The organism is Aminobacter sp. Y103A (assembly GCF_030294925.1).
GTDB lineage: Bacteria > Pseudomonadota > Alphaproteobacteria > Rhizobiales > Rhizobiaceae > Aminobacter > Aminobacter ciceronei.
Window position 1 is genome coordinate 436816 of sequence record NZ_AP017986.1, and the last position, 55946, is coordinate 492761.

Annotated in this window: 57 protein-coding genes (2 of these 57 only partly in view); 32 read left to right on the top strand and 25 right to left on the bottom strand. The window is 64.1% G+C overall.

What is annotated here, in order from left to right:
- Nucleotides 1-167, bottom strand: partial view of a bile acid:sodium symporter family protein gene (locus Amn_RS02015; RefSeq protein WP_286297814.1) — the 5' end (the start) only. The gene continues 805 nt to the left of window position 1, outside the view; only the first 167 of its 972 coding nucleotides appear in the window; it begins with the start codon at nt 165-167; its stop codon lies off the left edge, out of view.
- A gap of 152 nt (nt 168-319) precedes the next feature.
- On the opposite strand from Amn_RS02015, the gene Amn_RS02020 reads away from it, so the two are divergent.
- The 3 genes from Amn_RS02020 to Amn_RS02030 all read left to right on the top strand — a co-directional run bounded on the left by Amn_RS02020 (nt 320) and on the right by Amn_RS02030 (nt 4283).
- On the top strand, nt 320-1216 hold the full coding sequence (locus tag Amn_RS02020) for a LysR substrate-binding domain-containing protein (RefSeq protein WP_067955049.1): 897 nt from the start codon (nt 320-322) through the stop codon (nt 1214-1216).
- Between the two features lie 75 nt (nt 1217-1291).
- Complete coding sequence (locus Amn_RS02025; protein ID WP_286294426.1) at nt 1292-2539, top strand: flavin-dependent oxidoreductase; 1248 nt, start codon at nt 1292-1294, stop codon at nt 2537-2539.
- A 1105-nt stretch (nt 2540-3644) separates the two neighbouring features.
- On the top strand, nt 3645-4283 hold the full coding sequence (locus Amn_RS02030; protein WP_067955046.1) for a class I SAM-dependent methyltransferase: 639 nt from the start codon (nt 3645-3647) through the stop codon (nt 4281-4283).
- Between the two features lie 22 nt (nt 4284-4305).
- Here Amn_RS02030 and maiA read toward each other — a convergent pair whose 3' ends face one another.
- Together maiA and Amn_RS02040 are read right to left on the bottom strand one after the other, a co-directional pair.
- A complete protein-coding gene (gene maiA, locus Amn_RS02035; protein ID WP_154384521.1) occupies nt 4306-4947 on the bottom strand; it encodes a maleylacetoacetate isomerase in 642 nt (213 codons plus the stop codon).
- 11 nt (nt 4948-4958) lie between these two features.
- Nucleotides 4959-5327, bottom strand: a complete 369-nt coding sequence (locus Amn_RS02040; RefSeq protein ID WP_067955042.1) for a hypothetical protein — start codon at nt 5325-5327, stop codon at nt 4959-4961.
- 210 nt (nt 5328-5537) lie between these two features.
- On the opposite strand from Amn_RS02040, the gene Amn_RS02045 reads away from it, so the two are divergent.
- A complete protein-coding gene (locus tag Amn_RS02045; protein WP_246787013.1) occupies nt 5538-6089 on the top strand; it encodes a MarR family winged helix-turn-helix transcriptional regulator in 552 nt (183 codons plus the stop codon).
- Nucleotides 6090-6117: 28 nt separating this feature from the next.
- On the opposite strand, the gene Amn_RS02050 is transcribed toward Amn_RS02045, so the two are convergent.
- The 7 genes from Amn_RS02050 to Amn_RS02080 all read right to left on the bottom strand — a co-directional run bounded on the left by Amn_RS02050 (nt 6118) and on the right by Amn_RS02080 (nt 13888).
- Nucleotides 6118-7119, bottom strand: a complete 1002-nt coding sequence (locus tag Amn_RS02050) for an ABC transporter ATP-binding protein (RefSeq protein ID WP_192319239.1) — start codon at nt 7117-7119, stop codon at nt 6118-6120.
- A gap of 13 nt (nt 7120-7132) precedes the next feature.
- Complete coding sequence (locus tag Amn_RS02055) at nt 7133-8161, bottom strand: ABC transporter ATP-binding protein (RefSeq protein WP_154384522.1); 1029 nt, start codon at nt 8159-8161, stop codon at nt 7133-7135.
- Nucleotides 8158-9183 carry an ABC transporter permease gene (locus Amn_RS02060; RefSeq protein ID WP_246340571.1) on the bottom strand — a complete coding sequence of 342 codons (1026 nt, stop codon included), beginning with the start codon at nt 9181-9183 and terminating at the stop codon, nt 8158-8160. The genes Amn_RS02055 and Amn_RS02060 overlap by 4 nt, the downstream gene beginning before the upstream one ends.
- Before the next feature lies 1 nt (nt 9184).
- Nucleotides 9185-10105, bottom strand: coding sequence for an ABC transporter permease (locus Amn_RS02065; RefSeq protein WP_067955034.1), 921 nt, complete (start codon nt 10103-10105; stop codon nt 9185-9187).
- Between the two features lie 100 nt (nt 10106-10205).
- The gene (locus Amn_RS02070) at nt 10206-11690 is read right to left on the bottom strand and encodes an ABC transporter substrate-binding protein (RefSeq protein ID WP_067955032.1); all 1485 of its coding nucleotides are present in this window, start codon (nt 11688-11690) and stop codon (nt 10206-10208) included.
- Between the two features lie 663 nt (nt 11691-12353).
- Nucleotides 12354-13724, bottom strand: coding sequence for an amidase (locus tag Amn_RS02075; RefSeq protein WP_067955029.1), 1371 nt, complete (start codon nt 13722-13724; stop codon nt 12354-12356).
- The gene (locus Amn_RS02080) at nt 13721-13888 is read right to left on the bottom strand and encodes a hypothetical protein (protein ID WP_154384523.1); all 168 of its coding nucleotides are present in this window, start codon (nt 13886-13888) and stop codon (nt 13721-13723) included. Before Amn_RS02080 ends, Amn_RS02075 begins: the two co-directional genes overlap by 4 nt.
- Before the next feature lie 101 nt (nt 13889-13989).
- Here Amn_RS02080 and Amn_RS02085 point away from each other — a divergent pair, with 101 nt between their 5' ends.
- The gene (locus Amn_RS02085) at nt 13990-15249 is read left to right on the top strand and encodes an NAD(P)/FAD-dependent oxidoreductase (protein ID WP_286294427.1); all 1260 of its coding nucleotides are present in this window, start codon (nt 13990-13992) and stop codon (nt 15247-15249) included.
- Between the two features lie 116 nt (nt 15250-15365).
- Here Amn_RS02085 and Amn_RS02090 read toward each other — a convergent pair whose 3' ends face one another.
- Entirely contained in the window at nt 15366-16130 is a 765-nt protein-coding gene (locus Amn_RS02090; protein ID WP_286294429.1) for an SDR family NAD(P)-dependent oxidoreductase, read from the bottom strand.
- Between the two features lie 47 nt (nt 16131-16177).
- Nucleotides 16178-17650, bottom strand: coding sequence for a gamma-glutamyltransferase family protein (locus Amn_RS02095; protein WP_286294430.1), 1473 nt, complete (start codon nt 17648-17650; stop codon nt 16178-16180).
- Nucleotides 17651-17820: 170 nt separating this feature from the next.
- Between Amn_RS02095 and Amn_RS02100 the strand changes: the two genes are divergently transcribed.
- The 7 genes from Amn_RS02100 (at nt 17821) to Amn_RS02130 (ending at nt 22854) form a co-directional block, all read left to right on the top strand.
- Complete coding sequence (locus Amn_RS02100; RefSeq protein ID WP_154384526.1) at nt 17821-18579, top strand: iron-containing redox enzyme family protein; 759 nt, start codon at nt 17821-17823, stop codon at nt 18577-18579.
- A gap of 9 nt (nt 18580-18588) precedes the next feature.
- Nucleotides 18589-18897, top strand: a complete 309-nt coding sequence (locus Amn_RS02105) for a 2Fe-2S iron-sulfur cluster-binding protein (RefSeq protein ID WP_067955019.1) — start codon at nt 18589-18591, stop codon at nt 18895-18897.
- A gap of 105 nt (nt 18898-19002) precedes the next feature.
- On the top strand, nt 19003-19332 hold the full coding sequence (locus Amn_RS02110) for a ferredoxin (RefSeq protein WP_286294431.1): 330 nt from the start codon (nt 19003-19005) through the stop codon (nt 19330-19332).
- A 25-nt stretch (nt 19333-19357) separates the two neighbouring features.
- Nucleotides 19358-19651, top strand: a complete 294-nt coding sequence (locus tag Amn_RS02115; protein ID WP_067955016.1) for a 2Fe-2S iron-sulfur cluster-binding protein — start codon at nt 19358-19360, stop codon at nt 19649-19651.
- Nucleotides 19652-19725: 74 nt separating this feature from the next.
- Nucleotides 19726-21180 carry an aldehyde dehydrogenase family protein gene (locus tag Amn_RS02120; protein ID WP_286294435.1) on the top strand — a complete coding sequence of 485 codons (1455 nt, stop codon included), beginning with the start codon at nt 19726-19728 and terminating at the stop codon, nt 21178-21180.
- A gap of 1 nt (nt 21181) precedes the next feature.
- Nucleotides 21182-21937 carry a sulfite exporter TauE/SafE family protein gene (locus tag Amn_RS02125; RefSeq protein ID WP_246340569.1) on the top strand — a complete coding sequence of 252 codons (756 nt, stop codon included), beginning with the start codon at nt 21182-21184 and terminating at the stop codon, nt 21935-21937.
- A complete protein-coding gene (locus tag Amn_RS02130) occupies nt 21934-22854 on the top strand; it encodes an ornithine cyclodeaminase family protein (protein ID WP_286294438.1) in 921 nt (306 codons plus the stop codon). Before Amn_RS02125 ends, Amn_RS02130 begins: the two co-directional genes overlap by 4 nt.
- Before the next feature lie 6 nt (nt 22855-22860).
- On the opposite strand, the gene Amn_RS02135 is transcribed toward Amn_RS02130, so the two are convergent.
- The 6 genes from Amn_RS02135 to Amn_RS02160 form a co-directional block, all read right to left on the bottom strand.
- Nucleotides 22861-23163: a hypothetical protein gene (locus Amn_RS02135; protein ID WP_286294439.1), complete on the bottom strand. Its 303-nt coding sequence runs from the start codon at nt 23161-23163 to the stop codon at nt 22861-22863.
- Nucleotides 23164-23213: 50 nt separating this feature from the next.
- On the bottom strand, nt 23214-23525 hold the full coding sequence (locus tag Amn_RS02140) for a YjhX family toxin (protein ID WP_154384530.1): 312 nt from the start codon (nt 23523-23525) through the stop codon (nt 23214-23216).
- Nucleotides 23526-23705: 180 nt separating this feature from the next.
- Nucleotides 23706-24050 (bottom strand): hypothetical protein, encoded by a 345-nt coding sequence (locus Amn_RS02145; RefSeq protein ID WP_157096948.1) that lies wholly within the window; start codon nt 24048-24050, stop codon nt 23706-23708.
- Nucleotides 24051-24681: 631 nt separating this feature from the next.
- A complete protein-coding gene (locus Amn_RS02150; protein ID WP_154384532.1) occupies nt 24682-26190 on the bottom strand; it encodes a S8 family serine peptidase in 1509 nt (502 codons plus the stop codon).
- Nucleotides 26187-26849, bottom strand: coding sequence for an anti-sigma factor (locus tag Amn_RS02155; RefSeq protein WP_154384533.1), 663 nt, complete (start codon nt 26847-26849; stop codon nt 26187-26189). The genes Amn_RS02150 and Amn_RS02155 overlap by 4 nt, the downstream gene beginning before the upstream one ends.
- Nucleotides 26846-27418: a sigma-70 family RNA polymerase sigma factor gene (locus tag Amn_RS02160; protein ID WP_067965790.1), complete on the bottom strand. Its 573-nt coding sequence runs from the start codon at nt 27416-27418 to the stop codon at nt 26846-26848. The genes Amn_RS02155 and Amn_RS02160 overlap by 4 nt, the downstream gene beginning before the upstream one ends.
- Nucleotides 27419-27641: 223 nt before the next feature.
- Between Amn_RS02160 and Amn_RS02165 the strand changes: the two genes are divergently transcribed.
- The 5 genes from Amn_RS02165 (at nt 27642) to Amn_RS02185 (ending at nt 32319) form a co-directional block, all read left to right on the top strand.
- Nucleotides 27642-28370 (top strand): iron-containing redox enzyme family protein, encoded by a 729-nt coding sequence (locus tag Amn_RS02165; RefSeq protein WP_067954995.1) that lies wholly within the window; start codon nt 27642-27644, stop codon nt 28368-28370.
- A gap of 89 nt (nt 28371-28459) precedes the next feature.
- Complete coding sequence (locus tag Amn_RS02170; protein ID WP_067965788.1) at nt 28460-28939, top strand: GlcG/HbpS family heme-binding protein; 480 nt, start codon at nt 28460-28462, stop codon at nt 28937-28939.
- Between the two features lie 42 nt (nt 28940-28981).
- Nucleotides 28982-29995: a 2Fe-2S iron-sulfur cluster-binding protein gene (locus tag Amn_RS02175; protein ID WP_067954992.1), complete on the top strand. Its 1014-nt coding sequence runs from the start codon at nt 28982-28984 to the stop codon at nt 29993-29995.
- Between the two features lie 29 nt (nt 29996-30024).
- Entirely contained in the window at nt 30025-31584 is a 1560-nt protein-coding gene (locus Amn_RS02180; RefSeq protein ID WP_067954990.1) for a carboxylesterase/lipase family protein, read from the top strand.
- 93 nt (nt 31585-31677) lie between these two features.
- On the top strand, nt 31678-32319 hold the full coding sequence (locus Amn_RS02185; RefSeq protein WP_067954987.1) for a GntR family transcriptional regulator: 642 nt from the start codon (nt 31678-31680) through the stop codon (nt 32317-32319).
- Nucleotides 32320-32330: 11 nt separating this feature from the next.
- On the opposite strand, the gene Amn_RS02190 is transcribed toward Amn_RS02185, so the two are convergent.
- On the bottom strand, nt 32331-33350 hold the full coding sequence (locus Amn_RS02190) for a LacI family DNA-binding transcriptional regulator (RefSeq protein WP_067965786.1): 1020 nt from the start codon (nt 33348-33350) through the stop codon (nt 32331-32333).
- Nucleotides 33351-33706: 356 nt separating this feature from the next.
- On the opposite strand from Amn_RS02190, the gene Amn_RS02195 reads away from it, so the two are divergent.
- The 5 genes from Amn_RS02195 to Amn_RS02215 all read left to right on the top strand — a co-directional run bounded on the left by Amn_RS02195 (nt 33707) and on the right by Amn_RS02215 (nt 40259).
- Complete coding sequence (locus tag Amn_RS02195) at nt 33707-35062, top strand: ABC transporter substrate-binding protein (protein WP_067954985.1); 1356 nt, start codon at nt 33707-33709, stop codon at nt 35060-35062.
- 214 nt (nt 35063-35276) lie between these two features.
- Complete coding sequence (locus Amn_RS02200; protein WP_067965784.1) at nt 35277-36293, top strand: carbohydrate ABC transporter permease; 1017 nt, start codon at nt 35277-35279, stop codon at nt 36291-36293.
- A 1-nt stretch (nt 36294) separates the two neighbouring features.
- Nucleotides 36295-37449 carry a carbohydrate ABC transporter permease gene (locus tag Amn_RS02205; protein WP_067954984.1) on the top strand — a complete coding sequence of 385 codons (1155 nt, stop codon included), beginning with the start codon at nt 36295-36297 and terminating at the stop codon, nt 37447-37449.
- 17 nt (nt 37450-37466) lie between these two features.
- On the top strand, nt 37467-39119 hold the full coding sequence (bglA, locus tag Amn_RS02210; RefSeq protein ID WP_371746536.1) for a beta-galactosidase BglA: 1653 nt from the start codon (nt 37467-37469) through the stop codon (nt 39117-39119).
- 27 nt (nt 39120-39146) lie between these two features.
- Nucleotides 39147-40259 carry an ABC transporter ATP-binding protein gene (locus Amn_RS02215; protein ID WP_286294442.1) on the top strand — a complete coding sequence of 371 codons (1113 nt, stop codon included), beginning with the start codon at nt 39147-39149 and terminating at the stop codon, nt 40257-40259.
- Nucleotides 40260-40387: 128 nt separating this feature from the next.
- Here Amn_RS02215 and Amn_RS02220 read toward each other — a convergent pair whose 3' ends face one another.
- Genes Amn_RS02220 through Amn_RS02235 form a run of 4 tightly spaced genes read right to left on the bottom strand, consistent with a single transcriptional unit; the run spans nt 40388 to nt 43804 of the window.
- Nucleotides 40388-41230: a metal ABC transporter permease gene (locus Amn_RS02220; protein WP_286294443.1), complete on the bottom strand. Its 843-nt coding sequence runs from the start codon at nt 41228-41230 to the stop codon at nt 40388-40390.
- Nucleotides 41227-42087: a metal ABC transporter permease gene (locus tag Amn_RS02225; protein WP_067954976.1), complete on the bottom strand. Its 861-nt coding sequence runs from the start codon at nt 42085-42087 to the stop codon at nt 41227-41229. Before Amn_RS02225 ends, Amn_RS02220 begins: the two co-directional genes overlap by 4 nt.
- On the bottom strand, nt 42084-42995 hold the full coding sequence (locus Amn_RS02230; protein ID WP_502874746.1) for a manganese/iron ABC transporter ATP-binding protein: 912 nt from the start codon (nt 42993-42995) through the stop codon (nt 42084-42086). Before Amn_RS02230 ends, Amn_RS02225 begins: the two co-directional genes overlap by 4 nt.
- On the bottom strand, nt 42992-43804 hold the full coding sequence (locus tag Amn_RS02235; protein ID WP_246340588.1) for a metal ABC transporter substrate-binding protein: 813 nt from the start codon (nt 43802-43804) through the stop codon (nt 42992-42994). The genes Amn_RS02230 and Amn_RS02235 overlap by 4 nt, the downstream gene beginning before the upstream one ends.
- A gap of 602 nt (nt 43805-44406) precedes the next feature.
- Between Amn_RS02235 and Amn_RS02240 the strand changes: the two genes are divergently transcribed.
- Both Amn_RS02240 and gnd read left to right on the top strand, forming a co-directional pair.
- Entirely contained in the window at nt 44407-44847 is a 441-nt protein-coding gene (locus Amn_RS02240; RefSeq protein WP_067954969.1) for a Fur family transcriptional regulator, read from the top strand.
- Nucleotides 44848-44981: 134 nt separating this feature from the next.
- Nucleotides 44982-46400, top strand: coding sequence for an NADP-dependent phosphogluconate dehydrogenase (gene gnd / locus Amn_RS02245; RefSeq protein ID WP_286294445.1), 1419 nt, complete (start codon nt 44982-44984; stop codon nt 46398-46400).
- A gap of 127 nt (nt 46401-46527) precedes the next feature.
- On the opposite strand, the gene Amn_RS02250 is transcribed toward gnd, so the two are convergent.
- Nucleotides 46528-47616 (bottom strand): LacI family transcriptional regulator, encoded by a 1089-nt coding sequence (locus Amn_RS02250; RefSeq protein ID WP_154384540.1) that lies wholly within the window; start codon nt 47614-47616, stop codon nt 46528-46530.
- Nucleotides 47617-47972: 356 nt separating this feature from the next.
- Here Amn_RS02250 and Amn_RS02255 point away from each other — a divergent pair, with 356 nt between their 5' ends.
- The 8 genes from Amn_RS02255 to Amn_RS02290 all read left to right on the top strand — a co-directional run bounded on the left by Amn_RS02255 (nt 47973) and on the right by Amn_RS02290 (nt 55898).
- Nucleotides 47973-49211: an ABC transporter substrate-binding protein gene (locus Amn_RS02255; protein WP_154384541.1), complete on the top strand. Its 1239-nt coding sequence runs from the start codon at nt 47973-47975 to the stop codon at nt 49209-49211.
- Nucleotides 49212-49337: 126 nt separating this feature from the next.
- Entirely contained in the window at nt 49338-50240 is a 903-nt protein-coding gene (locus Amn_RS02260; protein ID WP_154384542.1) for a carbohydrate ABC transporter permease, read from the top strand.
- A gap of 43 nt (nt 50241-50283) precedes the next feature.
- The gene (locus Amn_RS02265; protein WP_154384722.1) at nt 50284-51186 is read left to right on the top strand and encodes a carbohydrate ABC transporter permease; all 903 of its coding nucleotides are present in this window, start codon (nt 50284-50286) and stop codon (nt 51184-51186) included.
- A 4-nt stretch (nt 51187-51190) separates the two neighbouring features.
- Nucleotides 51191-52270, top strand: a complete 1080-nt coding sequence (locus Amn_RS02270; protein WP_154384543.1) for an ABC transporter ATP-binding protein — start codon at nt 51191-51193, stop codon at nt 52268-52270.
- Between the two features lie 29 nt (nt 52271-52299).
- Nucleotides 52300-53043 carry a sugar phosphate isomerase/epimerase family protein gene (locus Amn_RS02275; protein WP_154384544.1) on the top strand — a complete coding sequence of 248 codons (744 nt, stop codon included), beginning with the start codon at nt 52300-52302 and terminating at the stop codon, nt 53041-53043.
- A 12-nt stretch (nt 53044-53055) separates the two neighbouring features.
- The gene (locus Amn_RS02280) at nt 53056-54198 is read left to right on the top strand and encodes a Gfo/Idh/MocA family protein (protein ID WP_154384545.1); all 1143 of its coding nucleotides are present in this window, start codon (nt 53056-53058) and stop codon (nt 54196-54198) included.
- A gap of 57 nt (nt 54199-54255) precedes the next feature.
- A complete protein-coding gene (mgrA, locus tag Amn_RS02285; protein WP_154384546.1) occupies nt 54256-55308 on the top strand; it encodes an L-glyceraldehyde 3-phosphate reductase in 1053 nt (350 codons plus the stop codon).
- A gap of 176 nt (nt 55309-55484) precedes the next feature.
- A complete protein-coding gene (locus Amn_RS02290) occupies nt 55485-55898 on the top strand; it encodes a Fur family transcriptional regulator (RefSeq protein ID WP_115733516.1) in 414 nt (137 codons plus the stop codon).
- A gap of 6 nt (nt 55899-55904) precedes the next feature.
- Here Amn_RS02290 and Amn_RS02295 read toward each other — a convergent pair whose 3' ends face one another.
- On the bottom strand, nt 55905-55946 hold the end of the coding sequence (locus Amn_RS02295) for a LysE family translocator (RefSeq protein ID WP_154384723.1). The gene runs 588 nt beyond the window's last position; the window shows 42 of its 630 coding nt (coding positions 589-630); its start codon lies beyond the right edge, outside the window; its stop codon occupies nt 55905-55907.

Genomic DNA, 55946 nt, shown 5'->3' on the forward strand with positions numbered 1-55946 from the left:
AGTCGCCAATGTGTCATGCCGGCAATCACCGTCGCCCGCGACAGCCGCGCGCCGTGGAGGAAGAACAGCAGTGCGATGGCGATGTTGGTCGCGGTGCCGAAATGGCCGGCGAAGCTGCCCTGTGCCGGCAGAAGCGATGCCAGCACAATGCAGGCGATCATCAGCATGATGAAGGTGTCGGGGCGAAAACGTGCGAACAAGGCGTGTGATCCCTTGGCAATGAGCTAATTTTGTATACAGTATGCCAAATGCCGGTGGTATTGTGAATGGCGCATACAGGAATGATGCTCATTTCGTTTCGTGAACACAGGGAGGGATCATGTTCGATCCGATACTCCTCCAGACCTTCGTAGCGGTTGCCGGCTCGCGCAGCTTCACCGGGGCGGCGGTGCATCTGCGCCTCGGCCAGTCGACGGTTAGCCAGCACATCCGGCGGCTCGAAGTCAGCGTCGGCCGGCGGCTTCTCGTCCGCGACACCCATTCGGTGATGCTGACGCCGGACGGCGAGGCGATGCTCGGTTTCGCCCGCTCGATCCTCGACGCCAACGAACGTGCCCGCAGCTATCTGCAGGGGGCCAGGCTCAGCGGCCGCATCCGCTTTGGTGCCTCCGAGGATTTCGTCACCACCCGCCTGGCCGATGTGCTGCACAAGTTCACCGAGCGCCACCCGTCGGTCGAGCTCGAGCTGACGGTGGCGCTGTCGAGCACGCTGTTCGACTTGCTCGACGAAGGTGCGCTCGACCTCGTCATCGCCAAACGCCGCGTCGGGCTCAACCAGCAGCGCGAGGCGCGCAGCGGTGTTGCCGTGCGCACCGAGCGGCTGGTCTGGGCGGCGCGCGACCCATCGGTCGTCGAAGCCGGCAAGCCCTTGCCGCTGATCCTGTTCTCGCGTCCCGGCATCACCCGCGTCGCGGCGATCGAGGCGCTCGACCGCAAGGGCATCCCCTGGCGCATCGTCTGCACCAGCGGCAGCCTGAGCGGCTTGCAGGCAGCGGCGCGCGCCGGGCTCGGCATCATGGTTCAGCCTCGCAGCATGGTGTCGTCGGGGCTGATGGTGCTGCCGACCAGCCCGCAACTGCCGCAGCTCGAGGAAGTCGAGTTCATCCTGACCAGCGCCGCCAACGAGCCGACGGGTGTTGCCGCAGCACTTGCGAAGGAAATCCTCGACCGCAACGCCCGCCAGGAATTCGAGCTGCCGTTCCGCGAGGCGGTCTAGGCCGGACACCCGGCGGGTCGCACCTTTCGAGCGAGAAAATAGTCAGTATACTGCTTAAATTGATCGGAGAGCCATATGGACGTGATGATCATCGGCGCAGGCATCGGCGGGCTGACATTGGCCCTGATGCTGCACAAGGCGGGCATTGCCTTCCGCGTCTACGAAAGCGCGCAGGAGATCAGGCCGATCGGCGTCGGCATCTCGATCCTGCCGCATGCCAGCCGCGAATTGACCGAGCTCGGCCTGCAGCCAGCACTCGCCGAGGTGGCGGTCACGGCGCGAGAATCCTGCTTCTTCAACCGCTTCGGCCAGCTGATCTACAAGGAACCGGTCGGTACATTTGCCGGCTATAATTACCCGCAGTTCCAGATCCATCGCGGCGACCTGCAGCAAATCCTCTACGCAGCACTCGTCGAGAGGGCCGGCCCGGATTGCGTCGTTACCGGCTGGAAATGCATCGATGTCGAACAGACGGCGGATGCGGCGATCGCCCGTTTCGTCGACGGCCGCACCGGCGAAGACCGGTCCGTCCAGACCGGTGCCGCAATCGTCGGCTGCGACGGTATCCACTCCGTCGTGCGCCGCAAGCTTGTGCCCGACGATGGCGGCCCGATCTATTCCGGCGTCAACATGTGGCGCGGCACGACCTGGTGGAGGCCCTATCTCGGCGGCGCGAGCTACGTCCGCGCCGGCTGGCTGACGCATGGCAAGATGGTCATCTACCCGATCCGCAACAAGCTCGACGCTGACGGTCGCCAGCTGATCAACTGGGTCGCCGAGATCGAGACGCCTGATTATCACCAGCAGGACTGGAACCGCCGCGGCCGGCTCGACGACTTCATTCATGCCTTCGCCGACTGGAGCTTCGATTTCCTCGATGTGCCCGGCCTGATCCGAGGTGCCGAGGCGATCCTCGAATATCCGATGGTCGACAAGGATCCGCTCGCCCGATGGAGCTTTGGCCGGCTGACGCTGCTCGGCGATGCCGCCCACCCGATGTATCCGCGCGGCTCCAACGGTGCCGGCCAGGCGATCCTTGATGCGCGTGCGCTTGCCGACTGCTTTGCGTCGGGGGGCGATGTCGCGGCTGTGCTCAAGGCCTATGAGGACAAGCGGCTGCAGGCGACCGCGGCCGTCGTGCGCACCAACCGCTCCACTCCGCCCGACGTCATCCTCAAGGAGGTCTATGAGCGCACCGGGGACCGCCCTTTCGCCCGGCTCGATGACGTCATCACCCAGGACGAACTGGCAGCACTGTCGAACAGCTACAAGAAGGTCGCCGGCTACGACAAGGCAACGGTAGCCGAGCGGCGAAGGGCGTGAGGGGTGGGCGCGCTCAGGCCAGATAGCCGACTATTCTGGTCCTGCCGTCACGCAGCTCGATCGAACATCTGCCGATCGGGCCGAGCAGGTCCGTGAGGTCGGCATCGAATTCCATCCATACAATGGACCGAAGTTCGACCGGCCCGAATTCGATGGTGTCGATGTAAGGCCAAGGGCAGGCTTAGTCCAAGTGGAAAGCGCATCTGTCGGACATTGGCGGCGTCGATGAATTGAACCGTCATGCATCTCACATCCTTGCGCGTGGCGCGCACTGCGGCAATCAGTTTCCGCCACTTGGTGTCTGACATGAAGGCGCGCGAGAAGGTGGCTCTTGCCAAACGGCCGGCGGCACCCGGGTCGAGGATCTCCGGTCGTTTCATGGCCCGCTGCATGACCCCAAGATTTGACCCGTTGCAACAGGCCGAGACTTGCGGTTGTTGAGTGGAGCGGTTGAACCGGGAGCGATGCAGACCTTGTCATGCATCTTTCATGGCTGATCGAGAACAAGGCAGATTTGCCGAAGCGCCAGGGCGTGGGGCTATTGGCGCCAATATTGGTAAATTGCTTTGCCGCCTTATCATTTCGTGACGTAGGGTGTTCTTCATGAACCGTGGCATCTCGGCAGCTTTGACGCTTGCACTACCGCCGTGCGCATTTCCCGGCCATTCGGCGGCGGCTGAACGCCCCTCAAGCAACGATTTGCTGCGACAAGGATACCAGCCCGTTGCCGCAGGCCGGCTGACGATGAAGCGGATTTTTGTCGTCGTGCCACGGTGGACGGGCTTCACAACTCTGGATGATCAGATCGTATCGATGGCGGGAGAAGGCAAGGTTCCCGGGGGGAGCTTGAAGCCATATTGGGCCGCCATGGTGCTTTCCCGAGGGTGGCGCGGGGCACGGAAGAATATGTCTGTGTTCTCTACAAGACAGATACGTGCCGCCGCGTAAGAAGTGGAGATAGATAAAGGTGCGCGCGCGTTGCGCATCTGCTTCTCGCAATGTTGCTGCAAGACTCTCCGATTATTCATCACTGCGACATGCCATTTCGATTGGATCGTGGTTTCGACATTGTACCGGTTCGTATGACCGTGAAGGAGCATCCTTGATGAGCATTGCGAGCGACGCCCGCTTCTGGGACCGGTCTTCACGCAGATATGCCAAGGCGGCGGTGGCCGACCAAAGCGGCTACGCCCGCACGCTGGACCGGACGCGCGGGCTGCTGCGGGCCGGCGACCAGGTGCTGGAACTGGGATGCGGCACCGGGTCGACGGCGATGCTGCTGGCCGGTGACGTGAAATCCTATCTCGGGACGGATTTCTCGCCAGCGATGATCGAGATTGCCGAGGAAAAGCGCTTGGTTTGCCCGATCAGGGGTCTCGACTTCCTGACCGCTACAGCCGAGGCGCACCAGCTCGGGTCCGGGCAGTTCGAGGTAGTTCTCGGTTTCAACTACCTGCATCTGGTGCGCGACCTGCCCGGCACCTTGCGGCGCATCCACACGCTGCTGGCCAGCGACGGTCTGTTCGTCTCCAAGACGCCGTGCCTCGGCGACATGAACCCGCTGATCCGGCTGGCGCTGTTGCCAGTCATGCGCGCGACAGGACTTGCGCCGCATGCCGGTGCCTTCAGTACAGAAGAACTGGTCCGGATGATTTCTGCCGCGGGCTTCGAGGTCGTCGCGACCGAAAACCACGCGACAAAGGGCAACGACAACAGGCCCTATATCGTCGCGCGCAAGCGCTGACCGGGACGGCCGCGCCGACAGTTCAAAACGCGTCCGGCTGAAGGCTTGGATGTGCCTCGGCGAAAGCGGGCAGAGCGGCAGCGGCGCCCGCGATCTCGACCGACAGCGGGAATGCGGAAAGGTCGCAGTCGAAGCGGCGGGCATTGGCCACCTGCGGCACCAGGCAGATGTCGGCGATGGTGATCGTGTCGCCAAGGCAATAGCGGCCATGCCGGCAGCCGGCGCGAAGTGTCGCCTCGAACGACCTGAAGCCTTCCTCGATCCAGTGCCGGTACCATTCGTTGGTGTCGTCGTCGGACAGCTGCCAGCGCGCCTTCAGGTACTTCAGCACGCGCACATTGTTGAGCGGGTGGATGTCGCAGCCGATGATCTGGGCGAGGCCCCTGACATAAGCGCGCCCGGCGGGGTCAGTGGGCAGCAGCGGCGGCTCGGGGTGGGTTTCGTCGAGATATTCGAGCACGGCGAGGCTTTGCGCGAAGACCTGGCCGTCGTCCACAAGCGCCGGCACCAGGCCCTGCGGGTTGAGAGCCATATAGTCGGCGGTGCGGTGATCCATCCTGGGCAGGCTGATGAAGCGGGGCTCCCAGTCGAGCCCCTTGAGCGCGAGCGCGATGCGCAGCCGATACGAGGTCGACGATCTGAAGAAGGTGTAGAGCGTGCGCATCGCCCCGGCAGTCAGTGCGACGCAGCGTTGAGGATCTCGTCGGGCGTCGACGAGACGACCTCGACATATTTCGGCACGAATTTGCGGCCCTCGATCAGGCCGACAAAGGCCGGCTTGAGCTCTTCCGCCAGCACCTTGCGGATCTTGGCGTGCTCGACGATGTCGGACCACTCGGCGATGAGGAAGAAGCGCTGCGGATCCTCGGTGTCGCGGCACAACACGCCGTCCTTCACCTGGGCCCAGGACTTGTGCATCGGATTGCCGTCCGAATAGTCGAACTCCTCGAACAGTTGGACGAATTCGTCTTCGCGTCCGACTTCCACGCGGAAGTCGTAGATGTGAAGGAAGTTGCCTTTCGTGGCCAGCGGTTCCTGCGCCATGCTGCTCTCCTTTTCCGGTGTTCCCAATAATCATCAGTATACTTCCTTTTATTGCGTGCGCAAGGCGCAACGCCTTGCCAGGCAAAGGTTCCAGAGCGGCGGGCGTCCCGCGATTGCCGTTTCGAGGGCCGGAAGTATGCGGTGGTACCGCTCTTTCCCGCCGGTCCGGCAAGGGATAGAGATGGGCAGTGACAGGCAAGGGGAATGAGCGTGGCCAAGTCGGTTAGGACGGACGGGACGCAGAACAAAAAAGCAACGGCCGCCGCGCCTAATCCCGAACTGCAGCAGCTCATCGAGCGGCTGCCGCTGTGGAAGCGGCCGGGCTATCTCATCCGCCGGCTGCACCAGGTCCACTACGCCCTGTTCTTTGAGGAGTGCGAGGGTTTCGGCATTACGCCGGTGCAATACGGGCTGCTGACCATCCTTTCGGGCAATCCCGATTCCGACCAGATCTCACTTGCCCAGGCGCTCGGCATCGACCGCACCAACGTCGCCGACGTGCTGTCGCGGCTGGCCCAGCGCGGGCTGGTCGAGCGCACCCGCAGCACCGAGGACAAGCGCATGGTACTGGCGCGCCTTACCGGCGAGGGCGAGAAGCTGGTCGCGGCCATGCATCCGGCGATGAGCCGCGCCCAGGACAGGCTGCTCGACACGCTCGGCGACAAGGAACGCGATGCGTTCCTGGCAACGTTGATCAGGCTGCTCGAGGCCAACAACAAATACGGCCGGGCGGCGCTCGCCACCGGCAAGTTCGGCGAATGACCGAAGGCCGTCAGGCCGATAGCGGGGGCTATCTGTTCCAGCAGGCGACGAGATGGCCGGCGGAACGCTCCGACAATTTCGGCGCTTCCTTGTGGCACTGCTCAGTCGCCAGCGGGCAGCGTGTCGAGAAGCGGCAGCCGGCCGGCGGGTTGACCAGGTCGGGGATCTCGCCGCCATAGACGATACGCTTGCGCTGGCGCTGCGTACGCGGGTCGGGCACCGGCACCGCCGACAGCAGCGCCTCGGTATAGGGGTGGATCGGATGGTCGTAGAGATCGTCGCGATCGGCGATCTCGACCATGCGCCCGGCATAGAGGATCGCCACGCGATGCGAGATGTGGCGCACCACCGAGAGGTCGTGGGCGATGAACAGGTAGCTCAGCCCCAACTCACGCTGCAGGTCCTGCATCAGGTTCACCACCTGCGCCCGCACCGAGACGTCGAGCGCCGACACCGGCTCGTCGGCGACGATGAACTCGGGCTGCAACGCCAGCGCCCGGGCAATGCCGATACGCTGACGCTGCCCCCCGGAAAAGGCGTGCGGAAAACGGTCATGCGCGTCCGCCGGCAGACCGACGATGCGCAGCAATTCGGTGATGCGGTCGCGGGCTTCGTCGACATGGCGGATCAGTCCGTGCACCAGGAGCGGCTCGGCGACGAGGTCGATCACCCGCATCCGCGGGTTGAGGCTGGCATAAGGATCCTGGAACACCAGCTGCATGTTGCGGCGGAGCTTGCGCAGCGCCTCGCCCTTGGTGTGGGTGATGTCCTTGCCCTGGAAGACGATCTTGCCCGACGAGGCCGTGATGCGCCGCAGCACTGCGCGGCCCGTCGTGGTCTTGCCGGAGCCGGATTCGCCGACAAGTCCGAGTGTCTCGCCAGGGTGGAGGTCGAAGGAGATATCTTCCAGCGCCTTGAACGCCTTGGGCCGCCCCCAGAAGCCCTGAGCACCTGTTTCATAGGTGACGTCGAGGCCCTGCACGCTGAGCAGTGGCGGTGCTGGCGGCTGGGCTGGCACGGGGTTGAGCATCGAAAAATTCCTGTCAGGGGAAGGTGGGCGACATCAGCGGCGTTGCCCAGGCCGGTACCGACGGCCGCCAGCAGGCGGCCTCGGCGTCCGGGCGGATATGTTCGAGCTTGGGCGCCTTGCGGCAGGCCTCGCCCGACAGCGGACAGCGCTGCTGGAACGAGCAACCCTCCGGCGGCGTCACCAGGTTCGGGGGCGTGCCCTCGATCGAAACCAGGCGGTCGGACACCTCGTCGAGCCGCGGAGTCGAGCGCAACAGCCCTTGCGTGTAGGGATGCGCCGGACGCTCGAACACGTCCTCGGCCAGTCCGGTCTCGATGATCTGCCCGGCATACATCACCGCCACGCGATGGCAGAGGCCGGCGACGACCCCGAGGTCGTGGGTGATCAGCACCACCGACAGGCCGAGCGATTGCTGCAACTCGGCGAGCAGTTCGAGGATCTGCGCCTGGATCGTGACGTCGAGCGCCGTCGTCGGCTCGTCGGCGATCAACAGCTCAGGCTCGCAGGCAATCGCCATGGCGATCATGACGCGCTGGCGCATGCCGCCTGAAAACTCGTGCGGATACTGATCGAGCCGACGCCCGGGGGCGCTGATGCCGACCGCGGCAAGCAGCTCTTCGGCGCGGTTGCGGGCCTGGGCGCGCGTCATGCCGAGATGCCGCTCCAGCACCTCACCGATCTGGGTACCGATCTTGAGCACCGGATTGAGCGAGGTCATCGGGTCCTGGAAGACCATCGCCACTTCCTTGCCCCTGATGTCGCGGGCGTAACGCTCGCCATCGGAGCCGAGCAGCGAACGGCCTTTCCATCTGATGTCGCCCGAAGCGATGCGGCCGGGCAGGTCGATCAACCCCATCACAGCTTGCGCGGTGACACTCTTGCCCGAGCCGGATTCACCGACAACGCCGAGTGTCTCGCCGCGGCCGATCGACAGGGTCACGCCGCGCAGGCCCTGGACCAGCCCGCGCCTGGTGTCGAACTCGACCTTCAGCTTTTCGACCTCGAGGAGCGGCGTGCCTGTGCTGTTGGCGCTGACACTCATGAGCGGCCTCCTTGGCTTTTGGCTTCCGAGCTTTGGGCTTGCGGGCTGCGGCGGGCCCGCCGGGCGGCCAGCTTGGCGCGCTGGTAGGCGAAGCGCTTCTCGCGCTCCTGCGGGTCGGTGGTGACGCGCACCCAACTGGCGAACAGATTGACCGCAAGCACCGTGGTGGCGATCGACAGGCCGGGGAAGGTGATCAGCCACCAGGCGACGAAGATGTAGTCGCGGCCATTGGCGACATCGAGGCCCCAGCTCGTCGCCGGCGGCTGCACGCCGAGGCCGAGGAAGGACAGAGCCGCTTCCGCCAGCACGATGTTGGTGAATTCGAGGATGCCGAGCGTCAGAAGCGGCGAGGTCAGGTTCGGCAGGATGTGGCGGAAGATGACGCGCGAGGTCTTGCAGCCGATCATTTCGGCTGCCTCGACATAGGGTGTCTGCCGGACCGACAGCACGATGCCGCGGACGACGCGGGCATAGACCATCCAGTTGGTGACGACGAGCACGATGATCATGGTCGCCATGCTCGGGCCGATGACCGAGATGACCAGCAGGATCAGCAGCAGGCCGGGGAATGCCACCTGCACGTCGACGATGCGCATGATGATCGAGTCGGTGCGGCCGCCTCTGAAGCCGGCCCACAGGCCGAGCACGACGCCGAAGCTGCCGGCGAACAGCACCACAAGCACCCCGACCAGCAGCGAGGCGCGGGCGCCGTAGATGACGCGCGAAAGCACGTCGCGGCCGAGATGGTCGGTGCCGAGGATGTGTTCCCAACTGCCCTTTGGCAGCCAGGCCGGCGGCTTGAGACGCGAGATCACCGATTGGGCGGCCGGATCGTAGGGCGCCAGCAGTGGCGCGAGGATCGCCATCAGCAAAAGGGCGACGATGACGGCAAAGCCGAGCGTGCCGAGCTTGTCCTGCCAGAGCTCACGGCCGAACTCGTCGAGCCTGCTCAGCAGAGTCGGACGTTGCGCGGCGTTGCGGGCGGTTGCCACCGGCGTCGTCACAGGCATGGGGATAGCCATCTCAAGCCAACCTTATCCGTGGGTCGATGAGTTTGTAGATGACATCGAGGCCGACATTGATGACCACGATCAGAACGGCGACGGTGAAGACGATGGCCTGGAGCAGGAACAGGTCGCTCTTCTGGATCGCCTGCATTGCCGTCAGCCCGAGGCCGGGCCAGGCAAACACCGTCTCGACAACGACAGTGTAGCCGGCCAGTGCGCTGATCAACTCCCAGCCGGCCAGCGTCACGAATGGAACCAGCGTGTTGCGCATCGCATGCACCATCACCACGCGCTTGAAATGCAGGCCCTTGGCGCGGGCGGTGCGGACATATTGCTGGTTCAGCTCGTCGATCATCGACGAGCGCACCAGCATCACCAGCCGGGCCAGCGAGGGCAGGGCCAGCGTGATTGCCGGCAGAATGTAGTAGCGCGCACCGCCCATGCCCGATGTCGGCAGCCAGCCGAGGGTGACGGCGAAGAACACGATCATCAGCAGGCCGAACCAGAATTGCGGTAGGGACAGGCCGAACAGGCCGACGAAGACAGTAGTCCGGTCGACCCAGCCACCGGGCCGGAGCGCGGCGATGGCGCCGAGCGGCAGCGACAACAGGATCGCCAGGCCGAGGCCGGCGCCGATCAGCTTCAGCGTGTTGGGCAGGCGTTCGAGCACCACGTCGAGGGCCGGCCGGCGCTGCCAAAGGCTGTCGCCGAAATCGAGGCGGGCCATGTCGCTGACGAAATCGACGAATTGCGTGGCGATAGGCCGGTCGAGGCCGATCTGCTGGGCAAAGGCCGCGCGCTGGGCGTCGGTCGCCGACAGCGGCAGCATCACCTTTACCGGATCGCCGACCATGCGTGTGGCGATGAAAACGATCACGGTCACGCCGATGACGACAAGCAGACCTTGTCCAATCCGGCGGAGCAGAAAACCACCCATAGTCCTCTCCATTTGCCGGAACCGGCTCGGCCCTCGTCGAGCCGGCCCCGTATCTGTTGCGGTTCGCTTGTTGTGTTGTTCGAAGCCGCAATCGTTCCGGTTACTCCGTGATCTTCATCTCCTTGACCAGGAGCTTGGAGTCGACGCGAGGCTGCCATTCCAGGCGCTTGGAGAAGCCGTAGATGTCCTGCTGATTGAGCAGCGGGACGAGATAGGACAGATCGTACGCCTTCTTGGTGATGGCGTCATACATGGCCTGGCGCTTCTCGATGTCGGTCTCGGTCCTGGCGGCGCTGATCTGGTCCGACATTTCCTGGTCGCTGTTGGACGCGGAACTCGCCTTGCTTTGTAGCACGGCGGTCATTTCACGGTCGACGTCGAGCAGCTCGTTGGAGTTCGACAGGAAGATCGCATCCGGCCGTGTGTTCTTGTCGAACAACTGGTTCAGGTACTCGCCGAAGTCCTCGATCTTGATGTCGACGTTGAGGCCCGCGTCCTTCCAGTAGGCGCCGACGGCCTCGATCAGTTCGCGGTCCTTGAGCCAGCGCCCGGCCTCGCCGACGAGCTTGATGGTCTTGCCTTCGGCGCCTGCTTCCTTGATCAGCGCCCTGGCCTTGTCCACGTCGAAGACATAGTCGGGCAGCGACTTGTTGTACCCGAAGGCCTTGGGGTTGACGACCTGGCCCTTGGCCGGTGTGGCGTAGCCGCCGAACAGGCTCTCGGCCAGCGCCTTGCGGTCGACCGAAATGTTCATCGCTTCGCGGACACGCGGATCCTTGGTCACCTCGTTGTCGGTCGAGACGATCATCAGGCTGGTTTCGAGGCCGCTGACGGCCGCGAATTTCGGCGCCTGCTGGGCGAACTCCGGCAGAAGGTTGGTGATGACATCGAGCTCGCCCGCCATCAGGCCGGAAAGGCGCGTGCCGGATTCGCCTACGAAGCGATATGTCACCTTGTCGATCGACGCGGCATCGCCCCAATAGTCGGCGTTCTTCTCCAGCACGATGTCCTGGCCGCGGTTCCAACTGGTGAACTTATATGGGCCGGTGCCAACCGGCGCCTCGGCGAACTTGGCGTCCGCCGCATAGGTCGCCGGGATCATCTTCATCCAGTACATGCGCGAGGGCAGGATCGGATCCGGACCGGAGGTGATGATGCGCACTGTCAGGTCGTCCACCTTCTCGGCGCCGGTGATGGTGCCGAAATAGGCGGCTTGCTCCGACTTCAGCGCCGGATCGATGACGCGTTTGACGCTGTTGACGACGGCATCCGCGTTGAACGCCTCGCCATTGTGGAACTTGATGTTGGGCCTGAGCTTGAACTCCCAGGTCTTGGCGTCGACCGGCGTCGGCGCCGCGGCCGCAAGGCCGGCGATGAGCTCGCCGTCCGGCGTGCGCGCCATCAGCGTCTCATAGACATTGTCGTTGATCGCGCGCTCGCCGCCGTCGTCGCGCACCTGCGGGTCGAGCGTCGAAGGCTCCGAACCGATCGCGATGGTGATGTCGGCGGCCAGCGCCGACAGCGGGGAAAGTGCCATGATTGCCGCCACGGCGGCGCTGCTTGTCAGTCTCGTCAGTACGTTCATTGGTCCACCCATTCGCCAAAGACAACAAAATCGACCTGATGCGCGCAGTCTTGTGCTGCGCTGATAGTGTGGGCCGCCACATCCCTCGGCCAGAAGAGTGGATTGTATGCAATCGACTGTCAAGCGATTGTTGATCAACTTTGCTGACGATACCGGGTCGAGTTTCTGAAATTCGCCAAACGGCGCCATAAATTATTGAAAATGCACAAAATTTAGAACGTGATTGCTGAAATTTCGTTCACGAATATCACGCAAGAAATCGGTCCAGTGGTTCTTTTTGGCAATTTCTTGCATATAGTATACCAAAAATGACGATGGTAAGAAGGACGACGGCGTTCCTCCGCCTTTCCCGGCGGTCACGACTGCGGAAAATACATCGCGACGACAGCCACGGCTGCGCTGGTGTTGGGCGACAAGAGTGCAAATTGCGCCAGCCTGTTGGTGCAGCGGGAGACGTTATCCTGTTTGGCTGATCTCCACCGCGGCATGAGATTGCTGGGCAATACTCGTTTCGAACAAGGAACTGCTTGTACGTTCTGTTATCGCGTTTCTCGCTGGCAGCGATGTTGAACTGTTGCCCGCCTGCAGTGTTACGCGGGCAGCAGGCGGGCGCCACTGTTGCGGTGGTTCAAGGAGTGGGCCGCCAGATCGGCGGGGCTGGCGTCAGCTGAAATAGCGCGGTGGCAGCCTGACCAGATCGCCGTCGAGGCGCTCGAACATGGCGGCGATGTCGAAGATGCGGTTTTCGGTCCCGCTTGACCCGACGATCTGCAACCCCAGAGGCATGCCACTGCCGGCCTTGCCGAAAGGGAAGGCCAGCGCCGGGTGGCCGGTCAGGTTGGCCAGGATGTTGGGGATAGGCTCCTCGAGGAAGTAGAACTTGTCGACTGTCTTGAGCGGTCCCGCCGGTGCGAGTGCGCCAGGCAAAAGCATGGCGTCGACAGTGGCGAGGCTGGCGTCGACCCGTCTGCGCAGCACGTCGCGCAGCTTCCGTGCCGCGACGACGTCGGCGGCGGCAAGACTTTCACCAACCAGCGCGCGACCGCGAAACATTTCGCCAAAGGCGGAGAAATTGCCGCGCACCTCGGCGCCGTAATGTGCCGCGATCTCGGCCATCATCACCACAGCGCCCGGCGCATGGAAGGTTTCGAGCGGCGGCAGGTCGAGTTCGACGATCTCGCCGCCGTTGGCAGCGAAAAGCTCGAGCGCGTTGCGCATTGCCGTTACCACTTCGGGCCGCAGGCTGGCGCCCAGCCCCCAGGCGTCAGGTGATACACCGAGGCGCATGCCGGTAAATGACGGCGCGTCGCCGGCAGGCATCGGCCCGATTTCGTGCGCCGCCATCGCGGCATAGAGCCTGCGGCAGTCGTCGACACGCGCGGCGATCGGCCCGCAATGGTCCATAGAATGGGCCAGCGCATCGATGCCGTCCACGGGAACGACGCCGAAGCCCGGCTTGAAGCCGACCATGCCGCACATCGTCGCCGGCAGGCGGATCGAACCGGCGGTATCGGTCGCCACCGATCCCAGGCACAGCCCACCGGCGACAGTGACGCCCGACCCGCTCGACGAGCCGCCCGGAAACATCTCAGGGTTCCAGGGATTGCGCGCCGGCGGAAACGGCAGGTCGAAGGACGGTCCGCCGAAGGCCAGTTCATGGCAATTGGCCTTGCCGATGATGATCGCCCCGGCATCGCTGAGCCGGCGCACGACAGGCGCATCCTGCGTCGGCCTGCGGCCGAGCCGCGAATGCGAGGCGCCGGTGTTGGGCATGCCGGCAACCGCGACTATGTCCTTGACCGAGATCGGCACGCCCGCAAGCGGGCCGACAGTCTCGCCGGCCGCGAGGCGCGCGTCGAGACGCCGTGCCTGCGAAAGTGCTGCCTCGTCGGCGACATGGACGTAACCCGAAAGCTCGCCATCAAAACGCGCGATGCGGTCGAGGAAATGGCCCGTCACCTCGACGGCGGCGATCTCGCGGCGGGTCACTGTGGTGGCAAGTTCCGCAATGGAAAGCTGTTCCAGCCTGCTCATTGTTTGTCCTCTCGCTCCTGCGTGCGGGCCAGCTCTGTGACGCGCCTGGCCAGCCTGTCGAGCACTGCTATGCCGCGCGCGAAATCGGCGGCTTCCGCAGCACTTGCCTCAGGCGGCAGCGCGATCTCTTGGGAGGCGGGAGCAGGTGGGGTCACGTCGCGCATGTTTCGTCCGGTGCTGAGAGATAGGAATTGATCAGTATACGTCTGTTATGCATTGTTGGAATCGGCCGGTATCGAACCGACCGGGGCATCGGGTGGGCAGCGTGAAGCAGAATGAAAAGCCGTTCGACGTGGTGGTTGTCGGCGGCGGCATCGTCGGGCTGTCGGTGGCGCTCGAAGCGCAGTCTCGCGGTCTCGCGGTCGCCGTCATCGATCCTGACATTGCCGAGGCCCGGGCATCCTTCGGCAATGCCGGCGTGCTCAGCCGTGGCTCGATCTTCCCGATGGCCGCACCCGGCATCCGCGCGCGCTTGCCGCGTTATGCGCTTGGCCGCGACATCGCCGTGCGTGCCCGCCTGCGCTCGCTGCCGCATCTCGCACCCTGGCTGGTGCGCTTCCTGCTTGCCGCCGAGGAGGGCGCATGGCGCCGCACTGCGGCGGCACTCAACCCGATGGTCGCCGAGGCGTTCGACCGCCATGTCGCGCTGGCCGATCTCGTCGGCGGCCGCCATCTGATCAAGCGCAATGGTTGGCTCCGCCTCTATCGTAGCGCCGAGGCATTCGCCACCAGCGTCCTGGAGCAGGCGGTCCTGAAAGAGAACGGCGTCCGTATCGACTGCCTCGGCGAGGATGAGATCCGCCAGCTCGAGCCGCATCTCGCCCACCGTTTCAGCAATGGCATCTTCTTTCCCGACACCGGTTCCGTCGAAAGCCCCGGCGAACTTGTCGAGCTCTACCGGCACGCGGCAGAAGGTCGGGGCGCGGTCCTTGTCGCCGGCAAGGCGGAAGCCATCCTCGAAACCGGCGAGACCATGGCGGTCATGGTCGCTGGCCGGAGGATCGAAGGTCGCCATGTCGTGCTCGCCGCCGGTGCCCGTTCGGCCGAGCTTGCTCGCACCCTTGGCTATCGTTTTCCGCTTGCGGCAGAGCGCGGCTACCATCGCCATTTTGCCCTTGCCGAGGGCGTTGAGCTGCGCCGCCCGGTCTATGATGCTGCCGGTGGCTACGTGCTGTCGCCGATGAACGGCAACGTGCGCCTGCTCACCGGTGTCGAGTTGGCGCGGCAGGACGATCCGCCCGAGCATGCCCAGATCGACGGTGTCGAACCCGATGCGCGAAAGACGCTTTCCTTCACCACGCCGGTCGACGGCAAAACCTGGCTCGGCAGCCGGCCGTCGACGCCGGACGGGCTGCCGGTCATCGGCCGCGCCGCCCGCCATCCCAGGCTGATCTTCGCCTTTGGCCACGGCCATATCGGCTTCGCCAACGGCCCGATGACAGGTGCCGTCGTCGCCAGCCTGCTCCACGACGAGCAGCCACCGGTGCCGGTCGCCGCCTTCGCGCCTTCGCGTTTCGGCGGCTAAAGCGTTTCCGCTCTTCCTCGAAATGCGGAAGCGCTCCACCTTCTTGTTCTTGCGCAATTCCGGACGGAAAACCGCGGCACACTTTTTCTGGAATTGCGCTAGGCGGCGGGGCGCGGTCACGGCAGCGTCAACCCGCCGTCGACATGCAGCGACTGGCCGGTGATCTGCCTGGCGTCGCGCGACAGCAGGAACAGGATCGCCGCCGCCACGTCGGCCGGTTCGGTCAGCCGGCCGGTAGGCGTCACGGCGATCGCCTTTTCCAGTGCCGAGGTCGTCGCCGCGAAATGGCCGGTCGGATCCTTGCGGGTGAAGCCCGGCACGACGCAATTGACCGTCACGCCCTTCGGCGCAAGTTGCACGGCCATCGATTTAGCCAGCGCCTCGAGCGCGCCCTTGGCGGCAGACGTCGCCGGAAAATGGATCTCGGCGGTGCCGAAGATGTGAGCAACAAACGAGCTGACCACCACCACGCGCCCGCAGGCCGAGGCGACGAGGTCGGCCATCGCTGCATTGACGAGACGGAGCAATGCAGTCGGCATCGTCTCGAACGCCTGGGCCAGATCGTCTGCCCCGACCTCGCCGAGCGTCGAGCGCGTCGCCTGGGCGGCGTTGGAAACGATCTGGTCGACGCGGCCGAAGCGGGCGCGGGCGGCAGCAATCATTGCCGCCGGCACAACGGGATCGGCGAGATCGCCGAGCACGATCTCGGTCGCAGCCCCCGATGCCCGGCAGGTCTCGGCGACGCTCTCCAGCCCCTCGGCATTCTTGCGTGTGTGCAGCACCAGGCCAATGCCAGGGGTTGCAAGCCGGCGGGCGGTTTCGGCGCCAATGCCGCTGCCGGCACCGGTGATGAGCACGATGCGATCGAATGATGTGGTCAAATCCTTGTCCCCAAAGCTGTTGAGAGTGATGTTTGCAGGTGCTCGGCTCAGGCGCCTAGTGCCACGCCGTCCTTGCGCTTGTCCGAGCCGCCGAGCAGGCCGCCGTCTTCGTCGCGCACAACGAATTGCGCACCGCCGAAATCGCTGCGGCCGGCCAGTTCGCCGGCACCTTCCGGATCGCTGTAGCCTGCGTCGCGCAGCGTCCTGACGATCGCATCCGGCGTGCCCGGTTCGATCGCCAGTGCCATATCGCCCTCCAACCGCCAGCGCGGGGCATCGATGGCTGGCTGCAGCTTCTCACCCCAGGCGGCCAGACGGACCATCATCTGGACGTGGCCTTGCGGCTGCATGGCGCCACCGACGACACCGAAGCCGGCATGGAAGCGGCCGTCCTTCAACGTCGCCGCCGGGATTACCGTGTGGTAGGGCCGCTTCGACGGCCCCGGCCCGTTGATGTGGCCCGGTTCGGAAAAGCCTAAGCCCCGATTCTGCAGCACGAAGCCGCAGCCGGGCACGGCGATGCCGGAGCCGAAACGCTTGAAGATGCTGCTCATCAGCGTCACCGCCAGGCCATCCTTGTCGACGACAACTGTGCAGACCGTGTTGCCCGATGGATCGGCGACGATTTTCTTGGCCTTGGCCATGGCGCGGCCGACTGCTTCGACCATGGCACGCGTGGTCGTCGGATCATCCCGGTCGAGCGGCAAGGCATCGAGTTCCTCCAGCGCGTCGAGCACGGCCATGCCGTGGGTGTTGGGCGGGCATTCGAGCACTGTCAGGTCACGGAACTTTCGTTCGAGCGGCAGCACGAAATCGCCGCGATGGTTGGCGAAATCCTCAGCCGTCAGCAGCCCGCCCCTGGTCTGGTTCGCTGCCGCTGCTTGGCGGGCCGGGGTACCGAGATAGAAGGCATCCGGCCCATCGGCGGCGATTGCCCGCAACATTGCCGCCAGCTCGGGATTGGCGAACCGTTCGCCTTCGCGCGGCGTGCTGCCGGCGCTGTAGAGTTTTCCTGCAACCGGGTCGAGCTTGATCACCGGCTCGAACACGGCCCATTCGCGCGCGGTGATCGGCAGGACGGCAAAACCGTCGGCGGCGAGCGCGATGGCTGGAGCGATCAATTGGGCAAAGGGCAGGCGGCCAAAGCGGGCATGCAGGTCGAACCATCCGCGCACCGCGCCGGGCACGGTGACCGACAGTCCGTGTCGTTCGGGGATGCGCCGGTTCGGCAGTTTTTCCAACGCCTCGACCGACAATGCGGCCGGCGAGCGGCCGGTGCCATTGTAGCTGGTGGCATGGCCGTCTGGTTCAACCAGCATCGCCAGAAGGTCGCCACCGATGCCTGTCGCCATTGGCTCGACGACGCCGAGGATTGCATCCGCGGCGATGGCCGCGTCGACCGCGGTGCCGCCTGCGGCCAGCATGTCCTGGGCGGCGCGGGCGGCGAGCGGGTGCCCGGTCGCCACCATCGCGGTTTCGCTGCGAACGCCTGCGTTGCCGTGTGTCTCGGATCTGTCCATCGCTGTCGTTCCAATCCTGGTTCAGGCCTTCGATCATCGCCCTTGCAACATACTGTATGCGTCATGTCGCCGTGATCACCTGCACGACAGTAGAATGCGACTTGCGCCGATGTCAATTTGGTATACAGTATTCTAAATCGAGTTTGACATATCGAAGACAGGGGAACCGCATGACCAAGCCGATGAACCCGGACGAATTTCGCACCGCGCTGGAAAACGCCATCAAGGGCAAGAGCGCCAACAAGTCGCCATTCAGCCTCGCCTGGGCCAGCGGCAAGCTGAGCCGCGACCATCTCTCGCGCTGGGCCGAGAACCACTATCATTATGTCGGGCCGTTCGCGGATTACCTCGGCTACATCTATTCCCGCATGCCTGAGCAATATGTCGAGGCCAAGGATTTCCTGCTCGCCAACATGTATGAGGAAGAGATCGGCGGCGACCGCCACACCGACCTGCTGATCCGTTTCGGCGAAGCATGCGGCACATCCAGAGAGCGCATGACCGACCCGGAGAACATGTCGCCGACGACACGCGGCCTGCAGAGTTGGTGTTATGCGGTGGCGATGCGTGAGGATCCGATCGTTGCCGTTGCCGGACTGGTGGTCGGCCTCGAATCCCAGGTGCCGTCGATCTATCGCAAGCAGACGCCGACGCTGCGCGACAGTTACGGCTTCAGCGACGAGGAGGTCGAGTTCTTCGACCTGCACATCGTGTCCGACGAAATCCATGGTGAGCGCGGCTACCAGATCGTGCTTGAGCATGCGCGTACGGTCGAGATGCAGGAACGCTGCCTCAAGATCTGCGAGGTCGGCGCCCAGATGCGCCTGCTCTACACCACAGCCCTCTACAACGACTATGTTGCCGAGGATGTGAAGCTCGGCCGCGTTGCGCCGATGGAACCCGAACTCGCCGGCATCGGCGGGGTTTGAGGCACGCACATGCCGACAGTCGTGATCCATAGCAAGGGTGAGGCCTTCTCAGGCGAGGTCAAGGAGGACACCAACCTCGTCGTCCGCGCCGGCATCAAGCAGTTTCCCTATCCGCACCTCGCTTACAAATGCGGCATGGGAAAATGCGGCACCTGCGCCAGCCGCATCCTTGCCGGCGCCGAGCACCTGCCCCCGCCCAACTGGAAGGAGAAGAAGCAGCTCGGCGACAAGATCGACGAGGGTTTTCGGCTCGTCTGCCAGCTGTGGATCAAGAACGACATCGAACTCCGCCAGGAGAAGGTGACGGAGCAAGCCTAGCTGCGGTTTTCCGTCCGGAATTGCGCAAGACAAAGTGAGTTCGCCACGCCGGAGGGGCGCGGCACTTCCCGAACAGTTTGCCGGCAACGCTTCGGTGGTGTCGGCGTGACCAGCAATCAGCATGAGGTGGACGATATGTATGTGGTTCTGACGACCAAGCCGGGCGAGTTCCGGACCGAAATGAGCACCGGCGTGCAGCCGGTCGAAACCTACGACTACATCTTCTACGGCCGCAAGCGCGCCAGCTTCACCATCGCCAAGCTGACCGACCAGGACCAGACGCGCATCCGCATCGTCGAGGACGAGCCGCCGCAGATCGAGAACAACGTGCCGTGCAAGCTGTTCGAGAAATTCTCGTCCGTCGAGGACGCCCGCCACGAGCTCAAGACGCTCACCACCTACGGCAGCATGGACATCCAGCTCAAGCTGGTCTGACCGGCCAACAGCATCGAACGCGCCGATGATCAACATCACCTTCATCACCAACGACAACAAGCAGGTGTCCGCGCCCGAAAACAGCAATCTGCTGCGCGTGTCGCTGCGCGAGAAGGGGGGCATCCCCTTCAAATGCGGCGGCGGGCTGTGCGGCACCTGCAAGTGCCGGATCGAGACCGGCATCGAGAACACCGATGCCGTCAAGCCCAAGGAACGCAACCACCTGACTTCAGACGATCTTGCCGCCGGTTTCCGCATGGCCTGCCAGACCTTCGTGCTCGGCGATGTCGCCGTCTCCTGGGTGCCAAAAGGACGCTGAGCAGGGTGCGCCGAGGCGCATTCTCGAAGCAGAACGACCGCCGAAGCAAACGACTCCCCGAAAGCAAACGACCAATGACAGAGCGACACCTGAACTACATCGCCGGCGAGTGGCAGCCAGCTTTTGGCGGCACCACCTTCGAGGACCGCAATCCCGCCGACGAGCGCGACCTCATCGGCCTGTTCCCGGATTCTGACGCTGCCGATGTCACTGCCGCCATCTCAGGCGTCTCGGCCGCCTGGCCGGCCTGGGCGGCGCAGTCGCCAGAGGTTCGCGCCGACGTTTTGTTCCGCGCCGCCGACATCATGGCCCGACGCGCCGACGAGATCGCCACCGAGCTGACCCGCGAGGAAGGCAAGACGCTGACCGAGGCGCGCAACGAGGCCCGGCGCATCGCCGCCAACTTCCGCCTCTATGCCGGCGAGGCGCTGCGGCTCAATGGCGAGACTTACCCGAGCGACAGCGCACAACTGGTGCTGTCGCTGCGCCAGCCGGTCGGCGTGGTCGCAGTCATCACGCCGTGGAACTTCCCGCTGTCGATGGCCGCCCGCAAGCTCGGCCCGGCACTCGCCGCCGGCAATGGCGTCGTGTTCAAGCCGTCCGAAATCACGCCGCTGATGGGCCAGCGCCTCGTCGAGGTGCTGCTTGAGGCCGGCCTGCCACCAAAGCTCGTGGCGCTCGTCCAGGGCAAGGGCGCGAAGGTCGGTCAGGCGATCACCGCAAGCGCCGGTGTCGACGCGCTGACCTTCACCGGCTCCTATGCGGTCGGCAGGCAGATCGCGGCGTCGCTCTCCACCGACACCCGCGTCCAGCTTGAAATGGGCGGCAAGAACGCGACCGTCGTGCTGGTCGACGCCGCCATCGACAAGGCCGTCGCCACCATTGAGCGCGGCGCCTTCGGGCTCACCGGCCAGGCCTGCACCGGCACCAGCCGCGTGCTCGTCGCCCGCCAGCTTTATGCCGAACTGGTGGCGCGGCTCGAAAAATCGGCCTCCGCCATCAAGGTCGGCCCGGGCATGGCAGAAGGCGTGCAGATGGGGCCGCTTGCCACCCGCGTGCAATACGACAAGGTACTGGCCTATGTCGGCATCGCCCGCGAAGAGGGCGGCCGGGTCGTTGGCGGCGATGCGCTGCGTGAGGCCGACTCGAACCTGGCGCATGGCTATTTCGTCCGGCCCGCCGTCGTCTCCGACCTGCCGGAGACCAGCCGTCTGTGGCGTGAGGAGATTTTTGGGCCGGTCGTCGCGGTGCGCCCGATCGACAGCCTCGACGAGGCGATCAAGCTGGCCGACGACACCGAATACGGCCTCGCCGTGTCGCTGGTGACGGGTGATCTGCCGTCGGTGCTGCGCTTCGCCCGCGAGACCCAGCACGGCATCGTCAAGGTCAACAGCCCGACAACCGGTGTGTCACTCAACGCGCCTTTCGGCGGCCTCAAGCATTCGAGCAATCAGGCGGCCAAGGAGCAGGGCGGGGCCAGCGTCATGGACTTCTACAGCCGCATCAAGAGCATCTATCTTGGGGCCTGACATGCTCCAGTCCCTGACTGAGCTGATGCCCGGCGACTTCGTGCCGGGCCATCTCGTCGGCATGGGCGCCATGGTCTTCATCGCGGCTTTGCTCCAGGGCATCGGCGGGCTCGGCTTTGCCATGGTCTCGGCGCCGCTCGCGGTGCTGTTCTTTCCCGAGATGGCGCCCGGGCCGCTGCTGGTGTTGGGCGCCGGCCTGGCACTGCTCGGCCTGCTCCGCGATTTCGATGCCGTCGACTGGCCGAGCGTGACGACGTTGATGGCCGGACGTGCCGGCGGCACGCTGCTTGCCGGCGCCACGCTCGCCGCCCTGCCGACCAATGCATTCTCGATCGTCTTTGCGCTGTTGATCCTCGCCGGTGTTGGCCTCAGCTTCGCCGGCTGGAAGGTCAGGGCGTCTCACCCCAACATGGCGATCGCCGGCCTCGCCTCCGGCCTGATGGGCACGATTACCTCGTCCGGTGCGCCGCCCTTTGCCATAGTCATGCAATATGTGCCGCCGCGCCAGATGCGGGCGACCATCAGCTGCGTCTTCTTCGCCGGCGCCATCCTGTCGCTGTTGATGTTGGCATATGTCGACCGTTTCACCCTGCCGCAGCTCTGGCTTGGCATCCTGCTGTTCCCGCTGATGCTCGGTGGCTTCTTCGTCTCCGGCCGGTTCCACCGCTATTTTTCGCCGCGTGGCGTGCGTTTACTGCTGCTCACCATGTCCGGCCTCGGCGCGCTCGGCATCCTCGCGAGGACGGTCGTCCCATGAGCCTGCCCCACATATCAGACGAGCTGGTCGAGGCTGCCGTCTCCGCCGCCGAGGCGCGCGAGGTGCTGGCCGATGCCTTTCTGCGTTTCGGCCGCGAGGAGGCGGCGATGCAGGCGCGCATCCGCAGCGAGGCCGGCGGCGTCAAGCTGTCGACCCTGGGCGCGGTCATCCCCGGCCAGGAGGTGGTCGGCGCCAAGGTCTACACCACCATCAAAGGCCAGTTTTCCTTCATCATCCTGCTGTTCTCCTCGGTCGACGGCCGCGCGCTCGCCACCTTCGATGCCGGCGCCATCACCAGGCTCCGGACCGCCGGCTGCTCGGTCATATCGGCCCAGCACCTCGCCAGGCCGGACGCCTCGACGCTCTCCGTCTTCGGCTCCGGTCCGCTCGGACGGGCCCATGCGGTGCAGATGGCCGAGGCCTTCCCGCTCCGGCGCGTGCTGCTTGTCAGCCGCTCGTCCGATCCTGCATCGGCGGTAGAACTTGAAGCCGCCTGCGGCATCCCCACGCGACTGGCCACGGCCGAACAGGCGGCCGCGGAAGCCGACATCCTGGTCACCGCCTCGCGTTCGCCATCCGCGCTGTTTTCGGGCGACCTGCTCAAATCAGGCTGTTTCATCGCCGCCGTCGGCTCGAGCCTGCCCAACACCCGCGAGCTCGACGACCGGGCGATGGCCCGTGCTTCGCTCGTCGCCGTCGAATGGCGCGAACAGAGCCAACGCGAGGCAGGCGATCTCGTGCTCGCGGATCCCACGGCGCTCGTTTCGGACAAGATCGTCGAGCTCGGCGAAATCCTCGCCGGCAAGGCACGCGGCCGCACCAGCGAGGACGAAATCACTATCTACAAGTCAGTCGGCGTCGGCCTGCAGGACATAGCCCTTGCGGGACTGGTTTACCGACGGATCGTCGGCGGGTAATTGCCTCTAAGGCTGAGTTGACGAGGGGTGCCTGACCGAGAATACGCGATACAGGCATGCAGCGGCAGACATCAGCCAGAGTACGACGACAAGATAGGCGGTGGCGGTCGATCCGACGCACTCACCCTCTTTGATGGCGCAGGAGTTGGTCACGCCGGTAAGCAGGAAATACCCACACACCACCAGCGTGCCCGATGTGAGTGCCGCACTGATGACGCGGTGGCTTCCGCCAGACGTGAGCAGGATCGTCGCCAGCCTCGCAGCCAGTGGCGCAACGATCATCAGGCCCATCGCATAGACAGTTGCCATAGCTGCAATCCCGCTCTCATCGTTAGCTTATCCGATACCTGGCATACCCTCTATCCCTTCTTCGCCGCCTGACGTGCCTGCTGCAGGCTGACCACGCCTTCCCGTGAGATGGTGTAGTTGCCGCCGTTGCGGGAGACCACCAGACGCTTCGCCTTCAGCACCTTGAATTCGGCGAGGCCGGCGCCCTCGAGCGACCAACCTTCCCGGGTGACGAACGACGCTTCCAGTGGTCGGTTTCTGGTGTCTTTTTCCAGGATGATGGTGCCGCCAAACGACAGCACTTCGAGCGCTTTGCGCTCCTTCTTCGAGATATTCATGAAGTTGTGAGTCCGCAGTCCCAGCGCCAATGCACCGGGCGTCATCCACCATGGCGAGCAAAGAGCTCACCGGTTTGGCTGAACACGGCCCCGGTCCACGCGATGCGTGAAGCGGGGCTTTAGCGGGACTCAAAAGAACAGGTCATGATGGCGCGGAGCTATAGGTCAGATTGCGGCATGCTTAAGGCAGTTGCTTTGTCGAACGGCGGTTATGTCCGGCTGAGATCAGCGCCCCTGCAGGACGCGGATCAATTTGCTGTTGTCAGCGGTGGTGGAATCAAGATTGCGGTAGTCCTGGTAGGTGATGCGGTTGCTGGCCATGCCGTTGATCATGCGCTTGCAGAAGGTTTGCGCATAGTTGCTCGGGTTGATGTTGAACACCGTTGCCATATCGGCCTTGTCCTTGGCCGGGCGTGCATTCTCACGCTTGATGCAGTTCGCCATGATCTCGCGTTTGAGGGCGGGGCTGCCGCTAAGTGCCGTCTGAGCAGTCTTGTATTCGCCTTGCGACATTGTCGTGCAGCCCGCGACAATTGCGGAAAGGCCAAGCAAGGTTACCTTACGGGTCATGATGTGCGTCCGGGCGTGAAAATTGATTGAAGCAAATGATCGGAACAAATCGCCTACTGCAACAGCTAGGAATTTTCGTCAACTGTCAGTTGAAAATAAAGACGCGCACTGACGTGGCGTTATGAAAGGTGAAGATTGATTTAGTTAAATCTATATTAGCTGTGGCTTCTGTTTAATGTGGCGCCGTCACGGTCTCCGGCCAATGCGATCACCAGCTCAGCTGCGATCGGCAGATGATGTAGTAGCATTCGGCGTAGCGCCTGTACTCCGGCGTGCCATATGCCGGCTTCACGCCGCTGTCGTGATAGCTGTCGAGCAAGCGAGCACAAGTGGCCCTCTCGAATGGCGGCCAGGAACTGACGGCCAAGGCTTGCGGTGACGCCAGGGACATGGCTGCGACAATGAAGCATCCCAGGCTTGCAGCTGCGAAAAGCGAAGTGTTGCGCATGGGGTGACCATGTACATCTGTCGTTTTTTGCCTGCAACAGGCCAAGGATATTATGATGAACGAAGTAAATTGTCAGCGAAGCGACGGAAATTCCACGCCACCGTGCCGCAATTCGGTGGAGCAGTGGCTCCTGACATGTCGCTTCGATGGCATCGCGCAATTCTGCGCCGGGTGACGCCGCACCTATTGCTTTGCCGCCTCTGCCGCCCTGGTGTTGATCAGCCCGAAGCCGAAGTCGGTGTCGCGGCCCTTGTCGCCGAGGTCGGTGGCGGTGCTGGCCAGAGCCTTTTCGATCGAGTCGACGCTGCGTTTCGGCTCGGCGTGCAAAAGGTTGGCAATTGCGCCGCTGACGACGGCCGCGGCAAATGACGTGCCGGTGACCAGGTCGGTGCCGCCGCCGACGGGCGCCATCAGGTCGACGCCGGGTGCAGAGATATAGACATAGGGCCCGCGATTGGCCTGCTTCATGATCGCGTCCTTGGCGTCGGTGGCCGTCACCGCGATCACGCCCTTGTAGGCGGCGGGGTAGCCATAAGGCGCGCCCGGACCGTTGTTGCCGGCGGCGGCGACCAGGATCATGCCGCGCGCACGCGCACCGCGGCTCGCCTGCTCCAGCAGCGCGTTCTTGGGCCCGACGAAGCTCATATTGACGATCTGGACGTCCTGCTCGGCGGCCCAGTCGAGGGCGTTGAGGATGATTTCCATCGTTGACTTGCCGCCTTCGAAGGCGCGGGCGTGGAAGATCTTCGAACCCGGCGCCATGCCCTTGAAGTCGCCGGTGCCTGATATCAGCCCGGCCACCGACGTCGCGTGGTCACGCGCGGTGACGGCAACGCCCGGCATGGCGTCGAAGCTCTGTGCGATGGCGCCCTTGAGCGCCGGGTGGGTTTCGTCGATGGCCGTATCGATGACTGCGACATTGACGTTCTCTCCATTCGCCGCCGCCTCGTCGAGCGAGATGCGCTGGAAGGCGAAGCTGGGAGCGGCTGCCGCCTGCTGCAGTTCGTAGATGTGGTTGGGCTCGCGCTCGCTGGTACGGCCGTCGCCGGCGAGCTGCGCCAGCACCACGCCGACCGGACGGCCATCGGGAATGCCGAAGCGTACGAGGCTGGTGCCGAGCAGCGTCGACTGGCGCTGCGAGCGGATTTCGAGGCCGTAGGCGGCCGCTAGCGCCTGGGCGTCGGCGGCATCGCCGGCAACCGTCACCAACACCTCGTCAGGCACGAAGTTGCCCGAGATGGCGCGCGGTGCTGCGGTGATGGCGGGGCCGGGCGGCGTCGCATCGGCTGCAGGAGGCGTCGGCGGCGGAGATCCGGCCTGCCCGCCGCCGGAAGCAGCAGCGCCGCCTGCGGGATCGCGCAGCGGGTTGGGTGTCGGCACCGGCGTCGCCGGCTGGCTGCCCGAGGCGACGCCGGGAAAATCGCCGGGATTGGGGAACAGGTCGACGATCAGCTCGGGCAGCCCGACGGCGCCGGGCAGGCCGCTGCCGCCCGAGGGGCCTCCTGGGGTGGAACCGCCAGGCGCCGGGCCACCCGGCTGCAGGCAATTGGCGTTGCCGGCTGCCGTTGTCTGATTAAGGCAGTCGAGCTGTTGCGGCGTCAGGCTGGGGTCGTTGGTCTGGGCGAAAACAGGCGTGGCGGCGAACACCGCCGCCGCCAGCACGAGCCGTGCAATTCGCCCTGACGTGGTCATCCAGCCGGTTTCCTTCCTGCCGTCACCGTGTCCGCGAAGGGTGCCGCCGCAATGACGCCGACGATGCGGTCATAGTCGGCGACCGTCTCGGACGGGATGGCGATGCGGAACACGCCACTCGCTGTCGGGCCGTCGATGATCGAGGCACCATTGTCGCCGAGCAGGGTGGCGATGTCGGCCATCCTGGCGTCCGGCTTGAAGGTCACCAGCGCGAAGGGCAGCTTCGCCTGGTCCTCGCCGGTGCCGGCGACCTGGACGTCGTTGCCGCGGCTGCCCGGTTCGAGCACCGACTGCACCATGACCAGTGCCAGCAGTGCGGCTGCAGCACCCCAGGCGACGCCGACCGGCAGGCCCATGAAACGCTCCCAGACCCGCGACAGCAGCGACTGTGCCTGGGGCTCGCGCATCGGCCCGGCTTCGGCGTCGAGCAGCTTCGAGAAGCGGCTCAGCGCATCGGCGGGCGGGCGGATCGCCTCGTTGGCGGCCATCGTGCCGGAGAACTCCGCTTCGGCGGCTTCAAGGGCCGCGGGTGCCTCGGGATCGCTGGCAAGCCAGTCTTCCACGGTTGCCAGTTCGGACCCTTCGAGCGTGCCGTTCAGGTAGAAGGGCAGCAGCGTTTCGATCTCGTCGCGGCGCGACATCTTCTCGGCAGCGCTCATGGCCACCCCCTGTCATATCCGGCGGCCTTCAAGGCTTCGCCGAGCTTCTTGCGGGCATAGAACATCCGCGTCTTTACGGTGGCGACAGGAATGTCGAGCACCTCGCCAATCTCGGTGACCGACTTGCCATGGTAATAGGCAAGGTCGATGACCGTGCGATGCTCGTCGGCGAGCGTGTCGACGAGGCGGCGCAGGGCCGCACCCTTGTCCTGCTTCATCGTCGCCACTTCGGGTGTGTCGTTGTCGTCGGGCACTGCAGCCGCATCGTCGTCGTCAAGCCACTCTTCCTTGCGCTTGCGCATCGATGACAGCGCCTTGAAGCGCGCTATGCCGAGCAGCCAGGTCGAGACTTCCGAACGGCCTTCGAATTTCGGCGCCTGGCGCCACAATTCGAGAAACACTTCATTGGCTACGTCATCCGCCATCGCTTCCGACCCCGTCTGGCGCGCCACGAAACGGTAGACCCGTGCGTGGTGCCGCGTGAACAGGAGCCGCAAAGCGGCGCGGTCGCCGTTTGCGACGCGGCTCACGAGATCACGATCGGACATGGGGTCAGATGCGATGTTCATGGCCGGTGCTACCGCCGGGCTCCTGTCTGCTTGGTCGTTGTTGGCCGCAAAAAGGTTCACCGGAATGTTTCGGATGCAGGAAAGCTAGCGGAACTTCCGCGGCATGGCCAGTCCGGCGCGACACACTACCCCAGAGTATCCTTTACCGCCCCTTGCGCTCAGGTGATTTTGGTATACAGTATTCCAAAATGACCTGCAGACGACACCTCAAGGGGAACAGTGAATGACCGTTGCAATGAACCCGGACGAGTTCCGCACCGCGCTCGAAAACGCCATCAAGGGCAAGAGCGCCAACAAGTCTCCGTTCAGCGTCGGCTGGGCCAGCGGCAAGCTCAGCCGCGACCATCTCGCCCGTTGGGCGGAGAACCACTACCACTATGTCGGGCCGTTCGCGGACTACCTCGGCTACATCTACGCCCGCATGCCGGAGGGCTATGTCGAGGCCAAGGATTTCCTGCTCGCCAACATGTATGAGGAAGAGATCGGCGGCGACCGCCACACCGATCTGCTTGTCCGTTTCGGCGAAGCCTGCGGCACGTCGGGCGACAGGATGCGCGATCCCGACAACATGTCGCCGACCACCCGCGCCCTGCAAAGTTGGTGTTATGCAGTGGCGATGCGTGAGGATCCGATCGTCGCCGTTGCCGGACTGGTGGTCGGCCTCGAATCCCAGGTGCCGTCGATCTACCGCAAGCAGACGCCGACCCTGCGCGACAAATATGGCTTTACCGACGAGGAGGTCGAGTTCTTCGACCTGCACATCGTCTCCGACGAGATCCATGGCGAGCGCGGCTACCAGATCGTGCTCGAGCATGCCCGCACGGTCGAGATGCAGCAGCGATGCCTCAAGATCTGCGAGGTCGGCGCGCAGATGCGGCTGCTCTACACCACCGCCCTCTACAACGACTATGTCGCGGCCGAACTGCCGCTCGACGAGCTGCTCGCCGCCTGATCCCGCCACAGTGGGAGCGCGCGGGGCGGCAACGCCGCGTGCGTTCCCTCGGTGGCCCAAAATATCAACAATTGCCGGACGATACCGACGTGAAACAGGTCCTGAAACTCGAACTCGAAGAAGCCCGCGTGATGGTGGCCGCGGCGGTCGCCAAGGCGCTGGAACTCAACGTTCCCGAAACTGTCTGCATCGCTGATGACGGCGGCTACCCGATCGCGCTGGAGCGCATGAACGGCGCGCGCGTCACCGGCCCGCAGATCGCCTGGAACAAGGCCTTCACCGCTGCCGGCCACAAGCGCTCGACGCACCTGTTCACCACCCCGCCCAACGGCCCGGCACTGCCCGGCAACGAGGCCTTCGGCATCCAGCTCAGCTTCGAGGGCCGCTTCGCCGCCTTTGTTGGTGGCTTTCCAGTCGTCGTCGATGGCGAGGTCATCGGCGGCGTCGGCTTGAGCGGCGGCAATGGCGAGCAGGACATCGCCTGCGGCATAGCTGCACTCGCAGCACTTGCGGCATTGCTCGAGCCCAAGGGGCACAAGGTCATGGTGCAGGCCGACATCAAGAAGTGACCGAAGCGGCAGCGCCGCATCCCAACCGTAGTGGAGACATGGATGGACCATGTTGTGCGCGTCCTCGAAACCGAGGACCAGTTTACCGTTGCCTCCGAGGAATCCGTGCTGATGGCGGCGATCCGCCAGGGCGTACAACTGCTGCACGACTGCACCGAGGGTGGCTGCGGCACCTGCCGTATCAGGCTGATGGAAGGCTGCGTCCGCTATGAGGAATACCCGCTGGCGCTGTCCCCGGAGGACGAGGAAGAGGGCTTCGCCCTTGCCTGCCAGGCGCGGCCGGAGAGCGACCTGCTGATCTCGACCGAACGGCCGATGGAGCCGTGCTCCGCTCCAGAACGGTATACCGCGACCATCCAGTCTGTCCGCAATGTCGGCCGCGACGTCGTGCACCTGACGCTGGCACTTCCCGGCGCGGAACAGCTTGTCTACCGGCCAGGGCAATATCTCAATGTGCTGCTCGGCGACGGCAACAAGCGCAGCTTTTCGATGGCTTCGGTGCCCAACGGCAAGACCGTCGATCTGCACATCCGACGCGTACGTGACGGTCACTTCACCGCGGGCCAGTTGCCGCGGCTCGGCCCCGGCGACCGGCTTGACGTCGAGCTGCCGCATGGCCTGTTCTGCTGCCGCAAGGAGGATTTTCGCCCGTTGCTGATGGTAGCGACGGGCACGGGGCTGGCGCCGATCAAGAGCATACTGGAATCGCTGATGGACGATCCCGACTGCCCGCCTGTGTCGCTCTATTGGGGCATGCGTACCGAGGACGACCTCTATCTGCATGACGAGATCCAGTCCTGGGCCGAGCGTCTGTGTGATTTCCAGTATGTGCCGGTGCTGTCGCGGCCCGGTCCGGGCTGGCAAGGGCGGCAAGGCTATGTCCAGGAGGTCGCCGCCGAGGACATCGGCGATTTTTCCGAGCACGCGATCTACATGTGCGGCTCGCCCAAGATGATTTCGAGCGCCAGGAAACTGTTCGTCGAGAACGGCGCCAATCCCGGCTTCATCTACGCCGACGCCTTCAATTTCCAGCACACGCTCGTGCCGGCCGAGTAGCGGCGAACGGCTGGTAGGGCGAGGGCAGCATGGAGATCGCAGTCGAAACGCCCGCCGGCAGCCTCGCCGGGCAACGGCATGACGGCGTCGACCGGTTCCTCGGCATTCCCTATGCGGCGGCGCCCGTCGGTGCTCTGCGGTTGCGGTCGCCAAGGCCAGTGCCTGGTTGGGCCGGCATACGGCGTGTCGACCACATCGGTCCGGCGGCACCGCAGCATCTCGCCGGCAGCCAGACCTGGCTCAACGAGCCGATCGCCTGCATGGACGAGGACTGCTTGACGCTGAATGTCTGGGCGCCTGCCGATGCCTGCGATGCGCCGGTGCTGGTCTGGTTCCATGGCGGGGCGACGCGTAATGGCCATGGCGGCGCTGCCGCCTGTGACGGTTTTCGCCTCGCCCGCGAACACGGCATCGTCGTCGTCACCGTCAACTACCGTCTCGGCCCGCTGGGTGGTCTTGCCCATCCCGAACTCACCGACCCCGAAACCGGCACATGCGCCAACTGGGGCATGCAGGACAAGATCGCGAGCCTGCGCTGGCTGCGCGACAGCATCGCCGGCTTCGGCGGCGATCCGCGCAAGATGACGATAGCTGGCCAATCCTCTGGCGCCGCCAATGTCGTGCTGATCGCGCAGAACCCGGACTGTGAGGGGCTGTTTTGCGGTGTCATCGCCCAAAGCCCTCCGCTGTTCCAACCGCCAATGTTCGTCGGGCTCGACGATGCCGCCGAATACACCGAGGCGGTGGCTGCGGCACTGGGCACCTCGGTCGCCGGCCTGCGCGATCTCGACGGTTCCGACCTCGTCCGCCGCGAAGCTGCGCTGCTGCGCGATGTCGACTTCACCAGACGGTTCCCCCGGCCGCGCACCGCGCCCACGCTCGATGGCAGGTTGGTGCATGCCTGGCCGCATGACGGGGTGCTCGCCGACGTGCCGCTGCTGATCGGTTTCACCCGCGACGAGGCCAGGTTCTGGTATGACCTCGCTCTGCCCGACGGCACCAGGCTTTCGGCACTGACGCCGCCCGAACCGGGTGCACCATTCGAAGCGGCGCTGGCGCGGCTGATTGCGCTGCATTACCCGTTCGAGCCCACGCCTTCGCCCGCGGCGACCTTCGCCGCCTATGGCTTTGCCATGCCGGATGCCGGCTCCGCCGCGATCTGGCTCGCCATCTACTCCGACCTCGTCTTCCGCGCGCCGATCTTGCAGTATGCAACGCGCCATGCGCGGCGCGGCTCGCCCGCTTTCCTCTACGATTTCGCCTGGCCGCTCGCCGTGACCGGCGGCACGCCGCACGCCGCCTGCGTGCCGTTCGTCTTCGGCACCCACCGGCATCCGCATCTTGCGCCCAAGATCGGCGTCGATGTCGATGCCACCGTCGCCGCCGCGATGGCTGCCTGGGCGACCTTCATTCGCCACGGCACGCCGGCAACGCCAACTCACGATTGGCCGGGTCTCAACCCCGGGTTGCCATTGGACGCCGCGGAGGCGATGAGCATCGGCCGCGACGGTATGCTGTTTGGGCCACTCCATGGCGCAAACCGGCTCGCGTCGTGGCCTGCAATGCAGCAGATGGGCGATGCGGATTGAATATTGTACTCCAAAGCCCGGACGCTATATCATCCCGCACAAGGCGTTGCTTCCGCAGGTTGATTCGACCCTTGCCACAGGAAGTGTAAGACCATGACCGTCGTACTCGGGGAAATCCACGCTCCGCTCACCAAGCTGATCACCGCCGCCTTGCGCGAGCGCATCGTCAGCGGCGAAATCGGCGTCGGCGAAAGATTGGTCGAGGGCCGCCTTTCCGAGGAGATGGGCGTGTCGCGCATGCCGGTACGCGAGGCGCTGCGCGAGCTCGCCGCCGAAGGCATCGTCACCATCGAGCCGCGACGCGGCGCTTCCGTCACCGTCTTCAGCGAGGAGCAGAAGCGCGAGCTGGTCGAGGTTCGCGCCACGCTCGAGGCGCTCAACGCCAAGCTCGCGGCAAAGCGCCACGATCCCGAACAGATCGCCGCCCTGCAGCGCATCCTCGACGACGGCGCCAAGCTCGCCGACACCGACGATCCGGTGCTGCTGTCGCGCCAGAACACCGAGTTCCACGAGGCGCTGGCAACCGTCGCCGCCAATTCCGTGCTGCAGGACATGGTGCGCTCGCTGCGCGACCGCACGGTCATGCTGTTCGCGCCGATCAGCAAGCGCCGCGGCCGCCAGAACTGGGAAGAACATGCCGGCATCCTGCGGGCGGTGATCGCCGGAGACAGCGAACTCGCCGCCCTGCTGGCCGCCCGCCACGTCTACAACGCCGCCGAGATGCCGCAGGAATAGCCTGCGCGTTCCTACCTCGCGCCCGAAATAGATCCGCGCACCACCAGGTCGACCGGCCAGACCTCGCCGCGTGCGCCGTCTTCCACCCCCGAAATGCGCGCCGCCAGCCTTTCGGCGACGCGGGCGCCCGCGGCGCGGATCGACGAGCGTGTCGTCGTCAGCGGCACCGAAAAATGCTCCGGCTTCAGCCAGTGGAACACGTCGTCGTGGCTGACCAGCGAGAGATCCCGTGGCATCGAGAGATTGAGGTCGCGCGCCGCGCGTACGATGCCAAGCGCCATCAGCAGGCTGGAGCAGACGATCGCCGTCGGCGCCTCCGGCCCCTCGAGCAACCGCCGCGCGGCGCGGTAGCCGTTTTCCTCGGTCATGATCTCCGAACGGATGTTCTTCGGCTCCAGCACCAGCCCGCTTTCGGCCAGCGCTCGCCTCACGCCGCGCTCGCGGAAGATGGCGAAGGTCTGGGTGTCGTCGCCATTGATCAGCGCCACCCGCTTGTGACCGAGCTGGACGAGCAGCCGCGTCGCGTCATGAAAGGCGCCTTCATTGTCGATGTCGATGAACGGATAGTCGAAATCGAGGCCTTCGCTGCGGCCATGCACGATGAAGGGGATGCCGAGCTGGTGGGCAAGCGCCACGCGCTTGTCGGCATTGTAGGGCGCCGAGATATAGAGCGCGTCGACCTGCTTGTTGGCGACGATGCGCCGGTAAGTGGTTTCTTCGTCCTGGGCATCCGCCGGGCTCAGCACAAGATCGAGTTCGTGGCCGCGGGCATAGTCGCCGAGGCCGGAGAGAAATTCGACGAAATGCGGATCGATGTCGACCGAGGCTCCCGTAGGCATGACATAGCCGATCATCCCGGCCTTGCCGGTCGCCAGCCGGCGCGCACTCGGGTTCGGCCGGTAGCCGTGGCGCTTGGCGGCATCGGTAACCCGCCGACGCGTCTCCTCGCTGACCTCGGGATAGCCGTTCAGCGCACGACTCACCGTCGTCTGCGAGAGTTCGAGCATCAGCGACAATTGCTTGAGGTTCACCTCGGCTCCGATTCTCAAAGCGCTTTCAATCGGGCTTCTGCCTGATGTCGGGCGAAGCAGCTGCGTGTTGCCGGCAAGAATAGCTGCCGAATTGCTTGCTTTGAAGCGAAATCTACTCGTGCGGCACCCAAAAAGCATGCTGCAGCGCACACTGCTGTCGAATTTAAATCGATTAGTTGAGCGAGCCTCTTGACTCCTGACAATTCCGGTGGCGTGATGCGGCAATCCAAAGCGCTTTGAAATGCCGTTGCGTGAAGCAGTTGCAGCTCATGCAAGTCTGGGGCACAGTTCGGGGCGGTGCAGGCGGGCGGAATGGAGGTTCCGTCCGGAGTTTTCGATCCACTGGGAGGAAGACCATGAGGAAGACCCTGTTGCTGGGCGTGGCTTTTGCCGCCGTCGCCCTGAGCGCGCCCGCTTCGGCGGAGCTGAAGTTCAAACCGGGCGAGGACGCCCGCTTCACCTGGGCAAATTTCGACGAACTCAAGAAGGTCGACCTGAAGGGCGAGACGCTCTCGATCTTCGGGCCATGGCGCGGTGAAGACGAGGCACTGGCCCGTTCGGTGCTCGACTATTTCAGCGAGGCCACCGGCGCGACGATCAACTACTCGTCGTCCGAGAACTACGAACAGCAGATCGTCATCGACACCCAGGCTGGCAGCCCGCCCAACATCGCCATCCTGCCGCAGCCGGGCCTGATCCAGGATCTGGCCTCCAAGGGCCTGCTGACGCCGCTCGACGAGGGCACTGCCAATTTCATCAAGGAGAACTACGGCGCCGGCCAGTCCTGGGTCGATCTTGGCACCTACAAGGACAAGGACGGCAAGCCCGGCTTTTACGGCTTCCCGTTCAAGGCCGACCTGAAGTCGCTGGTCTGGTATGTGCCGGAGAATTTTGAGGAAGCCGGCTACGAGGTTCCCAAGACCTGGGAAGAGATGCAGGCGCTGACCGACAAGATCGTCGCCGATGGCGGCGTGCCGTGGTGCATCGGTCTGGGTTCGGGTGGCGCCACCGGCTGGCCGGCCACCGACTGGGTCGAAGACATCATGCTGCGCACCCAGGCGCCCGACGTCTATGACAAGTGGACCAGGAACGAGATTCCGTTCAACGATCCGGCCGTCGTCAACGCGCTCGACATCTTCGCCAAGATCGCCACCAACGACAAATATGTCGATGGCGGCAAGGCGGCGGTCGCCGCGACCGACTTCCGCGACAGCCCGAAGGGCCTCTTTGCCGTGCCGCCGAAGTGCTACATGCACCGCCAGGCGTCGTTCATCTCGTCTTTCTTCCCGGAAGGCACCAAGCTCGGCGAGGATGCCGACTTCTTCTACCTGCCGCCCGTCGCCGCCAAGCCCGAGCTCGGCAATCCCGTACTCGGCGGCGGCACGCTGTTCACCATCGCCAAGGACTCCAAGGCCGCGCGTGCCTTCATCGACTTCCTGAAGATGCCGCTCGCCCACGAGATCTGGATGGCGCAGTCGGGCTTCCTGACCCCGCTCAAGACGGCGAACAAGGAAGCCTATGGCAACGAAGCGCTGAAGAAGCAGGGCGACATCCTGGTCAACGCCTCGACCTTCCGCTTCGACGGTTCCGACCTGATGCCGGGCAAGATCGGCGCCGGCGCCTTCTGGACCGGCATGATCGACCTCGTCGGAGGCAAGCCCGCAGCCGATGTCGCAGCCGACATCCAGAAGAGCTGGGACGCGATCAAGTAAGCGTTCAAGCTAGTCCCCTCGCCTTGCCGCTTCGCGGACGCCTTCCCCTCGTCGGGGGAGGCACCGGCGGCCCCGACCCGGTTCCCCCTCCCGCCGGGAGAGGTGCCCCGGCGTGTCGCGGAGAGCGGGTGAGGGGACTTCCTTTCAAGTCTGCGCGAACAAGTCCGTTGAAAAGGGCCCGTTGAAAAGGGTCGGTTGAAAGGGAATGCTTCCCATGACGGCACAGATACTTTCGGCCATTTTCACCATCATCGTCGGCGTCGGCGGTTGCGTCGTCTATTACTGGGGCGCCAACAAGATCCTCGACGCGGTCTTTCCCTCGCGCGGCGTTTCAGGCGCTGCCGCCGTCGACAATCTGCGTCGCCAGGGCCTGATCCGGCCATGGCTGTTCGTCGGCCCGGCGATGCTGATCGTCACCGTCTACCTTGTCTATCCGGTGATCGAGACACTCAGGCTGTCCTTCATGGACCGTGGCGGCGAGAACTTCGTCGGCCTTGCCAACTACAGCTGGGCCTTCGGCGACCGCGAGTTCCGCAATTCGATCTTCAACAACCTGTTGTGGCTCGCCGTCGTACCGGCTGCCTGCACCTTCTTCGGCCTGATCATCGCCGTGCTCACCGACAAGATCTGGTGGGGCAACATCGCCAAAAGCCTGGTCTTTCTGCCGCTCGCCATCTCTTTCGTCGGCGCCAGCGTCATCTGGAAGTTCGTCTATGAGTATCGGGCCGAGGGCCAGACCCAGATCGGCATCCTGAACGCCGCCGTGCAGTATCTCGGCGGCAATCCGCAGGTGTGGATCTCGACGCCGTTCTGGAACAACTTCTTTCTGATGGTCATCCTGATCTGGATCCAGACCGGCTTTGCCATGGTCATCCTGTCGTCTGCCCTGCGCGGCATTCCGGAGGAGACCATCGAGGCCGCCGTCATCGACGGCGCCAACCCGTTCCAGATTTTCTGGAAGATCATGGTGCCGCAGATCTGGGGCACGATCGCGGTCGTCTGGACCACCATCACCATCCTGGTGCTCAAGGTCTTCGACATCGTGCTGACCATGACCAACGGCCAGTGGAACAGCCAGGTGCTGGCCAATCTGATGTTCGACTGGATGTTCCGCGGTGGCGGCGACTTCGGCCGCGGTGCGGCGATTGCCGTCATCATCATGCTCGCCGTCGTGCCGATCATGATCTGGAACATCCGCCAGGCCAATCGTGAAGGTGGGGGAGGACACTGACATGGCCAGTTCAAGGGGAAAATCCTTCATCGGCCGCTTCGGCGTCCACATCGCGGTGCTGGTCTTCGTTGCCATCTGGACCATCCCGACGCTCGGCATCCTGGTCAGCTCGCTGCGCGACAAGGATCAGCTCATCGTCTCGGGCTGGTGGACGGCGTTGTCGACTTCGTCTCAGACCGAGGCCGGGCGCACCGACGCCGCCGACAAGCAGGTCGAGAAGGACGGCAAGTTCCTGATCATGGGCAATCTGTTCGGCGCCGGCGACGCACGCACCGTGACCGCCTTCGGCACCAAGGCGCAGCAGCCGACGCAATTCGAAGCCGGCACTGCCGCCGACCTCGGCGAGGGCGTGACGCTTCAGGTCAATGACGACGGCTCCTACGTGATGTCGTCGCCCAAGGCCTTCGAGATCACCCGTGGCCAGCGTGTCTATTTCTCGGCCTCGGCGCCGCCGCGCTTCACCACCGACAACTACCGCACAGTGCTGTTTTCGGAAGGCATCGGACGCTCCTTCATCAATTCGCTGACGGTCACCATTCCGGCGACAATCATTCCGATCCTGATCGCCGCCTATGCTGCCTATGCGCTTGCCTGGATGCGTTTTCCCGGCCGCGCGCTGCTGATCGCCGTCATCATCGGCCTGCTCGTCGTGCCGCTGCAGATGTCCCTCATTCCGCTGCTCAAGCTCTACAATGGCGTCGGCCTGTTCTTCGGCGTGCCTGCCAAGACCTATCTCGGCATATGGCTGGCGCATACAGGCTTCGGCTTGCCCTTCGCGATCTATCTCCTGCGCAGCTACATTGCCGGCCTGCCGCGCGAGATCATGGAATCGGCGCGCATCGACGGCGCCAGCGACTTCGAGATCTTCGTCAAGATCGTGCTGCCGCTGTCCTTTCCGGTGCTCGCCTCCTTTGCCATCTTCCAGTTCCTGTGGGTCTGGAACGATCTGCTGGTGGCGATGGTCTTCCTTGGCTCGGGCTCCGACCAGCTGGTGCTGACCGGCAAGCTCAATGCCCTGCTCGGTTCGCGTGGCGGCGACTGGGAAATCCTCACCACCTCGGCCTTCGTCACCATCATCGTGCCGTTGATCGTGTTCTTCTCGCTTCAACGTTATTTCGTCCGCGGCCTGCTCGCGGGCTCAGTCAAGGGAGGCTAGCTCAGATGCAAGCCGCAATGCGCAAGTTCGAAAACCCTGAAACCGCTGTCGATCGCGACTGGTGGCGCGGGGCGGTGATCTACCAGATCTACCCCCGCAGCTATCAGGATTCGAACGGCGACGGCATCGGCGACCTCAGGGGCATCATCGACCGGCTGCCGCACATCGCCTCCCTGGGTGCGGATGCCGTCTGGATCTCGCCCTTCTTCAAGTCGCCGATGAAGGATTTCGGCTACGACATTTCGGACTATCTCGACATCGACCCGATGTTCGGCACGCTCGCCGACTTCGACGCTATGATCGCAGAAGCCCACCGCCTCGGCCTCAAGGTGATGATCGACGGGGTCATCTCGCACACCTCCGATCTGCACGCCTGGTTCAAGGAAAGTCGCGCCAGCCGCGACAATGCCAAGGCCGACTGGTACGTGTGGGCCGACGCCAAGCCCGATGGCAGCCCGCCCAACAACTGGCTGTCGATCTTCGGCGGCTCTGCATGGCAGTGGGACACCAGGCGCATGCAGTATTACCTGCACAACTTCCTCGCCGAGCAGCCCGACCTCAACTTCCACAACCGCGACGTCCAGGACGCGCTGCTCGACGTTACCCGCTTCTGGCTCGACCGTGGCGTCGACGGTTTTCGTCTCGACACCATCAATTTCTACTTCCACTCGGCAGGCCTCGAGGACAATCCGGCGCTGCCGCCGGAACAGCGCAACGACCAGACGGCACCCGCGGTAAACCCCTACAATTTCCAGGACCACATCTACGACAAGAGCCGGCCGGAGAATCTTGAATTCCTCGCCCGCTTCCGCGCCGTGCTCGACGAGTATCCGGCGGCCGCAGCCGTTGGCGAAGTCGGCGATTCCCAGCGCGGTCTCGAGGTCGTGGCGTCCTACACCGCCGGCGGCGACAAGGTACAGATGTGCTACGCCTTCGACTTCCTGGCGCCGGAAAAGATCTCGGCCGCCAAGGTGCGCACGGTGCTCGAAGATTTCGGCAAGGCGGCCAGCGACGGTTGGTCGTGCTGGGCCTTCTCCAACCACGACGTCGTCCGCCACGCCTCGCGCTGGGGCATGGGCGAGGCCGACCGCACCGCCTATCTCAAAGTGATCTCGGCGCTTCTGATGTCGCTGCGCGGTTCGGTCTGCATCTATCAGGGCGAGGAGCTTGGCCTGACCGAAGCCAGCCTCACCTTCGAGGATCTGCAGGACCCTTACGGCATCCGCTTCTGGCCCGAGTTCAAGGGCCGCGACGGCTGCCGCACGCCAATGGTGTGGAATAAGGACGCCGTCAATGGCGGCTTCTCCCGGGCGAAGCCCTGGCTGCCGGTGCCCGCGGATCATCTGGCGAAGGCTGTCGACACCCAGGAGGGTGATGCGGCCTCGCTGCTTGAGCACTACCGGCGCTTCCTGGCCTTCCGCCGTTCACATCCGGCGCTCGCCAAGGGCGAGATCGCCTTCCTCAAGGCAGAAGACGACGTCGTCGCCTTCACCCGTCGCGAAGGCAACGAGGAGGTCGTCTGCGTCTTCAATCTTGGCAGCGCGCCGGCTAACATCGACCTCGGAGGTCGTGGTCTGCAGCCCTTGCCGGGGCATGGGCTCGATGGAAATGCCAACGCCGGCGCAGTCCGGCTCGGTGGTTACGGCGCCTGGTTCGGGCGCTTCGTCTGACCGCAAATTAGGTACTGGGAGGAAACCATGGCCGATCTAACGCTCAGGGACGTCAAGAAGTCATACGGCAATCTCAACATTCTTCATGGCATCGACCTCGACATCAAGTCGGGCGAGTTCATCGTTTTCGTCGGCCCTTCGGGCTGCGGGAAGTCGACGCTGTTGCGTTCGATCGCAGGCCTGGAGGAGATCACCGGCGGTGAACTGTACATCGCCGGCGAGAAGGTCAACGACGTGCCGCCGTCCAAGCGCGGTATCGCCATGGTGTTCCAGTCCTACGCGCTCTATCCGCACATGACCGTCTACGACAACATGGCGTTCGGCATGAAGATCGCTGGCGAGAGCAAGGCCGAGATCGACAAGCGGGTGCGCGCCGCGGCCGAAATCCTGCAGCTGACCAAATATCTGGACCGCCTGCCCAAGGCGATGTCCGGCGGCCAGCGTCAGCGTGTCGCCATCGGCCGCGCCATCGTGCGCAACCCGAAGGTCTTCCTCTTCGACGAGCCGCTGTCCAACCTGGATGCCGCCTTGCGCGTCGCCACCCGCATCGAGATTGCCAAGCTCAAGGAATCGATGCCCAACACAACGATGATCTACGTCACCCACGACCAGGTCGAGGCGATGACGCTGGCCGACCGGATCGTCGTGCTCAAGGATGGCCGCATCGAGCAGGTCGGTTCGCCGATGGAGCTCTACAAGCATCCCGGCAATCTGTTCGTCGCCCAGTTCATCGGCTCGCCGGCGATGAACATCGTTGCCGGTACCATCGAAAGGACGGGCGAGACGAGCGTCGTCAGCCATGTCGGTGGCCACAAGAGCTCTGTTCCGGTGGCGACGCCCTCTGAGGCCCAGGGCAAGCCAGTAAGCTTCGGCGTGCGACCCGAGGATCTCTATGTTGCGACCGGTGACGACTACCTGTTCGAGGGGCTCGTCGACTATGTCGAGCAGCTCGGCGAGGTCCAACTGGTCTATGTCGACATCGGTCGCGCGGACCAGCCGCTGGTGGCCAAGCTGCCCGGCAATGTCGAGGTCAAGCGCGGTGCCAAGATTCGGCTCGCCGCCAGTCCCGACGAACTGCATATCTTCGACAGTGAGGGTCATTCCTTTGCCCGCCGCCGGCTGGCGGCTGCAGCTGCGTAAACGCCTTGCCGTCCCCTTTGCAGGGAGGGTGACCCGAAAAGGCCGGGCGTGGGTGAGCGTGGGAACTCCTACGCCCAACCCGCTCGGCTCTGTTGCTCGGCCCTCCCCACAAGGGGAAGGTATGCTGTTCACTCTACCGCCACCTGTTTCTGCCTGATCGCCGTCCGCCGCTTGGAGACAAAGAACGCCGCGACGAATGTCAGGCTCATCAGCAGCACAATGGTTGGCGCCGGCGCGCTGTCGATGAAGAAGCTGAGATAGACGGCCGACAACGAGCAAGACACCGCCACCAGCACTGACACCATAAGCATGCGCTCGAAGCGGTCGGTGAGCAGGTAGGCGATTGCGCCGGGGGCGATCAGCATGGCAATGGCGATGATGATGCCGACGGCCTTCAGCGCGCCGACGATGGTCAAAGACAGTATCGTCAGCAGCCCATAATGCAGCAGCCTGACCGGCAGGCCGATGGCCTGCGCGTGCTGTGGGTCGAAGGCATGCAGCAACAGGTCGCGGCGGAAGAAGCCGATGGCACCTGTTGCCACCAGCGCGATGGCTGCCGTCTGGCCGACATCGCTCCAGCTCACGCCGAGCATGTCGCCGAACAGAATATGGTCGAGATGCACGTCGGTCTGGATCTTCGTGTAGAGCACGATGCCGAGGCCAAACATGCCGGAGAAGACGATGCCCATGACGGTGTCTTCCTTGATCCGGCTGTTCTGCTTGAGATAGCCGGTCGCCAGCGCGCAGGTCATGCCGGCGGCAAAGGCGCCGACCGCCAGCGGCAGGCCGGCGATGTAGGCCAGCACGACGCCGGGCAACACCGCATGGCTGATGGCGTCACCCATCAGCGACCAGCCCTTGAGCACCAGGAAGCAAGACAACAGTGCCATTGGCACCGCAACCAAAAGCGAGATGGCGAAAGCCTGCTGCATGAACGGGAAGGCGAAGGGCAGGGCGAGGGTTTCGATCATGCCCCAGCCTCCAGTTCCAGCCGCGCCCGTCGCCGCGCCGCAAGCAATCCGTGCTTGGGTGCGAAGACGAAGGCGACCAGGAAGATCAGCGTCTGCGCCACCACGATGATGCCGCCGGTCGCGCCGTCCAGAAAGTAGCTGGCATAGGCGCCGGCAAAGCTGGTCACGCTGCCGATCGCCACGCTGATGACGATCAACCGGGGAAACCGGTCGGTGAGCAGATAGGCCGTCGCCCCCGGCGTCACCACCATCGCGATGACCAGGAAGGCGCCCACTGTCTGCAAAGCCGCCACCGTTGAGGCCGACAGCAGCATGAAAAACAGCACCTTGAGCAAATCAGGGTTCAGCCCGATCGAGCGCGCGTGGTTCTCATCGAAGAAGGCGACCATCAGGTCTTTCCATTTGGCGAGCAGGATCGCCAGCGAAATGCCGCCGATCAGGACAAGCTGCAACGTGTCGGAAGGCGTCACCGCCAGGATGTTGCCGAGCACGATGGTCTGGATGTTCACCGAGGCCGGCGACAGCGAGATCATGAACAGGCCAAGCCCGAAGAAGGAGGTGAAGATCAGCCCGATGATGGCGTCCTCCTTCAGCTTGGTGCGCTGGTTGAGAAACAGCATGGCGCCCGCCGCCAGCCCGCCCGACAGGAACGCGCCGAGCGCGAAGGGCAGGCCGAGCATGTAGGCGCCGGCGACGCCTGGGACAATCGAATGCGAAAGCGCGTCGCCGATCAGCGACCAGCCCTTGAGCATCAGATAGGCCGACAGGAAGGCGCAGACGCCGCCGACGAGTGCAGACACCCACATGGCGTTGAGCATGTAGCCGTAGCCGAACGGCTCGATCAGCGTGGAGATCATTTCCGGCGCCCACCCGATTTGTCGGCCCGATCATTGCCGTTTCCGTCGCCATAGATGACGAAGGGTCGCTCGTCGTCGGTCAGCACCGTCACCTGTCGCGTATCGGCATCGTCATGCAGTTCGGAGCCGCCGAGGATGAACTGGCGCAGCACGCCGCCGAAGGCCTTTTCGAGGTTGGCCTTGGTGAAGGTTTCAGAAGTCGGCCCGGCCGCCAGAACGGTCCGGTTGATCAGGACGGCGCGGTCGCAGAAGCGTGGCACAGAACCCAGGTTGTGGGTCGACACCAGCATCACCCGACCTTCGTCGCGCAGGCCCTGCAAAAGCGCGATGATCGCCTCTTCGGTGCGCACGTCGACGCCGGTGAAGGGTTCGTCGAGCAGGATGAGTTCGCCCTCCTGCGCCAGCGCGCGGGCCAGGAATACACGCTTCTTCTGCCCGCCCGACAGTTCGCCGATCTGGCGCTTGCGGAAGTCGGCCATGCCAACGCGTTCGAGCGCTGCGTCCGCCGCCTCGCGGTCGATGCCGCGCGTCATGCGGAGGAAATTCATGTGGCCATAGCGGCCCATCATGACGACATCCTCGACAAGGACTGGAAAATTCCAGTCGACGTCCTCGCTTTGCGGCACATAGGCGACGAGGTTTTTCCTCAGCGCTTCGCGTGCCGGCTGGCCTAAAATCTCGACGCTGCCTGACGCCAGCGGCACGAAGCCCATGATCGATTTGAACAGGGTCGACTTGCCCGAGCCGTTGACGCCGACGAGCGCGGTGATGGTGCCGCGCGGAATGGCGAATGAGGCGTTGCGCAAGGCGGTGTGGCCGTTGCGGTAGGTCACCGAGATATTGGAGACGTTGAGCCCGTCGCCCGGGGCGGCCTCCGCCTGGGGCCGCCCTTTCATGGGTGCAGTCATTGGGTCAGTCCCTTGACGATGGTCTGAGTGGTGACGCTCAACAGGTCGAGATAGGTCGGCACCGGGCCGCTCTCATCGCTCAGCGAGTCGACATAGAGCACGCCGCCATATTTTGCCCCGGTCTCGCGTGCGACCTGCTCGGCAGGCTTCGACGACACGGTGCTTTCGCTGAACACGGCCGGAATGCCGTTGGCCTTGACGAGGTCGATCACCTTGCGCACCTGCTGGGGAGTGCCTTGCTGGTCGGCATTGATCGGCCAAAGATAGACCTCCTTCAGCCCGAAGTCGCGCGCCAGGTAGGAGAAGGCGCCTTCACTGGTGGCGAGCCAGCGGCGCTCGGCAGGGATGGTCTCGATGGCCTTGTGAATCGGCGCCACCGTCGCCTTGATCTTCTCGGCATAGGCGGCGGCGTTCCTGGCGTAGACCTCGGCGTTTTCAGGGTCTTTCTCGGCGAAGGCCTTGCGAATGTTCTCGACATAGATCAGCGCCGCCTCTGGAGACATCCAGGCATGCGGGTTGGGCTTGCCCGTATAGGGACCCTCGGCGATGCCCATCGGCACAACGCCATCGGAGACGACGGCCTGGCTGACGCCGTCGAGGTTTTCGAAGAACTTCTGGAACCACAGTTCGAGGTTCAGGCCGTTCCACAAAACGAGGTCGGCCTTCTGGGCGCGCAGGATGTCGCCCGGCGTCGGCTGGTAGTTGTGAATCTCGGCATTGGGCTTGGTGATCGATTCCACCTCGGCTGCGTCGCCGGCGACGTTGCGGGCGATGTCGGCGATCACGGTGAAGGTGGTCACCACCTTCATCTTGCCGCCCGCCGCGCTGTCCTGAGAGCAGGCCGAAAGCCCGAGCGCCGCCGCAAGCAGAGCGATGGCGGCGAAGGTGGTGCGAAGTGCTGTCATGGTAATCCCGTTTCAGAATGCCGCACCGAAGGGGCGGCAGCTACGGTGCCTTACCTAATGGCAGTTGGTGCGCCTGTCAATGCAATTGCAAATCGTTTGCAAGTAGAGATGTGACTGTCGCTTACTGAACCTTCCGAAGTGGTCTTGTTGCGCGGGCGACGGCAGGCAGGATGGTCGATGCGTGGATAGCTTGTTGACGCTTTTAGCTTCTTTTTAGCTCCCACAGATCGGCTATGCCGCGATCCGTCCGATCGCCAGCGTCGCCAACATCTCGGGGCCTTTTTGATGCAACGTGGCAGAATGAGCGCCCCTGGCGACGAGACTAATCTCCCTCCTTGTGGGGGAGATGGCCGGCAGGCCATCACGGCGGGGAGGGTTGGCTTCGTATAGCGCGGGCCGTCTTCCACTTGCTCCCACGCGGGGGACACGCATCGCCCCACTTCACCTGGGGATGAACGGCGACATAATCTTTTGCAACTGAGTGTCATCTGGCACATAGTCGCGCCATGACGAAGACGCCTGTGAAACATGCTCCCAAGAAGCCGGACTACGAGAAAGCGCTGCGCAAGGCGGGCATCCGCATCACGCGGCCGCGCAAGATCATCCTTGGCATTCTGGGTGAAACTGAGGACCATCCCGACGCGCTGGAGATCTTCCGCCGCGCCGAACAGGTCGACAAGAGCATCTCGCTTTCGACAGTCTACCGCACCATGAAGTTGCTCGAGGAGATGGGGGCCATTCACCGCCATGCCTTCGAGGGCGGGCCATCGCGCTTCGAGCAGGCTGGCGGCGATCACCACGATCATCTCATCGACATGGACACCGGCGACGTCATCGAATTCCGCTCCGATCGCATCGAGCAGCTGCAGCAGGAAATCGCCCGCCAGCTCGGCTACGACATCGTCCATCACCGGCTCGAGCTCTACGGCCGCCGCCGCAAGGACTGATGACGCAAGGTCAGGCCACGACGAGTTGATCGACCGGCGACAAGGCGCGTCGGGCGGCGAGTTGACCTCGGCAAAAGCGCGGTCAATCATGCCGCGTCTTCGACGACAGCAATCAGCAGACAGGACCAGCGACCATGGAAAAAGCCGAAATCGGACTGATCGGATTGGGCACGATGGGCTCGAACCTGGCGCTGAACATCGCCGAAAAAGGCCATCGTATCGCCGTCTTCAATCGCACACCGGCCCGGACGCAGGCGTTTGTCGAATCGGCGGGCGCCTTGCGCGACATGGTCGTGCCCTGCGGCTCGATCGAGGAACTGGCCGCCGCCATCCGCCCGCCGCGACCGATCATCATCATGGTGCTGGCCGGCGATCCGGTCGACCAGCAGATCGCAGCCCTGCGCCCGGTTCTCGCCGCCAACGACATCATCATCGATGCCGGCAACGCCAATTTCCGCGACACGATGCGCCGCTTCGAGGAGCTCGACGGCTCGGGCCTGACCTTCATCGGCATGGGTGTCTCGGGCGGTGAAGAGGGCGCGCGCCACGGCCCCTCGATCATGGTCGGCGGCACGCCTGAATCCTATGCCCGCGTCGAGGACGTGCTGACCGCGATTTCGGCCAAGTACAAGGGCGAGCCCTGCGCCGCCTGGCTCGGGCCGAACGGCGCCGGCCATTTCGTCAAGACCATCCACAACGGCATCGAATATGCCGACATGCAGATGATCGCTGAGATCTACGGCATCCTGCGCGACGGGCTGTCGATGACGCCGAAGCAGATCGCGCCGGTCTTTGCCGGCTGGAACAAGGGCCGGCTCGAATCCTACCTGATCGAAATCACCGCATCGGTGCTCGAAGCCGACGATCCCAAGACCGGAAAGCCGGTGGTCGATATCATCCTCGACCGCGCCGGTCAGAAGGGCACCGGCAAGTGGTCGGTCATCGAGGCACAGCAGCTTGGCATCCCGGCGACAGCCATCGAAGCGGCGGTCGCGGCACGCGTGCTGTCGTCGATGAAGGATGAACGGCTGGCGGCGGAAAAGGCCTACGGCGCCAACACGCTGAAATTCGCCGGCAACAAGGACGAGGTACTCGGCGATCTCGAGCTTGCACTGTTTGCCGGCAAGATTGCTGCCTATGCGCAAGGCTTCGCCGTGATGGCCGGCGCGTCGAAGGAATTCGGCTGGAACCTGCCGATGCCGACCATCGCCAAGATCTGGCGCGCCGGTTGCATCATCCGTTCGCAGTTCCTCGACACCATCGCCGAAGCTTTCGGCAAGGCCGATCGGTCGACCAATCTTTTGATTGTGCCGGCCTTTGTCGAGATCATGGGCAAGGCGCATCCGTCGCTGCGCCGCATCGTCGCCCGCGCCGCCGAGGCCGGGCTGCCGGTGCCGGCGCTGTCGTCGGCGCTGGCCTATTTCGACGGCTATCGCCAGGGTCGCGGCTCGACCGATCTCACCCAGGCGCAACGCGATTTCTTCGGCGCTCACGGCTTCGAGCGCATCGACGAGCCGGGCGCGCACCACGGGCCGTGGGGCAGCGGCAGTTAGCGTCCTCAGGGAAGTGTCGGGCAGCGCTGCCCCTCATCCGCCTGCTGACAGCGTCTCCCGGTGAATGGGGAGACGGGAAGCTGCCGCGGCGCGGCCCCCCTCGCCACGTATACGGGGAGAGGGCTGCTCAGGTGGTGTCGTCTTTTCCTGATCCGGGTGTCTCGTAGGCCTCGACCGCCTTGGGCTTGCTGAGGCTCTGCAGGGCACCGATGTCGCGCCCGGCGATGCGGCCGAGCACGGCGCGGGCGAGTTCGGCGCCCGCCAGCCGCACGTCTTCATTGACGACGTAGAGCTGCGGTCTGAGCAGGTGCAGCAGTTTTGACGATTGCTTGGAAACGATGTCGACGTCCTGGCCGATCCGGAAGCCGGCCTCCTCGATGCCGGCGACCAGCGCGAAGGTGCCGGCCCCCGCGCCGCTGACGAAGGCATCTGGACGGTTGGGTCGGCGCATCAGCTCGACGGTCTGCTTTCGAATGTCCTCGATGGAATGGTCGACGGTGGCCATCGGGAACGGCACTTCGCTCAATCCGTGTTCCATCAGGGCGTCAGCGAAGCCGTCGCGCATGTGATGGTAGTAGCTGAGGTTCGAGGGCGGGGCGAGCAGCGCCAGGCGCTTGCGCCCGAGCGCTGCGAGCTTCTTCACCGCCTCGATTGAATAGGCATGGTTGTCGAAATCGTGGAACGCATGGTCGATGCCCATATGGGTGCGGCCATGGGTGGCAAAAGGCATGCCGCGCTCGGTCATGTAACGCACACGTTTGTCGTCGGGTTCGGTGCGCGAGATGATGACGCCGTCGGCCGACGCCGTCTCGACGACATAACGCACCGGCTCCAGCGGATCGTTGTTGCGCGAATAGGGTGTCACCACCAGGTGATAGGGAGTCTGCGCCAGCGCCTCGGAGATGCCGTAGATGAGGTCCGAGACGAAGCCGCCGACCTGCTCCTCGGTGTCGAGCACCAGGCTGATGACATTGGTCTTGCCGGTGCGCAGGCGCACGCCGGCGCGGTTTGGCCGGTAACCGATCTGGCGGGCGACGAGCTGCACGCGCTGCCTGGTCGCCGCGCCGATTTCGGGGGCGTCCTTGAGCGCGCGCGACACGGTGGTGACGCCGAGGCCGGTCATGAAGGCGATGGTCTTCAGCGTCGGCGGATTGGCCTCGCCGCCAGCGGCCTGGTCGGCATTTTCATCCGGCGGTGTCTTGTCGTTCATGGCCATTGCCCCACCGTGATCCCTGCTCGGCGCATATCGCATTTGCATGATGGACCTGACAAGCGCTTTCCTGCAAGAACTGTAACGTTTCACATTGTGCCAATTCACGGTGTTTTTGGAGAGCCCCCACGGTCGACGGCTCAGGCGTGACCGTGCGCTGCAAAATGGCTGTCGACTGTTGATTCATCTGCATGATTTGCTTGGAAATGCTGCATTGCGGCGCGATTTACCAGCGCAACAGGGCTGCTGCTTCTCCTGGCTTTAGTTCGGCTCGCGAAGAAAATATCGCACACCCATTGCAGCGGCCAAAAACTTCGCCTAACGTCCGTACCTGTAACGTTTCAGATTCAGGGAGGAGTACGATGCGTTATAGGCTGACGACAGCTGCATTTGCAGCAAGCGTCGTGTTTGGGGCTGCAGGTTCAGCCTCCGCGACCGATCTCGAAGTGACGCACTGGTGGACCTCCGGCGGCGAGGCGGCGGCAGTTGCCGAACTCGCCAAGGCCTTCGATGCCACCGGCAACAAATGGGTCGACGGCGCCATCGCCGGTTCCGGTGACATCGCTCGCCCGATCATGATCGGGCGCATCACCGGCGGCGATCCGATGGGCGCAACCCAGTTCAATCATGGCCGCCAGGCGGAAGAGCTCGTCCAGGCTGGATTGATGCGCGATTTCACCGAACTGGCACAGAAGGAGGGCTGGACAAAGTTCATCCACCCCAAGAGCCTGCTCGACGGCTGCACGCTGGACGGCAAGATCTACTGCGTGCCGGTCAACATCCATTCGCAGCAGTGGCTGTGGCTGTCCAACAAGGCCTTTGCCGACGCCGGCGTGGCGGTACCGAAGAACTGGGACGAGTTCGTCGCAGCGGCGCCGGCGCTGGAAAAGGCGGGCATCGTACCGCTCGCCATCGGCCAGCAGCCCTGGCAGACGACGCTCGCCTTCCAGGTCATCCTCGTCGCACTTGCCGGTCCGGAAACGTTCCAGAAAGTGTTTGGCGACAAGGACGCGACTTTGGCTGCCGGCGCCGAAATGGCCAAGGTCTTCGCCGCTGCCGACCAGGCGCGCCAGATGTCGGCCAGGTCCAACGTCCAGGAGTGGAACCAGGCGACAAGCATGGTCATCAACGGCAAGGCCGGCGGACAGATCATGGGCGACTGGGCTCAGGGCGAGTTCCAGGTCGCCGGCCAGGTTGCCGGCAAGGATTACACCTGCCTGCCCGGCCTCGGCGTCAACGAGATCATCTCGACCGGCGGCGATGCCTTCTACTTCCCCAAGCAGACCGATCCTGAAAAGGCCAAGGCACAGGAGGCGCTTGCCTCGGTGATGCTGTCGCCGGCGACCCAGGTTGCCTTCAACCTCAAAAAGGGCTCGCTGCCGGTGCGCGGCGACGTCGACCTGAACGCCGCCAATGACTGCATGAAGAAGGGGCTCGAGATCCTCGCCAAGGGCAACATCATCCCGGCGCCCGACCAGTTGATGTCGGCCGATGGCGTGACCCAGATCAATGATCTGTTCGTGGAGTTCTTCGCCAACAAGGAGCTTTCGCCACAAGACGCGCAGAAACGCTTTGCCGAAATCATCGCCGCTGCGGACTAGGGCAGGGCATCCGGGCTTCCCGACCCGGTTCCTGCCTGAGATGCTGCAGTCCTGTCAGCGGCGTTCTGCCGGCCCCGACATGTCGGGACCGGCAGATTGGCTGACGATCCGGATGGGTGCCGACCGATGACCCCGACGTATCAGGGCCGACCATTCAGCTTGTTTCGCAACCTGAATGCCAAGATCGCCTCGATCCCGATGATCCTGACCGCGCTGGTCATTTTCGTCGGCGGCACGGCGTGGACGGTGTTTTATTCCTTTACCAACTCCAAACTGCTGCCCCGCGCCAGCTTCGTCGGCTTCGACCAGTACGAGCGACTGTGGGCGACGCCGCGCTGGCTGGTGGCGGTCGAGAACCTCGCCATCTACGGCGTCTGCACGCTGGTCTTTTCACTGGTCATCGGCTTTGTGCTGGCTGCCCTGATGGACCAGAAGATCCGTTTCGAGAACACCTTCCGCACCATCTTTCTCTACCCTTTCGCGCTGTCCTTCATCGTCACCGGCCTGGCGTGGCAGTGGATCCTCAATCCAAATTTCGGCATCCAGCAGGTGGTTCGCAATCTCGGCTGGGAAAGCTTCACCTTCGACCCGCTCTACAATGCCGACATCGTCATCTACGGCATTCTGATCGCCGGGCTGTGGCAGGGCACGGGGCTGATCATGTGTCTGATGCTGGCAGGCCTGCGCGGCATCGACGGCGACATCTGGAAGGCGGCGCGCGTCGACGGCATCCCGACCTGGAAGACCTATGTCTTCATCGTCATCCCGATGATGCGGCCGGTGCTTGTGACCACGTTGGTGATCATCGCCAGCGGCATCGTCAAGGTCTACGACCTCGTTGTCGCCCAGACCAGCGGCGGCCCCGGCATCGCATCCGAAGTGCCGGCCAAATACGTCTACAACTACATGTTCCTGGCGCAGAATCTGGGGCAGGGCTTCGCCGCCTCGACAATGATGCTGCTGTCGGTCGTCATCGTCATCGTGCCCTGGGCCTATCTCGAATTCGCCAGGAGGCGCCGCCATGGCTGAGCAGCTTCTGCGCGCCGCCCCCGAACTTGCGGTGGCAAGCGCCATGCCCGCCCGCGCAAGGGCGCTGTCGGGGCCGCATGGCCCCAGGCCGCGCCGCCGCTTCTCCCGCCGCAACGTCTTCATCTACGGCACGCTGGCGCTTGTCGCCGTCTACTACCTGCTGCCGCTCTATGTGATGGTGGTGACGTCGCTGAAGGGCATGCCCGAAATCCGGCTCGGCAACATCTTCTCGCCGCCGGTCGAGATCACCTTCGAGCCATGGATCAAGGCATGGTCGACGGCCTGCACCGGCCTCAATTGCGACGGGCTGTCGCGCGGCTTCTGGAACTCGGTGATGATCACCGTGCCGTCGGTGTTCCTGTCGATATCAATCGCCTCGATCAATGGCTACGCGCTGGCCAACTGGCGCTTCAAAGGCGCCGAGGTGTTTTTCACCGTGCTCGTCGTCGGCGCCTTCATTCCCTACCAAGTGATGCTCTATCCTGTAGTCATCGTGCTGCGCGAGATCGGCCTCTATGGCTCGCTGTGGGGCCTGGTGCTGGTGCACACCATCTTCGGCATGCCGATCCTGACGCTGTTGTTCCGCAACTATTTCGCCTCGCTGCCGGAGGAGCTGTTCAAGGCGGCTCGTGTCGACGGTGCCGGCTTCTGGACGATCTATCTCAGGATCATGCTGCCGATGTCGTTGCCGATCTTCGTCGTGGCGATCATCCTGCAGGTCACCGGCATCTGGAACGATTTCCTGTTCGGCGTCGTCTACACCAAGCCCGACACCTATCCGATGACGGTCCAGCTCAACAACATCGTCAACGCCGTACAGGGCGTGAAGGAGTACAACGTCAACATGGCAGCCACCCTTCTGACCGGACTGGTCCCGCTCGTCATCTACTTCATTTCAGGCAAGCTTTTCGTCCGCGGCATCGCCGCCGGCGCGGTGAAGGGGTGAGGCGATGACGAGTGTCCAGGTCAGGGACGTTTCGCTCAGCTTCGGCGCCTATGATGTGCTCAAGGAGCTAAACCTCGACGTGCCCGAGGGCGAGTTCCTGGTGTTGCTCGGTCCCTCCGGCTGCGGCAAGTCCACGCTGCTCAACTGCATAGCCGGCCTGCTCGACGTGTCCGAAGGGCAGATCTTCATCAAGGGCAAGAACGTCACCTGGGAGGAGCCCAAGGATCGCGGCATCGGCATGGTGTTCCAGTCCTATGCGCTCTATCCGCAGATGACGGTGGAGGGAAACCTGTCCTTCGGCCTGAAGACGGCAGGCATGGCGAAGGACGAGATCGCAAGGCGTATCGCCCGCGCAGCCGAGATCCTGCAGATCGAGCCGCTGCTCCAGCGCAAGCCGGCGGCGCTGTCGGGCGGGCAGCGCCAGCGCGTGGCGATCGGCCGGGCGCTGGTACGTGATGTCGACGTGTTCCTGTTCGATGAGCCACTGTCCAATCTCGACGCCAAACTGCGCTCGGAGCTGCGCGTCGAAATCAAGCGGCTGCACCAGAAACTCGCCAACACCATGATCTACGTCACCCACGACCAGATCGAGGCGATGACGCTGGCCGACCGCATCGCCGTCATGAAGGGCGGCGTGATCCAGCAGCTCGACGCGCCGCAGGTGATCTACAACAAACCGGTCAATCGCTTCGTCGCCGGCTTCCTCGGCTCGCCCGGCATGAACTTTCTCGACGGCGAGGTTGAGGGCGATGCGCCGACATTCGTCGCGACAGACACAAAGATACCGCTCGGCCGCTACGGTTTTGGCGACGCGGCTAAGCCCGGCAAGGCGGTGTTCGGCGTGCGGCCGGAGCACATTGCCACGGGCGATGCCGCTGCTGCCATGCCCTTTCAAGTGGACGCCAGGGTCGAGCTGGTCGAACCGATGGGTTCGGACACGCTGGTCTGGACGAAGCTTGGCGGCCAGAGTTTCGCCTTCCGCGTCGAGGCCGAACGCCATCTGGCGTCGGGCGATCAGCTGCGCATCGGCTTCGATCCAGCGCGCGCCTCGCTGTTCGACGGCCAGAGCGGCAGCCGCATGTGAAATCCCCTCCCAAACAAACGGACAGAACCATGGACTGGTCATTCCAACTCTACAGCGCCCGCAACTTTCAACCCTGGCAGAATGTGCTCAAGACGCTCGGCGCCCTCGGTTACGCCCAAGTCGAGGGCTTTGGCGCCGTCTACGAAGAGCCCGCGGCGTTCCGCGCCGAGCTCGACAAGAACGGTCTGGCCATGCCGAGCGGCCATTTCGGCATCGACCTTCTGGAGCAGGATTTCGCCAAGGCGGCAGGCATCGCCAGGACGCTCGGCATGAAGCTGATCGCCTGCCCGTGGCTCGAGCCGGCGGAACGGCCTACCGACGCGGATGGCTGGCGGGCATTCGGCAGGCGTCTTGCTGCCATTGGCGCAAAGGCCAAAGAAGCAGGTTTCGACTTTGCCTGGCATAACCATGACTTCGAGTTCGTGCCGGTTGGCGGCGTGGTGCCACAACGCGTGATCCTGGAGGCCGCCCCTGAGGTCGGCTGGGAAATGGACGTCGCCTGGGTGATCCGCGGCGGATCCGACCCGCTGCACTGGATCGAGGAGTTCGGCCCGCGCATCCTGGCTGTCCACGTCAAGGACATCGCGCCTCAAGGCTTGGCGACGGATGAGGACGGCTGGTCCGACGTCGGACACGGCACGGTCGACTGGGCGGGGCTGGTGACGGCTTTGCGCAAGAACACGCCGGCGAAGTATTTTGTCATGGAACACGACAACCCGGCCGATTTCGAGCGCTTCGCAAGCCGCTCGATCGCAGCCGCCAAGACCTTCTAGGGGGAACAGCATATGGCAAGGAAACTCGGCGTCGGGGTGATCGGCTGCGGTAACATCTCGAAGACCTACTTCAAGCATGCGCCTGAATTCAAAGGCATCGAGATGCGTGCCTGCGCCGACATCAACATGGATGCGGCCAAGGCACGGGCGAAGGAATTCAAGCTGCGCGCCGAGACGGTCGAAGGGCTTTTGGCATCTGACGACATCGACATCGTCGTCAATCTGACCATTCCGGCGGTGCACTACGAGGTGTCGAGGCAGGCAATCGAAGCTGGCAAGCACGTCTATTCGGAAAAGCCATTCGTGCTGGCCATCAAGGACGGGCTCGACCTCAAGAAGCGCGCCGACAAGAAGGGCGTGCGCATCGGCTCGGCGCCCGACACCTTCCTCGGCGGCTCACATCAACTGGCGCGGCACTTGATCGACACCGGCAAGCTCGGCAGGATCACCTCGGGCACCTGCCACGTGATGAGCCATGGCATGGAGCATTGGCACCCCAACCCCGACTTCTTCTTCCAGCCGGGCGGCGGGCCGATCCTCGATCTCGGACCGTATTACATCGCCAATCTGGTCCAGTTGATCGGGCCGGTTGCCCGCGTGGCTGCACTGTCGTCGATCCCGGCGAAGGAGCGAACCATCTTGTCGAAGCCACGCGCTGGCGAGAAGATTCCGGTGACGACACCGACGACGATCCTTGCGCTGATGGAGTTCGAGAACGGCGCTGTCTTTACCTTCAATGCCAGCTGGGATGTCTGGAACAGCGGCCACGCGCCGATGGAGCTTTATGGCGAGCAGGGCACCATCCACATGCCGGACCCCAATTTCTTCGGCGGTGATCTCAGCTACACCAGGGGCGAAAAGCCTGTGAAGACGCTGCCGAAATGGGACCACCCCTTCTCGGTTGCCAACGAGAAGCATCCGCACGGCATGATGGCCAATTACCGCACGGCGGGTCTCGCCGACATGGCGCTGGCAATCATGCAGGGCAGGCCCCATCGCTGTTCGCTGGAACTCGCCAACCACGTCATCGATATCATGACCGGTATACTGAAGTCGGGCGAGACGAAGAAGTTCGTCGAGATGCAGACGACCTGCGAGCGCCCGGAGCCGCTCGGCCCGGCTGCTGCAAGGGGGCTGCTGGCTCCGTCGAAATAGGCTAAGACAGGGGAACGGCCTATCGGCCGATTCCCCTTTCCATTCGAGGACAGCATCATGACCTGGCAGCCGGCTGCGAACCGTTACGAAAACATGGTCTACAATCGCTGCGGCAAATCGGGGCTCAAACTGCCGGCGATCTCGCTCGGCCTGTGGCACAATTTCGGCGAGGACACGCCGCACAACACCAAGCGCGCCATCTGCCAGAAGGCTTTCGACCTCGGCATCACCCACTTCGACCTTGCCAACAATTATGGCCCGCCGCCCGGCTCGGCCGAGACCGCCTTCGGCGACATCCTGCGCACCGACTTTGCCGGTCTCCGCGACGAGATGATCATTTCGACCAAGGCCGGTTACGACATGTGGCCCGGTCCCTACGGCGAGTGGGGCAGCCGCAAATATGTGTTGGCGAGTCTCGACCAGAGCCTGAAGCGCATGGGTCTCGACTATGTCGACATCTTCTATTCGCACCGCTTCGACCCGGACACCCCGCTCGAAGAGACGATGGGTGCGCTCGACCATGCCGTGCGCTCCGGCAAGGCGCTTTATGCCGGCATCTCCTCATACAATGCCCAGCGCACCCGTGAGGCGGCCGACATCCTGCGCCAGCTCGGTACGCCCTGCCTGATCCACCAGCCGAGCTATTCGCTGATCAACCGCTGGGTCGAGGATGACGGCCTGCTCGACGCGCTCGACGGGTTGGGCATCGGTTCGATCGTGTTCTCGCCGCTGGCACAGGGCATGCTGACCGGCAAATATCTCGGCGGCGTGCCGGAAGGCAGCCGCGCATCGCAGGGCAAGTCGCTGCGCCCGGCCTTCCTCAACGACAAGAACCTCGCCAACATCCGTGCGCTGAACGGTATTGCCGAACGCCGCGGCCAGACGCTGGCGCAGATGGCGCTGGCCTGGGTGCTGCGTGGCGGCCGCGTCACTTCGGCACTGATCGGCGCCAGCCGTCCTGAGCAGGTCGAGGATTGTGTCGGCGCGCTGAAGAACGCAATCTTCACCGATGCGGAACTGGCCGAGATCGACACCTATGCCCGCGAGGCCGACATCAACCTGTGGGCCCGCTCGTCCGAGCGCGAAGGGCCGGCGCGGCAGAAGAAATAAGCTGGTGCTCTGAAGGTTCGAAACATGCAGGCGGCGGGCGTTCCCGCCGTTTGCTTTTGGGGCAGATTGTCTTTGCCGGCCGGACGCGCTAGCAAAACCCGTGTCCAGTCGCCATCTTAGGCGGTGGATTGTTCCGTCCGGGCATCGGCCCGGCCGAGGAAGGTGAAAGCGGAAAGATGGCGGCGCGGGTTACGCTGACGAAGAACCAGCAGAAGGTTCTGGAGAAACTCGAAGTGGCGACCGGACCGCTCAGCGCCTACACGCTGCTCGACCAGTTGCGCGACGAGGGTTTTCGCGCGCCGCTGCAGGTCTATCGCGCCCTTGAAGCGCTGATGAAGGACGGGTTCGTCCATCGCCTCGAAAGCCTGAATGCCTTCGTCGCCTGTTCCGAGCCGCACGACCACAGCCATCACAACCACCGCATGACGGCCTTTGCCATCTGCGACACCTGTGGCCAGGTGACCGAGATCTCGGACGAGACGATCGGCAAGCAGCTCGATCACTGGGTTGGATCGACCGGCTTCGTCGCCAAGAAGGCAGTAATCGAGTTCCGCGGCACTTGCGCCAAATGTGCTGCGATCGCCGCCTGAACCAGCTTAGCGTGCCGTCGCAAACGCGAACCAGACGGCCACGGCCGC

Bases quoted from the DNA above. Each gene is read 5' to 3' on its own strand.
- maiA (WP_154384521.1), bottom strand. From the start codon at position 4,947: ATGCGCACGCTCTACACCTTCTTCAGATCGTCGACCTCGTATCGGCTG.
- Amn_RS02040 (WP_067955042.1), bottom strand. From the start codon at position 5,327: ATGGCGCAGGAACCGCTGGCCACGAAAGGCAACTTCCTTCACATCTAC.
- Amn_RS02290 (WP_115733516.1), top strand. From the start codon at position 55,485: ATGGCGGCGCGGGTTACGCTGACGAAGAACCAGCAGAAGGTTCTGGAG.
- Amn_RS02065 (WP_067955034.1), bottom strand. From the start codon at position 10,105: ATGGGTGGTTTTCTGCTCCGCCGGATTGGACAAGGTCTGCTTGTCGTC.
- Amn_RS02070 (WP_067955032.1), bottom strand. From the start codon at position 11,690: ATGAACGTACTGACGAGACTGACAAGCAGCGCCGCCGTGGCGGCAATC.
- Amn_RS02020 (WP_067955049.1), top strand. From the start codon at position 320: ATGTTCGATCCGATACTCCTCCAGACCTTCGTAGCGGTTGCCGGCTCG.
- Amn_RS02185 (WP_067954987.1), top strand. From the start codon at position 31,678: ATGACCGTCGTACTCGGGGAAATCCACGCTCCGCTCACCAAGCTGATC.
- Amn_RS02135 (WP_286294439.1), bottom strand. From the start codon at position 23,163: ATGGCAACTGTCTATGCGATGGGCCTGATGATCGTTGCGCCACTGGCT.
- Amn_RS02025 (WP_286294426.1), top strand. From the start codon at position 1,292: ATGGACGTGATGATCATCGGCGCAGGCATCGGCGGGCTGACATTGGCC.
- Amn_RS02155 (WP_154384533.1), bottom strand. From the start codon at position 26,849: ATGAGCGCTGCCGAGAAGATGTCGCGCCGCGACGAGATCGAAACGCTG.
- Amn_RS02215 (WP_286294442.1), top strand. From the start codon at position 39,147: ATGGCCGATCTAACGCTCAGGGACGTCAAGAAGTCATACGGCAATCTC.
- Amn_RS02140 (WP_154384530.1), bottom strand. From the start codon at position 23,525: ATGACGCCCGGTGCATTGGCGCTGGGACTGCGGACTCACAACTTCATG.
- Amn_RS02260 (WP_154384542.1), top strand. From the start codon at position 49,338: ATGACCCCGACGTATCAGGGCCGACCATTCAGCTTGTTTCGCAACCTG.
- Amn_RS02125 (WP_246340569.1), top strand. From the start codon at position 21,182: ATGCTCCAGTCCCTGACTGAGCTGATGCCCGGCGACTTCGTGCCGGGC.
- Amn_RS02060 (WP_246340571.1), bottom strand. From the start codon at position 9,183: ATGGCTATCCCCATGCCTGTGACGACGCCGGTGGCAACCGCCCGCAAC.
- Amn_RS02150 (WP_154384532.1), bottom strand. From the start codon at position 26,190: ATGACCACGTCAGGGCGAATTGCACGGCTCGTGCTGGCGGCGGCGGTG.
- Amn_RS02100 (WP_154384526.1), top strand. From the start codon at position 17,821: ATGACCAAGCCGATGAACCCGGACGAATTTCGCACCGCGCTGGAAAAC.
- Amn_RS02175 (WP_067954992.1), top strand. From the start codon at position 28,982: ATGGACCATGTTGTGCGCGTCCTCGAAACCGAGGACCAGTTTACCGTT.
- Amn_RS02030 (WP_067955046.1), top strand. From the start codon at position 3,645: ATGAGCATTGCGAGCGACGCCCGCTTCTGGGACCGGTCTTCACGCAGA.
- Amn_RS02240 (WP_067954969.1), top strand. From the start codon at position 44,407: ATGACGAAGACGCCTGTGAAACATGCTCCCAAGAAGCCGGACTACGAG.
- Amn_RS02205 (WP_067954984.1), top strand. From the start codon at position 36,295: ATGGCCAGTTCAAGGGGAAAATCCTTCATCGGCCGCTTCGGCGTCCAC.
- Amn_RS02050 (WP_192319239.1), bottom strand. From the start codon at position 7,119: ATGCTCAACCCCGTGCCAGCCCAGCCGCCAGCACCGCCACTGCTCAGC.
- Amn_RS02230 (WP_502874746.1), bottom strand. From the start codon at position 42,995: ATGACTGCACCCATGAAAGGGCGGCCCCAGGCGGAGGCCGCCCCGGGC.
- Amn_RS02220 (WP_286294443.1), bottom strand. From the start codon at position 41,230: ATGATCGAAACCCTCGCCCTGCCCTTCGCCTTCCCGTTCATGCAGCAG.
- bglA (WP_371746536.1), top strand. From the start codon at position 37,467: ATGCGCAAGTTCGAAAACCCTGAAACCGCTGTCGATCGCGACTGGTGG.
- Amn_RS02280 (WP_154384545.1), top strand. From the start codon at position 53,056: ATGGCAAGGAAACTCGGCGTCGGGGTGATCGGCTGCGGTAACATCTCG.
- Amn_RS02265 (WP_154384722.1), top strand. From the start codon at position 50,284: ATGCCCGCCCGCGCAAGGGCGCTGTCGGGGCCGCATGGCCCCAGGCCG.
- Amn_RS02250 (WP_154384540.1), bottom strand. From the start codon at position 47,616: ATGGCCATGAACGACAAGACACCGCCGGATGAAAATGCCGACCAGGCC.
- Amn_RS02095 (WP_286294430.1), bottom strand. From the start codon at position 17,650: ATGGACAGATCCGAGACACACGGCAACGCAGGCGTTCGCAGCGAAACC.
- Amn_RS02145 (WP_157096948.1), bottom strand. From the start codon at position 24,050: ATGACCCGTAAGGTAACCTTGCTTGGCCTTTCCGCAATTGTCGCGGGC.
- Amn_RS02105 (WP_067955019.1), top strand. From the start codon at position 18,589: ATGCCGACAGTCGTGATCCATAGCAAGGGTGAGGCCTTCTCAGGCGAG.
- Amn_RS02200 (WP_067965784.1), top strand. From the start codon at position 35,277: ATGACGGCACAGATACTTTCGGCCATTTTCACCATCATCGTCGGCGTC.
- Amn_RS02160 (WP_067965790.1), bottom strand. From the start codon at position 27,418: ATGAACATCGCATCTGACCCCATGTCCGATCGTGATCTCGTGAGCCGC.
- Amn_RS02120 (WP_286294435.1), top strand. From the start codon at position 19,726: ATGACAGAGCGACACCTGAACTACATCGCCGGCGAGTGGCAGCCAGCT.
- Amn_RS02195 (WP_067954985.1), top strand. From the start codon at position 33,707: ATGAGGAAGACCCTGTTGCTGGGCGTGGCTTTTGCCGCCGTCGCCCTG.
- mgrA (WP_154384546.1), top strand. From the start codon at position 54,256: ATGACCTGGCAGCCGGCTGCGAACCGTTACGAAAACATGGTCTACAAT.
- Amn_RS02115 (WP_067955016.1), top strand. From the start codon at position 19,358: ATGATCAACATCACCTTCATCACCAACGACAACAAGCAGGTGTCCGCG.
- Amn_RS02165 (WP_067954995.1), top strand. From the start codon at position 27,642: ATGACCGTTGCAATGAACCCGGACGAGTTCCGCACCGCGCTCGAAAAC.
- gnd (WP_286294445.1), top strand. From the start codon at position 44,982: ATGGAAAAAGCCGAAATCGGACTGATCGGATTGGGCACGATGGGCTCG.
- Amn_RS02180 (WP_067954990.1), top strand. From the start codon at position 30,025: ATGGAGATCGCAGTCGAAACGCCCGCCGGCAGCCTCGCCGGGCAACGG.
- Amn_RS02055 (WP_154384522.1), bottom strand. From the start codon at position 8,161: ATGAGTGTCAGCGCCAACAGCACAGGCACGCCGCTCCTCGAGGTCGAA.
- Amn_RS02130 (WP_286294438.1), top strand. From the start codon at position 21,934: ATGAGCCTGCCCCACATATCAGACGAGCTGGTCGAGGCTGCCGTCTCC.
- Amn_RS02275 (WP_154384544.1), top strand. From the start codon at position 52,300: ATGGACTGGTCATTCCAACTCTACAGCGCCCGCAACTTTCAACCCTGG.
- Amn_RS02225 (WP_067954976.1), bottom strand. From the start codon at position 42,087: ATGATCTCCACGCTGATCGAGCCGTTCGGCTACGGCTACATGCTCAAC.
- Amn_RS02270 (WP_154384543.1), top strand. From the start codon at position 51,191: ATGACGAGTGTCCAGGTCAGGGACGTTTCGCTCAGCTTCGGCGCCTAT.
- Amn_RS02075 (WP_067955029.1), bottom strand. From the start codon at position 13,724: ATGAGCAGGCTGGAACAGCTTTCCATTGCGGAACTTGCCACCACAGTG.
- Amn_RS02235 (WP_246340588.1), bottom strand. From the start codon at position 43,804: ATGAAGGTGGTGACCACCTTCACCGTGATCGCCGACATCGCCCGCAAC.
- Amn_RS02255 (WP_154384541.1), top strand. From the start codon at position 47,973: ATGCGTTATAGGCTGACGACAGCTGCATTTGCAGCAAGCGTCGTGTTT.
- Amn_RS02080 (WP_154384523.1), bottom strand. From the start codon at position 13,888: ATGCGCGACGTGACCCCACCTGCTCCCGCCTCCCAAGAGATCGCGCTG.